Source organism: Streptomyces sp. CA-142005 (assembly GCF_050942335.1).
Classification (GTDB): Bacteria; Actinomycetota; Actinomycetes; order Streptomycetales; family Streptomycetaceae; genus Streptomyces.
Genome location: NZ_CP192078.1, coordinates 9,902,423 through 9,956,279 on the forward strand (window position 1 = coordinate 9,902,423; position 53,857 = coordinate 9,956,279).

The following is a 53,857-nucleotide window of genomic DNA, read 5'->3' on the forward strand; positions in this document are numbered from 1 at the left end:
GCCCGGCAACGGCGAGCTGCTGGTCAAGGTCACACACGTGTCGATCGACCCTGCCATGCGCGGCTGGATGAACGCAGGACACGTCACTCCGGTGGACATCGGAGCGGTCATGCGGGCGATCACGATCGGATAGGTCGTGCACTCCCGCCACCCGGGCTTCACGGAGGGCGACTTCGTCCACGGCACGCTCGGCGTCCAGGAGTTCGCTCTGTCGGACGGAAACGGGATCTACAAGGTCCACCCCGACGAGGGCCGGTCGCTCGCGGCGTATCTCGGCGTCTTGGGCATGACCGCCTACTTCGGGCTCCTGGACGTCGGCCGGCTCGCCGCGGACGACGTGGTGCTCGTATCGGGAGCGGCCGGGGCCGTGGGAAGCGTCGCCGGTCAGATCGCGAGGATCAAGGGCGCGCACGTGATCGGGATCGCGGGCGGTCCCCACAAGACGCGCATGCTCGTCGACCGGCTCGGGTTCAGCGCCGCCATCGACTACAAGCGGGACGACCTTCCCGACCAGCTGCGCGAGCGCACCCCCCCGATACGTCGACGTGTTCTTCGACAACGTCGGCGGAGACATCCTCAACCAGGCACTCACCCGTCTCGCCCGCGGTGCGCGAGTCGTGATCAGCGGGGCGATCTCCCAGTACGACAACGCCGGCACGGTCGCGGGACCGAGCAACTCAACGCCGATGTTCCCGAGCTACGGGCGATCTACCTCGACCGCGCGGACACCCACCTCACCCCCATCGGGGTCAAGGGGCTGAGGGAGGCAGTGATCGTCGGCGTGGCACCGGCCATCGCCAACGCGGTGTTCCATGCCACCGGGCTCCGTATCCGCGAACTGCCCATCACCCCCCAGGGTCCTTCCCTGAAACAGGGCCGCCGCCGCGACCTCTCCCATCGCGGCGGCGGTCCGTCCCGCCGTCCTGCTGGGGCGCCGTCTTCTGACTTCGCGGCTTGCGTCGTCTGCGCTTGCATCGCTGGCGATGTCGTCCTGGACCTGACGAGGCGCTGTCCTATGGGTTCACAGCTGAGGCGTGCCGACGTCGCTGAGTCGGTCGCAAGCCGCCGACCGCGAACAGGTAGTCGCGAGAGGCGAGGGCCCTTGCGCCGATGGCCTGCGTGTCGTGGCCGGTGAGCTTGCCGCGCCACTTACGGACGGCCCGTGGAAGTCAACTTGAGGACGTCTCGGAGGAACTGCGCCGTCGTACGCTCGCCGGGGCACTCCAGTTGGCCAGCACGCGCAGCGTCTCCGCAGAGGTCGAACCAGGTTCCGCAGTGTAGAGGCAGATACTCAGGTCAGGGTCGGCGGGCAGGGCCAGAATCTCGTAGGAGAGAGTGAGTTCACCGACCACGGGGTGAACGAGGCTCCGGATGCCGTGGGCGCACTGGTCCACGCGGTGGCCGGCCCACCAGGTGGAGAACTCGGGAACTTTGATGGACAGCTCCCCCACGAGTTCGTTCAGCACGCGGTCGTCGGGATGGCGTCCGGCGGCCAGGCGCAGACTGGCGACGAACGCCTCCGCAATCTGGTCCCAGTCCTGGAACAGGTCCCGGGCGGAGGGGTGGAGCAGGACGAACCGTGCGAAGTTGCGGTCGCGGTGCGGCAGTGCGTCGAAGTCCGTGATCAGCGCCTTGGCCAGGTGGTTGACTGCCAGGACGTCGCTGCGGTGGTTGAGCACCAGGGCCGGTGAGACGTCGTTGAGGACGTCCAGCATCTGGTGGATGGCCGGACGCACGCGCGGTACCCCGGCCGGACGGTGCCGGTCGGTGCCGGGGGGCTTGGTCCGGGCGAGTTCGAAGAGGTAGCCGCGTTCGGTGTCGTCCAGGCGCAGGGCGCGGGCCACTGCCTCCAGAACGGTTTCCGAGACGTGGGGGTGCCGGCCCTGTTCGAGACGGGCGTAGTAGTCCGTGCTCACCCCGGCCAGGTGGGCGACCTCCTCGCGGCGCAGTCCGGGGACCCGGCGTGCGCCGCCACCGAAAGCCGCCCCCGCGTCCTCGGGACGCAGACGGGCCCGCCGCGAGCGCAGGAAGTCACCGAGCTCGCCGGTTTGATCCATGCATCCAGTGATACCACGACAGTGGCATGGCGGGCCGGTGAAGGTGGACCAGTCAGACCTAGGTTCAGCAAGGCGCGCGCGAGGCGTCCGCACTCGTGTCCTGGGCGGGATGCTGGACACGAACCGGGAGACAACGTCGCCTCCGCAGGTGGTCCTCGCCGGCCGCGGCCCTTTCTGAGGAACGGTCGCGCCTAAACTCGTCAACCCTGGCGTTGTGTCACGACGCCGGTACAGTGAGTGCTCCCCGCGCGAGGAATACCTCCTCACTCCCGCGAGGCGGGACTCGCTTCCGTCTTGCCCCGTCGACTCCGCGGGCGCCCCGGCCGCCGCGTGCACGCTCTGGGTGTCGAGCACCACCAGGCTCCGGTCCGCCTTCCGCCGCGCCTTCTCCCGCACCTGCCAGCGCAGCAGGTCGTGGATGGTCTGGTCGGTGCCGTCGTCGCGTCACTTGGTGAAGTAGTACATGCACCGCCCCGTGCGGCGGCAGGTCCCCTGATGGCCGCGGCAACAACGGCTCCAGCGCAGACCACTGATCATTGCCCCCTGTCAGCGAACATCACGGTCGAGCAGCAGGTGCCACTTCCCACGCACGGCCTGATCCTCGAAGCTCTGGCGTACGACGTGGACCGTTACCGGGCAAGAGCTCCGGTAACGGTCCTGTCATAGGCCAGCGTGCGCCTGGGCCGTGGGGGCCTGCCGCAGGCCTCAGGCGGGAATCGTCGGAGCGGCAGCGAGCTCGTTCAACCCCGGGAAGGGATTGTCCGGCCGCTGCCTGCAGTAGACCTCGGCGACGAAGGACAGGGGCGCCCACTTGGACGGCTGCTCGTCGATCTGGTGGGCCATCGTCTTGAAAATCTCTTCGCGCAGATCCAGCCAGGGAAACGCCGAGTGCGCGGCCTCAAATGACCGCCTGGCCCACATCCTCGGTGCCGAAGCCGAAGATGTCGGCGCCGATGCCGAGGTGGGCGAGGGCGACGACGGGCTGCTTGTGGACCGCGATCCCGGGGGAGGTGTGCAGCGCTACCGCGTCCCAGATCAGTTCGGCGGCGGTATCGGACAGGCCGTGATCGCGAGCGAAGCGGGCGGCTCGGAACGCGCCGTCGCGTCACCGCGGCGCGGTGTGCAAACGAGCTCGGGTTCCCGGACTCGTCGAACTTCTCGCTCTTCTTTCAGAACGCGACGGGCGTCCGCCCCGGCGCCTGGCAGGCGGCGACGATCCTCGACTGACCCGGCGGCGCTCGCCTCCCACCTGGCTACGGTTCCACCGGGCTACCTGCTGGCCGGCGCGACGGTCTCGACGTTGTGTTCGACGACGGTCTCGACGAGCCCAGTCTCCAACCGGAGCACATGCCCCGACACCGACGCGAGAATCTCGCTCGTCATCAGTGGGTCGGCGAGGAGCTTCTCGACGTCGCGCCGCACGGTCGCGGCGGGGTCCGTGACCGCGCTCGGAGAGTACGGTGTCGTCGCCTCCGGTGCGATCCGCGAACGCGCGGCGGAACTCCGGGTCGGCGAGCAGACCGGTGCCGCACTGCGTGTGATGCACGATCGCGACGTCCATCCTGACTCCGAGCCGCACCGCCAGATATGCGATGTCCTCGATCACGCGGCCGTCCACCCGTCCGCCCGTGTTCCGCAGCACCCCCGTCTCTCCGCTGAGGACGGAGACGAGGAAGTCGGTCAGGGTTCCGTTGAAGGTGTACCACTGCGGGCCGCGCGCTTCGTTGACGGCGATGTGCCAGGCGTCCGGATCGTCCTCCGGGTCCAGGATCGGCCGCGAACTGGCGGGAGGCAGCACTGGAACTCGGCGAATTCGCCCCACCGCGCCCCGCCCTGCGACTCGTCCGCGATAACGCTGTTCCCCAAGACCCGGGACGCCCCACCACCTGGACATTACGCAGAGCTACCTTTCCCCTGGGGACAGAGGTTGGAGGCCGGGGCCATTCCCCACGAGCCAAGATCACGGCCGACCCTGGGGCTGCGGGGCCGGTGTGTTGCTCAGGAGGTGGTTGAACCCGAGCGGGGGGCGTCCGAGGAGTTCGGTGATGTCGTTCGTGGCGCGGTCGTAGCGGTTTTCGCGGTGGAGTCGGGCCATGGTGGCGATGTGCTCGAAGACGTGGGGTGGCAGGTCCGCTTTCTTCAGGTCGTCTTCCAGCCACTCCTCGTAGGGCACGTCGACGTAGGTCACGGTACGGCCCAGGGCGGTGGAGAGTTCGGCGGCGATGGCGTTCATGTCACGGGACTGTGCGCCGGTCAGTTCGTAGACTCGGCGGGATGGCGGGGTCGGGGCGAGCAGGAGGTGTGCGATGACCTCCGCTACGTCGGCCGCGGCGACCGGAGAGGTGCGGGCGGACCCGAACGGGAGACGGATCGTGTTGTCACGCTGGACCGAGGTGGCGGCGACCCGGGCGAAGAGCGGGTTCTCCATGAAGACCGTGGGCCGCACGTGGACGACCGGCGCCCCAGACCAGTCGAGGACATGCTCGGACAGCCAGTGCAGTCGCTGTTGCCGGGATTCGGTGGCGCTGGTGAGGCTCATCTGCGACACCGTCATCTGCGACATGCTCACCAGCAGGTCGAGGCCGTCACCCTCCTGGATGGCCGCCGCGACCGTCGTGGCGGCCTCCAGGTAGACGGGGGACACGCTCATCCCGAAGTAGGCGCGGCGGCAGCCCGAGAGTGCGTCGACCACGTCGGCGCCGCGCGTGAGGTCGCCGACCACCACCTCCACCCCGTCCAGGGCCCGCAGCGCCGCGGCCCGCTCGTCGTCGTGATGCACCAGGGCCCTCACCGGCACACCGTTCGCACGCACATGGTCGAGAACCATGTTTCCGACTCCGCCGACCGTGCCACCGACGCCGGTGACAAGGATGGGTCCTGCGCCCATGTCGATCGCCTCCTGTAGTTCGGACCGGGATGTCCGGCCGCTCGGGGATGTCCGGCCTCGGTTCCGTCGGTCGCCCAGGCGTCTGCCGGCCGACGCCTGGGTGATGTTTGTCCGCAAACCCTCCTGCCGTACCGCGGGAGACCGCTGAAGGGCTTGCGGACGTGGCCTCACCTGACGTACTGATGGCCGGTCATGAGCCGGGGGCAACCACCATCCGGAAGCGCGCCTTGCCGGCCAGCATCCTCTGGAAGGCGGTGTCCACGTCGTCCAGCGGCACGGTCTCGGTCATCGGCCGGATGCCGTGAAGGACGCTGAAGGCCATGGCCTCCTCGACGTCCTGCGCGGTGCCGGCCGGATGGCCACGCAGGACGTAGGCGCCCATGAGCATCTGGGACGGGGTGACGCCCAAGGGAGTGGTGTCGGCTCCGATGACCACGAGTTCCCCGCGGGGGGCCAGGCCGGGCACGGTGGCGGTGATGGCTTCGGAGTTTCCGGCGGTGGCGAGGACGACCCTGGCGCCGCCGAGGGACTGCAGGGCCTCGGCGACCGGGGTGCCGGAGGTGCTGTCGACGTAGTGGTGGGCGCCGAGCTGCTTGGCGAAGTCGGCCTTCTCGGCGCCCCGGGCGATCGCCACGGTCTCGAAGCCCATCGCCGCCGCGAACTGCACCCCGAGATGGCCGAGGCCGCCGAGGCCCAGCACCGCGACCAGGTCGCCGGGCCGGGCGGAGCTGCGCCGCAGTCCGTTGAAGACGGTGACGCCCGCGCAGGCCATCGGCCCGGCATCGGTGGCCGAGAGCGCGTCGGGGATGCGGGCCAGGGCGTCGACGGGGGCGATCACCTTGTCCGCGAAGCCGCCGTCGTACGCCCAGCCGGGGACCTTCAGGTCGGCGCACAGGATGAAGTCGCCCCTGCGGCAGGACGTGCAGTGGCCGCAGCTGCCGCCGAACCAGCCGACCGCGACCCGGTCGCCGACCCGCCAGCCATGGTCTTCGCTACCTTCGCCCAGCTCCTCGATGTGCCCGGCGATCTCGTGCCCGGGAACCTCGGGGAAGGAGACGCCCGGAAGGGCGCCGCTGACGAAGAGGGCGTCGGTGTGGCAGACGCCGCATGCCTCCACGGCGATCCTGACCTGGCCGGCGCCGGGCCGGGGCACCTCTCGCTCGGTCAGGTGCAGGGTGCCGTTGGGTGCGGTCGCCTGTGCGACTCGATAGGTGTTCATGTTCAGCGCTCCTCGGGGAAGTCGTCGCCGTACATCGGCAGGCCGCTCAGGGACTGTTCGCGGGTGGCTTCCTCTTCGATCACGTCCCAGTGCTCGACGAGGACGCCGTCTTCGAGGCGGAGGAAGTCGGCGACGATCCACGGGGCGGGCTGGCCGTGTCCGGAGAACCGGCCGCGCACCATGACCATGTCTCCGTCGGCCATGACCAGTTCGCACTCGTGCCGCAACTCCGCCGGGAGGCTCCTGACGAGGTCGAAGAGTCCTTCGCGGCCCGGTGCGATGTGGGCGCTGCGCTGAATGTATCCGGGGGACCAGAACCGCTCGGCGGCTGCGTAGTCCCGCTTGTTGAACAGGGTGTCGAACGCTTCGCGGACGATGGCCTTGTTCCGGTCTTCGATGGTGCTCATGAGGTGGTCACCTACTGTCTGATTCGTGTGGGGGTGGGCCTGGGAAAACAGCCGGTCGGCTGTCCGGGCTCGTCAAACGCTTCTGAGCGGTGATGCGTTGTGATGAAGGGGGTTCCTTGGCGCTCCTCTCTTGCTCCCCGCAGTCCGGCTCAGCGGTGTCTGCTGATGCGGTACTGCGCGAAGAGCCCGAGGGCTGCGGCGGCGAGGACGGCGGCGCCGTAGCCGAGGACCGTCCCGAGCAGACCGGCCGGAGCGACCAGCAAGCCTGCGATGATCGCCGGGACGCCGAAGCTCAGGTAGGCGACCAGGTAGACGGATGCGAAGAGCCCGGCCCTCTGGTGCGGTTGAACGAGGGGAGCGATGGTACGGATGGCGCCGGAGAACGAGGCTCCGAATCCCACGCCGCCGATGATGCCTCCCGCCCACAGCAGGGAGAGCATGCCGGTGGCCACACCGGCCTCGATCACCGCGGTGCCCAGCAGTACGCCCGCGCCGCCGACGAGGACGGTGCGCCGGGCCGGCAGACGGCCGAGGAAGACGCCGGCCGTGGCCGCCGCCGCAGGCTCGATGAAAGCGGTGGCACCGTTCAGCAGACCGCTGTGCAGGCCCAGCACGTCCCGGATGATGGTTGGTACGAGTCCCATGAACAGACCGCCCAGCATCCACGCGGCTATGTGAACGGGGATGCTCGCAACGAACTCACGGCGCGCCTGTCGGGGGACTGAGACACGGGGAATCAGGGACCGAGCCGCTCCGGGACGCGGCGAGACCGTTTCCGCGGAGAGCGCGACGACCGCCGTGCCGACGATCATGATCAGTGCGAGAGCCGTGAACACGATCGCACTGGCATGGCTGCTGAACTGGATCGCCACGCCGGTCAGCAGGGCTCCCAGGCCCAGCCCGCCGGCCGGGGCGATGCTGGTGATGATCGTGCCCAGCTGCTTGTGCTGCCGCGGTGCGTGCTCCACGACCGAGGCCGAGAACGCGCTCGTGGCTGCCCCTGTGGCGATTCCCTGGAGGGTGCGGGCCGCGATGACCCAGCTGATGTCAGGTGCGAAGACGAACATGAGCATCGCGGCGATTTCCACCAGCAGGGAGCCGACCAGCACGGGACGGCGCCCTGTGTAGTCGGACAGCGAGCCTGCGAACAGCAGAGCCGCAAGGAGGCCGAGCGCATAGGAGGAGAAGGCCACCGTCAGGACCCAGGCGGGGAAGTGCCACTGCTGTTCGAAGACGACCAGGAGCGGCGTGGGCGCGCCTGCTGCCACATACAGCGCCGCGAACACGGCGGCCGATCCGGCGAAGGTCGCGAAGGGAGGGAGTGCCTGGCGGACCCGAACGGGTTCATCAGCCACGCGAGCGGGGCCTGGGTCCTGCCGTGAAAGGGTGCGGAACACCTCGGGCCTCCTAAGGCCAAAGTCTGTGCGTTAGATTCACGGTAGACCCGGAAGCCAATTAATGCCAAGTGCTGTGCGTTACAGTGTGGTGCATGGTTGCTGAATCGTCCCCGCGCCGGCGCACCGGCGGCCGCAGCGCCGCGGTGCTGATGTCCATCAGGAAGGCCGTCGAGGAACTAATCGCCGAGCACGGCAGCGACGCCGTCACCATCCCGATGGTCGCGGAGCGGGCGGGAGTCAACCACTCCAGCATCTACCGGCGGTGGGGTGATGCCCGCACCATGATCAACGACCTGGCGACCTACCGGCTCGACCCGGACCGCGGCCTCCCCGACAGCGGAGACCTGCGCGCCGATCTGACCGCCTGGGCCCAGGAATTGATCACCCACTACAGCAAGCCGGTGAACGCGGCCCTGCTGCGCGGCGGAGCCGCCGCGGCGGGCGAGAGCGAGTCGGACTGCCTGCGTGACCGCCGGGCGGAAGCGGCCGCCTTCGCCGGCCGGCCCGGCAGCACCTTCACCGGCGACCAGATCGTCGACAAGGTCGTGGCCCCCATCATCTACCGGGTCATCTTCCTGCCCTGGACGCTGCCCGAACTTGATGTGCGCAGCTACGTCGACGACCTCTGCGAAAGGTCCGTCTGAGCCCCACTTCCCTGTGGGCGGCTGCCGCCTTTCAGTTGGGAGCGGCCGCGTCCGTACGTCGAGGGTGCGGCTACCGACCGCCCTCATTGAACCGCGGTTCTCTGCGTTAGTTCTCCGTTGGCGCTGACCTCGACCTAACGCACATGTCCGTGCATTAAGGGTCTCTCGTTCCTGTCGGGAGAATGAAAATGCGATGGTCATGGCGCCGATGGCGCGATCGCGGGCCGCAACCGTGAACTGCTGCCGACCGAGCTCCATGCCGAGTACTACGCGCAGCGGGCATCTGCCGGTCTGATCATCTGCGAGGGTGTGTGGATCAGCCCCGAGGCGGTCGGATGGCATGACGTGCCGGGTCTGTTCACCGACGAGCAGGTTGCTCATTGGCAACCGGTGACGGACGCGGTCCACGGTGCGGGCGGTGTCATCTTCGCCCAGCTGTGGCACACCGGGTCCGCCTCGCACCCCGACTTCTTCAACGGCCGGCCGCCGCTCGCGCCCTCGGCGGTGAACCCGGGACTGCTTGCCCCGACACCGGCCGGCCGCAAGATCACCATGGTGCACATGGCCATGTCGGACATCCAAAGGACGATCACCGACTTCGCGACAGCCGCCCGCAACGCCACGGCGGCAGGATTCGGCGTCCAGCTGCAGGCGGGGTTCAATCACCTGATCAGCCAGTTCATCCCTGCGGTGTGCCGACCCCCTGACCCGCCGAACCAAGGGGTCCTTGTGCCCCTGTTCGACCACCCGGCATACGACGACCAGAGCGCGTCCTTTCGCGGCCCGGTCGGACAGATCATCGACGGGGGTGGACTCCCGGAGATCCACGACGCGATCGACGAACTCGAAACCGTCGCAGCCGCGGACGGGCACCCGGTCTCCGCGCCGGCACACGCGCAGTCCCTGGCACCTCTGACCGAACCGGGATCGGCATCCGCCTCCTCGCTGTACCGGGACCTCGTCCGGGACTGCCCACCGAGGCGGAGCACATTCTGGGCGACCTGTCGCAGGCCCCAACTCCCGCTGAGGGCCCTCGCGTTACGCCCACAACCGGCCGGTCTGCCGCCGCCCCGATCGATCAGCGCGGAAGGTAGCGGCCCGCCCCGGTCCTCGCCAGCCAGCCCCGGTCGGACAACTTACGCAGCTGACCGCGGACCGGCTCGACCTTGCCCGGCGTCGTCTCGCGGCCCAGGGCGATCGCGACATCCTTGGCCATCACCGGCCCGTCCGCGCAGGCCACGATCTCCACGATCCGCCGGTACTCGGGCGTGAGGACCTCCACGGCCATGCCCTCGGCACGGTCCGGCACCAGCCGCATCCCGCCGGCTCCCGGCCCGACCACCACCCATTCCGGCTCCAAGATCCTCGACTGTCGACGCCCGCCGTCCGTGGCCTCGGCCCACTGCCCGAACACCACTTCAGCGGCCTCCAGCCGAGCCACCTCCGACTCAATCCCGGCCAGTTCCTTGCGGAGCAGCTCGGCCCGATCCGCCAGCTCGATCCGCCGCTCGATCGTCCAGGTCAGCACGTCCGTCATCCACATCCCTCCCGCCGCGGAACCTACGGAATGCCCAGCCCCGTCGCCCGAGAACCCCGGAAACCGCCCCCGACGGACGATCGCCTGCTAGTGATCACGCCCGTAACCAGTGCGAGCAACCATCCCCAGCTCAAGGGGCGAACAGCTTCCAGTGCCCCTCGGAGACGACTTCGACGCTGCCGTCGGTCACCTTGATGGCAGTCTCGTCATCGATCGCGTACCCCGGTCGCGGGATCCCGGCGGCCCACTTCTGCGCGTTGGCCATGGAGTTGTCCGGGAGATTCTCGTGGTCCAGGTGCGGGAAGATCGAAAAGTCGACCATGCCCAGCGCACCGTCGCCACCGGTAGGTGGCTTCCAGAGGTAGGACTCGCTGAAGTCCTTCCCGACGCTGGGGGCCATCACCATGCTCCCGGCGCTCGCTCCCACATAGACCGTCTCGCGCAGCGACGGCAGCAGGTCGGCCAGCCCGGACTGCCGCATCCAGTGACACAGATACAGGGCATCGCCGCCACCTGCCAGCAGGACGTCGGCCTCTCCGACCGAGGGGATCCACAGCTCCTCGCCAAGGCTGGGCAGCGCGGTGAGCTCCAGCACCCCCAGCGACTTCCAACCCACCTCGCACAGGGAGATGACGGATCGTCCACTGATGAACCGCCATGCCGAACCGACACCGCCGGGCATGGCATACGCCGCGGTGGGAATGCACAGGGCGTTGGCCTCGGCAACCGGTTTGCCCAGCAGGTCGACCAGCGCGTCGTGGATGCTCGCGTTCTTGATGCCGGCGGATGTGAGCAGAAGCCGCACGATACCTCCCGATTAGAATGCGATGAAGCGGTCTGACATACAGACCTGGTACCACCGCGGAACTCATCGCTGCCGAACAGGATCCAGCTCCCGCAACAGGCCGCTTGCCGCGTAGGACCGGCTCGGGCGCTTGCAGCACGCGCGAACAGCGGCGTTCCGGCGAACACCCCGTGGCAGGCGATCACCTGGTGCCGATCACGCCGCCGACCAGGGCGAGTACCGCGGCCGCCGGTCACACCAGACTCGTGACCAGCGACTTCAGGATGAGACGATCTCAGTGGGTGGTATTGGAGCCGTTGTTGCCGAAGGGTGCCAGGGCGGGGCGGCCGCCCGTCCATTGCTTCCCTGTACGTCCGGCTACTCGATGGTGAAGGAGCTGCCGGTGTGGGTGAGCCGCAGTAGCCGGGCGAGCGCGTGCGGGATCGAGAACAGCCGCAGCTCGCTGCCGTGGGCCTTCGCCGCGCGGGCGGCGGCCAGCAGCGCTGACAGGCCGGTGCAGTCGCAGAAGGTCAGGTGGCCGCAGTCGACATCAACGCGGTCGTGGGCGGACACAGCGGCCTTGAGGGCTTCCCGCACGTCCGGGGCGCTGACCACGTCGAGGTCCCCGGTCACGGTCACCCGGCAGCTGCCGGGCCCGGTCGGATGCACTGCGACGTGGAGCGTGTCGTGCATGGCGCCCCCGGTCAGCGAAGTGGACGGGGCGTGTGTCCAGGAGAACCCCCGACCGGGGCGGTGTCCACACCCGCCTGATTGGGAGGTCCGGCGGCGGGCAGCATCGGCCGGACGCTCAAGCCGGCCGCCGCCCGCGCAACGTCCTTGGCCTGCGCTGCCAACGCCATGGTCGCTTGCCGCTCCTCAACGCTTCCCATGGCTGCACCCTGCCCGGGCGGCCGTTCCTGCGAGTGGTCAACAGCGGGCCCGGGATCCCGCCGGACCGCATCGACACCCTGTTCCAGCCCTTCCGACGTCTGGAATCCCGCACCGGGAGACCGGACGCGGGCACGGCGTCGGGCTGTCCATCGTGTCAGCCGTCGCCGCCGTACACGACGCCACCCTGACGGCCGCGCCCGGCGCCCAGCAGCGGGCGCGACGCCGTGCCGTCGTCGTGGACCGTCAACCGCGCTGGCTCCGAGGCTGGACGTCCAGCCCGGGGAGGCGATGCGCAATGTTCGGTGACGGAGCCGGTTCAGCGGGGCGTGTGAGGTTGAGCCGGTGGTTGCGTTCGGTGGCTGTCGATCGCTGTGAGCAGCCACTCTAGGTTGCCGGCGTGCGTCGGGCGTGGCTGCTCACCGTTGATGACTGCGAGTAGACGGTGATAGCGCTCGGACTGGCTGTCGAGCCCCGCCCGCAGCCGCTCGCGGACGTAGGCGAGACGGGCTGCGTCCGCTCCTTCCAGCAGTCGGTCCACAACCTGTGCCGCCTCGGGCGAATCCGGTGCGATGCCACGCTCCCGCGCTTCTTCGACGAGCGAGACCATCTGCCGCGTGAATCGCTGGTAGCCCCCCGGCTGGGCGGCCGGACCACCTTGGGCACGGCTCTCGGCGTGGTATTCGACTATCTTCCGCATCCGCTGCCGGAAGTCCGCGTCGCCGACCAGTTCGGCCAGCTCCACCCAGGCGTCCACCTGCTCCGGGGTCGGCTCGTCCGGGAGCTCAGGGGTGAGCCGCAGTTTCTCCTTCAGCAGCGGGTCCGAGTCCAGGCCGTCGAAGATCTCGGTCACGAAGTCGTCGATCATCTGCCTGCGCTCCCGTGCGGACAACCGTGCCAGTTTGTTCATCAGGGCCATCTCCTCGGTCTGGGGGTGCCGCTTGGCCACGGTGCTGAGCACCGCCCGGGTCAGCCGCAGTGAGTGGATCTGTGCGTCCAGCGCCGCCACGTGCACGGCGGCGACGTCGGCGACGGTGATCTCCCGCCGCAGCACGCGGCGCACCTCGTCTAGGCTCAGACCGAGCTCTCTCAGGGTGCGGACCAGTTCCAGGCGGGCGACCGACTCGGTGTCGTAGAGCCGGTGTCCTCCGCCGGTCCGCCCGGCTGGCAGCACCGCGCCGATGTCGGACCAGTAGCGGATGGTGCGGACCGTCAGTCCGGTGCGGCGGGAGAGCTGGCCGATGGTCAGCAGCGGGCTGCCGTCGTCGTTCATGGCATCGAGTGTGGATCCTCCAGCCGCTGGAGATTCAACCCCGACGAGGTCGGCAGCCTGCCACCGTCGACCGATGTCCTCGTCCTCTGCCCACCGTCAGCCACGGGCTCACCCGAATCTGCGCACGGCACAGCATGTGGCAACGTGCGCGCTCAGTCACAGCGGCGATAGTCGACCAGTAGCAGTGGTACTCGGCCGTAACAGCTGCCTCGGCGGTTCGCCCCGGACTCGGAGCCTGAAGCCCTGCCCGGCGGGCGAGGCCCGGATCACAGGCGCTTGGTCCGGGGCGCGCCAGCCACACCGGCCGCCCCGGTCACGAGGCACGAACATCGCGATGCGTACAGAGAACGGCGGTGATCAGAAGTGGCCCAACGACATGCCCCACGCCCACACCTTCGTGACGTCGTCCGGCTCGCGGTGGCCGGTTCCCTGACAGTCGTCCTGACGCTGAGCGTCGGCCCCGCCCGGGCGGTCCCCGAGGGCCACGTTTCGACAATCGACGCGGCGACTCACCAGATGACCGTCACGGATCACGGTCGGACGGTGATGACCTTCACCGCCGGCTTCGGAAAACCCGGCTTCCGTACACCGTCGGGAACGTTCCACGTGCTGGGCAAGGACGCGGTCATCACGATGACCTCGTGCAGCGCGAACATCACGTGCAATCCGCACAGTCCCAACTACTACGTCCTCACGGTCCACTGGGCAGTACGCCTGACCAGCTCCGGCGTGTTCGTCCACGCGGCACCCTGGGACCACGCCATCGGACGGGCGGACAGCTCCCACGGCTGCATCCACCTGACCACCGCGGACGCCCACCGCTTCTACGATTTCAGCCGGGCCGGCGACACAGTGATCGTGAAGAACACCGGCGGCTTGGCGGGCGGCGTGAGCGGTCCGTGACGCTCCCAAGCCTGACCTGTACGCGGGCACCGGAGTCAGCCCGCTCAATCCCATGGGCCCCTGACCAGGCTGCTGCTCGCCGGCGGGGCCGTGCTGCGTCAGCCCGTCGGCCCGGGTGCCGGTAACCCGATCGCGGTCACGCTCGCCGCCGTACTCAGGCGGGCCGGCCGTGGGATCTCAAGGCAGTCGGGTCGGCTGCGCGCTGCCTGTCGACCGGTTCGGGCGGAAGGCGACACCGTACTGCCGGGCGAAGCGGTTGGCGTCCGCGACCGAGCCTCCCAGCGAGCGCAGGTAGAGGGCGTAGGCCACCGATTCGATCTGTTCCTCGTCCAGGTGCAGAACCCACCGATTGCCGAGCTGGCGCGCTGTACGCACCCGCTCCGCCAGGCCCTCGGCCGGCGGCAGGTGCAGCCGGGCTCCGAGGTGCACGTACACGCGCAGCGCGTCCATCTGCGGGCGGCGAAGCTCCACCAGCCGCTCGCCGGCGGCGGGGCCGTCGGGTCGGTGCTCGGGGGTGGGGCTGGCCTCGGCGTAGAGCAGTACATCTTGGCCGTGCCCCGTGAGCCGGGCTGCCCAGACGACGGGCCTTCCTTGGTGGGCGGACAACTCCGCACGCATCACCGGATCGGCCAGCTCGACCAGGCCGTGCCCGGCCGCGGCTTCCACTGCCTTGTGATGGTCGGGGCGCAGCGCGCCGAACAGTACCCAGCCACGCTGGGCTGCCTCCTCATGGTCGCGCAGGACCCGCAGCGCCTCGAGCAACGCCTTCCCACTAGGCATGCGCCTCCCCGTCCTCGTGCCGTTGAAAGCCGGTGGGACGACGGTAGGCACCGAGGTGCGAGGCATGGGGCCGGACCCGGGAAAGATCACCCGCGCGTGCAGGGCCGCCGCGAACGGGCCCATGTCCGCTGCGCTGCTCGAGGGCGCCGGCGCAGGCGACCCCGGGCGCACAAGCCGAGCCGGACTCATCGTTCGGGTATGTGTGGGCAGGTGTCGCGCTGCTGGTAGCTGCCCGGCACGCCCGTGCCCACCGCCGAGCAAGCCGCACCCGCCCAGCTCGCGAACCTGATCCGAGACCACTGGAAGATCGAAGCCCTGCACCATGTCCGAGACGTGACGTTCGCCGAGGACGCTTCCCAACTGCGGACGGGCACCACACCTCGGGCCATGGCCACCTGGCGCAACCTCTCCATCGGCGCCCTCCGCCTGGCCGGCAAGACGAACATTGCCTCCGCACTGCGACACAACGCCCGCGACAGCCTCCGACCGCTCACACTCCTCGGGCTCACATGATCTCGAACCAGGCATCACGACACTTCGCCGAGGCCCTGGGGCCCGCTCCGACCGGGGTCACGCTCACCGAGCTTCACAATCGGGGTGTCACGCACCCTGTCGCCCGCCGCCAGCCGCGCGACAGTGGCTGCCCAAATGCCCGATGTGGGTGAGTTTCACGGCGCGCTCAGGGCCTCAGACCCCTCCCGGGCCGGTTTCCGCTCGCGTGACAGCCTGACAGCCCGTGTGTCGGCCCCGGACGTCCATCACTTCCGTTGCTTGCCCCTCGCACCGCCGGGGCAACCGACGAAATGCGCTCACGGGGTGACGGAATGCGCGGAGCGTGCTCAGCGGGCCAGACCGTGACGGTCGGCCGGTTTGGACGGGGGCAATCCGTCAGCATGGGATACGAGGTGTGGTCGGTGCAGCTGGCGTGACGGGGTGCGTTCGATGATCAGGAAAGCGGCGTCGTCGGTGAGCTGCTCGCCGGTGTGCGCGAGCAGGCCGCGGTGGATGTCGTGCAGCAGGGCATCCGGGCTTGATGCGCGGAAGGAAGCGACCCGTTCGGCGAGCGGGTAGAAGGCTCCGGTCGGTGAGCGGGCTTCGATCGCCCCATCGGTGTAGAGGAGCAGCATGTCACCCGTTTCCAAGGTGAAACGGTCGGTGTGATCGCTGCGTACGCAGAGGGCACGTAGGCCTAGTGGGGGCGCGGGACGGCGGGTGTTCAAGACTGTGATCCGGCCGCCATGGATCAGCAGGGGCGGCGGATGTCCGCAGTTGAGCATCTCAGCCTGTGGGCCCTGATCGGGTATGTCGATCATGACGGCGGTGATGAAGTGCTCGCCGGCTTCGTGCGCGGTGTCGGCGACCTCCTCCAGGTTCCGGCAGATGCTCTCTTCGACGGCGGTGACGAGCTCGGGCAGAGAGGCGTACCGGTGAGCGCACTCACGGAACGCACCCATCGCCGCCGACGCCTCGCCGATGGAGGCCAGCCCATGGCCTCGGACATCGCCGATGAGTACCCGGGTGCAGGGATGGTCGGCGCGGGCGACTGCCAACAGGTCGCCCCCGATCTGGGCCTCGTCCTCGGCGGCCAGATACAGCCAGGCCACCCGCAACGGCCCGATCCGGCGCGGTGGCGGCCGCAGCAGAACCCGCTGCGCCGTCTCGGCCACCGACCGCACCCGGCTCAGCTCCCGGGCATGCCGCTCCCGCATATAACAGACGAAGACCACCAGAGTCGACAGCACAGCCAAGGCGATCAGCTGCGCCACATGGTTGGTCGTGGTCAGCCCGCCATGGAAAATCACGATGATCAGCAGGGCGACCTCCGCCAGAACCCCGACCAGAGCGGTCAGCCGCGGACCGGCGAAGGAAGCGGTCAACGTCGGCGCGATGACCAGCAACGGGCCCAGATGAACACTGGTCCCGATACCGATGTCCGCCGCAGCAATGGCCACGATCAGCGCCAGGGCGATCACCAACAGCCCGCGCCGATGCTCCGGGAGCCCAGATACCCCGTAGATGCATATGACCTTTTTTACGCTCTTTTTGGTCGTGCAGGTTTCCCGGGACCCCCACCTTCACGCGAAACGGCCTGACAGGGGCGGGAAGCGATCTCTTCCGGCCCCACGTAAGGCGTGACCCGCACATGTCTCCGGTTCCCCCGCCGGAACGACCCCCAGCCCGGCACGAACCTGGGTCCCAGGGGCCTGGGCCCGGCGTTTCCCCTGGCAGAGGCGTTCCATCCCCGCACCTGGGACTTGCTTCCAGCAGAGTCCCGCAGCCCGGTGCCAGGTTTCGTCCGTACCGTCCCGGAGCGCCCCACCCCGGCGCTACCGTTAGGACACACGCCAGCAACTCGCCCAAGAGCACCGGCGAGCCAGCAGCCGGCCCCCGCGACCAGGCTCGGTTCCTCGCCCCGTGAACGCAGTTTTGCCGGACCGGCAACAGGAGTGGCCTGACCGGAACGCGATGGGCAACGGTGAGCCCGTGACCGACAACATCGCAGCAGGATCGCCGACGTCCGATGCTCCCTCGCCCACCGACGGCTATGACGAGTACGTCGGAGACCCCGCAGTGCGGGCGGAGTGGGACAACCGGTACGCCGACCGGCAACAACTGTGGAGCGGCCAGCCCAATGGTGCACTCGTGGCCGAGGTCGCCGGGCTCACTCCCGGCCGGGCGCTCGACGTGGGCTGTGGCGAGGGCGCGGACGCCCTCTGGCTCGCGCGCGGCGGCTGGGACGTGACCGCGCTCGAGGTCTCGGGCGTGGCGCTGGAGCGGGCGGCCAAGCACGCGCGGGACGCTGGCCTTGCCATTCGCTGGATACACGCGGAACTGACGCAAGTTGGCGGAAGCCGCCTCCTGCCGAGCGCGCAACTGCTTCAGCCCCACGGGCGGTTCCTGATACAGGTGGGCCGAATAAGCTGTGCTGTCATGTCGAACCCTGATGAGCTGCTCGTCGCCATCTCCGCCGCGGTGGAGTCCGAGCGAAGCAATCAGATGTCGTTGACCGTGGTCGTCGGCGGCGCCGTCATCACCGGCCGGCTGGCTCCGGAGGCCGTGTGGAGGGAGCGGGTGGCGGAGGTCCTGAAGGACTCGGACCGTCTCGGCCCGTTCTCGGACGTCTTTGCGCGCGGTCCGCGAGGAAACCGGCCCGGTCGCGGCGAGGCGCCCACGCATCTGCACTTTCATCTCGCCCGGATCCTGCAGGGCAGCCTCGGCATCCCGGAGACGGGCGGCATGTACCGAGTCGCGATCAAGGACGTCAGCGCATGGACCGTAGGAGATCTCATCCACTTCGACCGGTGAGACACAGTCTCCGCCCCGTTGCCCGGCCGACGCTTTCCGGGCGGACGGCGACACAGCGGTGGGGGCCCTGCCGACGCGCGTCGGCAGGGCCCCACCGGGATTCTGGGGCGGTCTCCCGCCTGCCCTCACACGGCCACGGGCCCGGTGCCGCCGAGCAGTGCGGACGCGGTTTGGAGGAGAGTGAGTCCACCCTCGCCCACGGGCGCGCCCTCGGGTCGGTCGTGGCAGGTGAAGCCGAGGCGCGTCATGGCCCGCATGACTTCTCCGGCGGTGAAGTCACGGGGGTCCTGTCGCGTGATGACCTGGCCCACCTGCTTGACGGGGTAGCGGCGGCGGCCGATGGTCACGGACGCCCCCGTGACGAGCTCGGGCCTGACGCCCTTCATCGAGGCCAGAACCCCGGTCCTGGTCAGGTCGAACGGGTACCGGGTGATGACACAGCGCATGATGCCTCACAGGGGAGAAGTCGCGGGGAGAAGGAGAACGGGCCGCCCGGGGCGAGACGGATCAGCACGAGAGGGCTGGTACGCCCGGAACCCGGCCGCACTCACCGACGCCGCCCGAGCGGCCGCCGGGTGAGGGCGGTGGTCCGTCGAGGACGTCCCGCAGACGGATCCGGTCCGTGTACGCGGAACTGTCGCGGAGAACGGCGAGCCGGACCCGGGTGACCAGGCCTGTGCTTTCGTCGTCCCCGTCGCACACGGTCAGGTACTCGACCCGGGCACCCGCCATGACGGCCAGAGCCACCTCGAGGGTCATGTCGTCACATACCCGATGCCCGCGCCCTTCGCGGTCGTCGACCACGGACACGGGAGTGGGGTCCGGCCTGCGGTACTGCGTCCGCGCTGGCGTCAAGGCTGTCTCCTTCGGTAGGGGATGGTCGGCTTGGCGGCCCTTGGGCCCCGGGAGGCCACGTGCGGCTTCCGAGAGGCCATCGGGGCTCGGGGGACTGCGCCGGCCTAAGCGGCCGAGTCGTTGCCGGGCCGCCGCTGTGCTCTGCGGCGCACCCCCGCGCCGGCGGGTCGGCCCTGGCCGTCCCGCCGGCGGTCCCTGGACGGCGAAGGCGCGCGGCGGGTGCGTTCCACGACAAGCGCGGTGATGACCACAGGGACCCCGGAGGGCGCTTGGGCGCCTGTGATGCGGCTCAGCTCCGCCTCGCCCGAGCGGACCGGGGCGACGCGCGGGCTGATGCCGGCCGAGGCCATCAGCCGGGTTATTCCGCGGCGTTGGCCGGGGGTCACCAGGGTGACGACGCTGCCGGACTCCCCGGCGCGGGCCGTACGGCCGCCACGGTGCAGATAGTCCTTGTGGTCGCTGGGCGGATCTACGTTGACGACCAGGTCCAGGCTGTCGATGTGGATGCCGCGGGCCGCGACGTTGGTGGCGACCAGGACGGCGACGTGACCGTCCTTGAACTGTGCCAGGGTCTGGGTGCGCTGCGGCTGGGACCGGCCACCATGCAGGGCCGCGGCGCGGACACCGCTGTTCAGCAGATGCTTGGTCAGCCGGTCCACGGCGTGTTTGGTGTCCAGGAACATGATGACCCGGCCGTCCCGGGCCGCGATCTCGGTGGTCGTGCGGTGCTTGTCCGCGTCGTGCACGTGGAGTACGTAGTGTTCCATCGTGGTGACGGCCCCGGCCGACGGGTCGACGGAGTGCACCACCGGGTCGGCCAGGTAGCGGCGGACCAGCAGGTCGACGTTGCGGTCCAGGGTGGCTGAGAACAGCATCCGCTAGCCCTCGGGGCGCACTTGGTCGAGCAGGGCGGTGACCTGGGGCATGAAGCCCATGTCGGTCATCTGGTCGGCCTCGTCGAGCACCGTGATGCCGACGTCGGCGAGCCGGCAGTCGCCCCGGTCGATGAGGTCCTTGAGCCGACCGGGCGTCGCGACGACCACCTCCGCGCCGGCCCGCAGCGCACCGGCCTGCCTGCCGATGGACATTCCACCGACGACGGTGGCGATCCGCAGGCTCACGGAGCGGGCGTAAGGAGCGAGCGCGTCGGTGACCTGCTGGGCCAGCTCACGGGTGGGGACGAGAATCAGCGCCAGTGGCCGGCGCGGCTCGGCGCGTCGGCCCGCCGTACGGGCCAGTACCGCGAGGCCGAAGGCGTGGGTCTTGCCCGAGCCGGTGCGGCCGCGACCGAGTACGTCACGGCCGGCCAGGGAGTTCGGCAGGGTCGCCGCCTGGATCGGGAACGGTACGGTCACACCTTCGTGGCCGAGCGTGGTCAGCAACGGAGCCGGCATGGCGAGATCGGCGAACGACTCGACAGCGGGCAATGTGGGCGTGACCGTCTCCGGAAGCGCGAACTCGCCCCCCGAGGGCTGTCGGTTTCCGTAACCGGCGGAAAGGCGCGGAATGCCGGAGCGGCCTGCGACGGCGCTTCCTCCGAAGCGGTCGTATGTGCGATTGGTGCGTGCGCGAGTGGTACGTGTGCGGTTCATGCGGAACCTTCCTTGATGCGGGCACGCATCAAGGAAGGTTCCGCAGCAGAATGAGCGGCGCAGAGAATCGCGAGAACGGGCCGAAAAATTCCAGGGTCGAATCCCCTGGGAATGAAGCGAGCTGGGACCCGCACCCCAAGGTGCGGGTCCCAGCTGCGAAGTATGCGTCAGTGCCGGTGCGTCAGGCGGGAACGATGTTCTCGGCCGTCGGGCCCTTCTGGCCCTGCGCGATGTCGAACGACACCTTCTGGCCTTCCAGCAGCTCGCGGAAGCCCTGGGCGGCGATGTTCGAGTAGTGGGCGAAGACGTCGGCGCCGCCGCCGTCCTGCTCGATGAAGCCGAAGCCCTTTTCGGCGTTGAACCACTTCACGGTGCCAGTAGCCATGTTGTTTCTCCTTCGGAGGCGGTGTCAGGAATACGCCCTGTGCGCATTCCGTGTCGCCGTGATGATCAGCCGTCGGAAAAACCTTCTGGCAACCACACCTGCAACTGAGAACGACAGTAGCACGGTGCGATCGGCCTTGCGCGGTGGACAATTCCGCTCCGCCGGGCGGTCGAGGAATACTTGCCGTACCCCGCACCTATATCTCATTTCACGGGCACAGATATTGCTCTCCGCGGGCGCGGCTTTCCTACCGTGCACTTCCGCCCACAGCCCTGTGACCTCCCTCGACGGGACATGTGCCGCTGCCACCGTCGTCAGCGAAGGGCACAACGGCGAACGCGCCGAAACTCCCATACCGCGATGAAGGTCACATCCCCCGTGAGAGCCGGTGTCAGCCACCCTGAGCGGGTGGAGCCGACTCGTCTTCTTCCTCCTCCATCAAGCGGATGCCCTCATGGGTCAGCGACGCGGTGGCGGGCGTCTTGTGCGATGTCCACTCGACGGTGATCAGGCCCGCGTCGGCCAGGTAGGCGCAGGCTGCGGAGAGGCCCGCGTCGGGAAGACGGACCTCGTCACGGAGTGTCTCTCCGCTGACATCAGGACGATTGCGTTCGACGGCCCCATACAGGGATCGGAGAATCGCTTTGCGGTAGGTCTTGCGTTCACCGGGTTTCTCCGAGGATGCCCCGGCCTTCAGGCCGGGGAGGAATCGGGCTCCTGCGGAGCAGGGCAGGGAGCCTTTTCCAACCTCACTCTGAGCTGGCCAGATGCAGGGTGAGGACCGCCTGGACGAGGCTGGTGATGCGAGTGGTCGAGCAGCGGAGCTTGCGGAGGAGCCGCCAGGACTTCAGGGTGGCGACGGCCTTCTCAACGAGGGCCCGGATCTTCGCGTGGGAACGGTTGACTTCCTGCTGGCCTGTGGAAAGAGTCTCCCAGCGACCCCAGTACGGGACACGGACGGTGCCCCCGGCGCCCCGGTAGCCCTTGTCCGCCCAGCACGTGATGCCGGCTTCGGCGAGAGCGTCGATGACGCCGTGCTCGCGGGCGGCCCGGACGTCGTGGACGGCGCCTGGCAAAGCCGGTGAGGCCCACAGCAGTCGGCCGGATGGGTCAGCGAGGAGCTGCACATTTATCCCGTGCCTCTTGTGTTTGCCACAATAGAAGGGGCGGTCGGCAGCGATCCGGCCGATCGGCAGGAGAGTCCCGTCCAGCAGCACGAACGCCTTCGTCGATGCCGTCCGGACCGCCTCGGCGAGGGTAGGGGCGAGGGCGGCCAGGACCTCGACCGCTTCGGTGATGTAGCGGTATGCGGTGGTGGTTCCGATATCGAACGCGGCCGCGAGTTGAGCGTACGGGTGACCGTTGCGGAGATGAGCGAGAGCGAGCAGGGCCTGTCGGCCGGCGCTCAGGCGCCGCCACCGGGTGCCGAGTTCCCGGCGGTGTCGGCGTAGCTTGGCGGACAGGAAGCGAAGGGCAGAGCTGGACACGTCGACGGCGGACGGGTAGACGAGCACACGAAGCCTCTGGTGGAGACGGTTCTCTTGGTCGAAAACCCATCTACCAGGGGCTTCACAACGTTGTCAGCCCAACCACTGTGCTGCAGAAGCAAGTTGAAAAAGGCTCAGGGATAGCCGGATCGCCGTCAGGGCGGTCCGGTGTCCACCCCGGACGGCGGGCGGTGTTGTCGCCCACGATGATCGAGAACTCTCGACTGTCGGTCCTCTCGGGTAGGTTCGGATGCATGACGACAGAAGCGATGACGAAGGACACCGGGCATGCCCGGTACACCTTCCGTGTGCGCCTGTCGAACACGGCCAGGCGCCGGCTCGAAGCCGAGTGGGATCGCTGCCGCTGGATCTGGAACGAATGCGTGGCCAAGTCCCAGCAGGTCCACGCGCAGGGCATGGCGGGTGGCGAGAAGCTGACGTGTGGTCCGGCTCAGCTCGACAAGATGCTGACCGAGGCCCGCGGGGTGACGCCATGGCTGGCTGAGGGCGCGAGCGTGCCGCAGCAGCAGGTGATTCGGGACTTCGCCAGGTCGAGGGCGAAGGCGCTGAAGGACATCAAGGACCGGTTGCCGCAGCACCGCCGGGCCCAGATGCCCCGCTTCAAGAAGAAGCGTGAGACGCGGCCCAGCCTCAACCACACCAAGCGCGGTTTCCGCCTCAAGGACGGCCGCCTGCACCTTGCGGGCCAGATCGTGCTGAGGGTGGTGTGGTCGCGGGAGCTGCCGGCTGAGCCGTCGAGTGTGCGGGTGTACCAGGACAGCCTCGGACATTGGTATGCGTCCTTCGTTGTTCCGGCGCAGGTTGAGCCGCTCTGTGAGACCGGCCGCGTCCTGGGCGTGGACTGGGGTGTGAAGGAGACCGCCACCACCACCGACGACGCCTACGATCTGCCGCATGCCGAGCACGGCAGGCGGGCCGCGCAGCGGCTGGCGAGGTACCAGCGGATGATGGCCCGGCGGCGGCGTCCGAAGGGACGGCCCGCATCCGCGGGCTATCGGCAGGCGCAGGCGCAGGCGGCGAAGCTGCACAAGAAGATCGCGAGGCGGCGTGAGGACACCGGCCGCAAGTGGGCCAAGTCCGTGATGCGCGGCCATGACGGGGTTGCGGTGGAGACCTTTGGCCGAGGTTCCTGGCGAAGACGACCATGGCGCGTAAGGCGGCCGATGCCGCCATCGCCGCGACGAAGCGTGCCCTGGTCGAGATGGGCCGCAAGCACGGGCGGGACGTGCGTCTTGTGCACCCGGCGCACACCACGATGGACTGTGCCACGTGCGGAGCGAGAACCAAGCACGCGCTGCCTCTGTCGATGAGAACGTATGCCTGCACCGTGTGCGGAGCCGTGTCCCCCAGGGACAAGAACTCCGCCCGCGTGATGCTGGTCCGGGCAGGTTGGAACCCGGACGGTGTCGAGGGCGTAAGACCACCGGGGCCGCCGGCTCCGGTGGCGGCCTGAGCCGTAAATCCCCGCTCAGCCCTGGAGGGTGAGGAGTCCCCTCCCTTCAGGGAGGGGAGCCTTCAACGAGTGTCGTCATGGCTCGTGACTCGTGGCCGACGGTGCAGGCGCTGATGGTGGGCGGAGGCTTCGCAAGCCGTCGAAGTCCTGTCACACCTCGTCTGCGTTTTGCGGCCTGGCTGATTCGCTGGATGCCGGCCAGGACTGTGCGGGCTGTGAGGCGCGACGCCCCACCTCGGCGACGCCACGAGCGGCCTCCGGAGTCGCCGCGACGAGGCGGACCCAGGCGTTGCCCGCGGAGGGCAATGGTTCGTCATCCATGCGTACCTCCTGCGGGCGGTGGCGCTGAGGACATATGCGGCCACCGCTCGGAACATTCGGCATCCGGCTGCCCGCCGCCCTTCCGCATGCGCCCTTTTCTGAAGCGTATGCCGCGACTGTGCTCCCTGCCGTCGAAGGCAGGCACCGGGGTCGAGTTCGATCCAGGAGCTCCCGGGGGCCCGGGGAGTAGCGTGAGAGGACGAGGCGAGTCGCGTGTTCGCACCGGCTCCCGAAGACGGGTGGTCCTCATGACCGGCTCCGATTCACCCCCTGATTCCCGGCATCTGCCGAGCGGTGTTCACGAGGCCGTACGGCCTGGGTGCGCGCTCCTGCGGCTGGAGACGACGGAGTCGCGGGAAGGTGTCCTGGATGGTGCGTGGTGGCCGCGGTCGCGCGACATCGCCGCCGAGCTGCCCGCGCTGCTGAGCGCCCTCACCAGGCACCTCGGACCCGTGACCCGCGTCGGGCTGGACACCGTGGCCTGGGCAGGGCTCCCGACGCGGATCGTCGTCGAGGACCGGGTGGTGCACATCGACTCCTTCCCCGTGGGTGACGACACCGTCCTGATCACCCGGGGTGACCAGGACCTCTTCTCGCTGCTGGTGGTCCCGCCGAACTCGACACCCGAGGCCGCCCGCGCCGCAATGGCCCAGGCAGTGCGGGCAGACAACATCAGCCAGGCGGAACAGATCCTCATCGATACCGGAAGCGGGCAGGAGCCGTCGGACTGATGCTCGCCTGGACCGAGGCAGGTGAGGTCAGCCGCGCCACTCCACCACGAGCAGCGTCGCGTCATCCGTGGTGTGTCCGCCCCGCGCCCGTTTGAGCGTGTGGGACAGGGAGCGCGTCACCGCCCGGACCCCGCGACCGGTCCTCTCCAGATGGTTCACACAGTCGATCAGCTGGTCCTCCCCGAACTCCTCCCCACCGCTCTTGTGCTCCTCGACCACTCCATCGGTGAAGCAGAGGACGCGGTCCCCGCGCTCCAGCCCCAGCTCGCTGATCCGTGGCTCCGAACCGCCCAGGCCGACCGGGAGGGTCGTCGGGGCGACCAGGCGGCCCGCGACGCGGTGGTCGCGGACGAGGATCGGCGGCGGGTGTCCGGCGTTGACCCACTGCACACGACCCGTCGTCGTGTCCAGCTGCATCATCTGCGCGGTGACGAAGTGCTCGGGACCGAACTGCTCCGCCACCGCCCGGTCCATGAAGTCGTAGATCTCCGACAGTCCGATGCCGAGGCGGCGGGCGTGGCGGTAGGCGCCGATGGCCACGGTGGCCATCGTGGCCGCGTTCAGTCCGTGGCCCATCGCATCGATCACGACCACGTGGAGGACGTCGCCGTTGAGGGCGTAGTCGAAGCTGTCGCCGGCCACGTCATAGGCGGGTTCCAGGATCCCGGCCACGGCGACCCGAGGCATGATCATCGCCAGCGGCGGCAGCAGGGACCACTGGATCTCCGCGGCGGCGCTCATCGCCTCACCGCGTCGGACACGGAAGAACAGGTCGGAATAGCCGTGCTTGGTCACCAGTAGGTCGGCCACCAGGCCGGAGATCCGGAGCAGCAGGCGGCGGTCGTCGTCATCGACACTGTCCAGCGTCACCGCCATGACCCCCACCTGGTCACCGCCGTCCAGCAGCGGCAGATGGACCCGGACGCCGTCCTCCTCGGGCAGCTCGACGCGAACCGCGTCGAGAAAGCAGCGGCCCGCCTCGGAGCCGTCGATCACGTGCGGTTCCCCGTCCGTGAGGCCCTCACCGGGCAGGGGCACGAGCAGCAGCTGGCCGTAGTCCTGCAACAGCACCTGCGGACGGCGGCCCCCCAGCCGCTCCACCACGTCTGCGACAAGCGGCCCGATCAGATGGGGAGGCAGCTCGTGCGCGCCATCGAGAACCGCTCCCAGCAACGCTTCCCCGAAGCTCTCGGAGCGGTCCGCGCGCCGTCCGGGCGTCATCCGCTCACCCGCCGTGATCCGCACGAATCGGTTGCGGCGGGGTGGGTCGACGAAGAGATTGCTTGTGCCATCGCTCCACCGGGTGACGTCGACGACCGGAGCGGCCGGCCGGTCACATGGGCCCGACGGCGTCGGGCCCTCACCTGAGTCCGGGGCCTCCTTCCGACTCCCATGTGGCTTCTCCGTCGAGGCCGTTCTCGGCGAGTGCCAGGATGCGCGGAGCCGACAGCGGGTTCTCGGGGTCGGCGGCGGCGGCCAGCAGCCGGCTGGCCGCGCCGGTCGGCTCTTCGGGTGGGATCACCAGCAGCTCCCAGCGACCCACTGTGCCGCAGTCCAGGGTGATGGCATGCGCTTCGGCGGCGAGGTCGGTCAGGAACACCTCGATCACGTGGCCGGGCGCCAGCACCGTCTGCGGGGCGTCGGGCCAGGACGCGGTGTCCACGGTGACGCGGATGACGGTGCCGACAGCCGGGTCCAATGAGCCGACCAGCGCGGGCAACTCCAGTTCCAGCGCGTCACAGCGCGGCCACCAGGCTCCGTCCAGCGGGCCGTGGCTGACACCCGGCGTGAGGCTCAGCCGGGGCAGGGGCATCCGATAGCTATGTGCGTCACCTGGTGACTTACCCTCGGCGGGCCTGCTGACGGCGTCCATCGTGTGATCCCGTCCCGGGCGGCTTGCGGCTGCCCGCGTGTGTCACTCGCCGGGAACGGCTCCGCCGTGGTCGCGCGGCCGAATAGCTCTCGGTACATATCAGCCTACTCCGGCCGTGGCAGACGGCGCGGCGCCGCGGGTCCTGAAGCTGATTCGCCGATACCTGGAGGCCGGCATCATGGCCGACGGGACGGTCCTCGCGTCGGAAGAGGGTACGCCTCAGGGCTCTCCCCTCTCGCCGCTGCTGTCCAACATCATGTTGGACGACCTGGATCGCGAACTCTTCAAGCGCGGCCACCGTTTCGTGCGCTACGCGGACGATGTCATGATCTTCGTGCGCTCGGAGCGGGCGGCAAGTCGTGTCCTCGGGTCGATCACCACCTTCATCGAGGCGCGGCTGAAGCTGAAAGTGAACCGGGAGAAGTCCAAGATCTCTTCGGTGTTCAAGGTCTCCCTCCTCGGGTTCGGGTACTACCGGCCTGGCGGGAAAGGACCCGTGAGCATCCGGATCGACCGGAAGGCGGTAAAGCGCCTGAAGGGCGAGGTCCGCAGGCTCACTTCCAGGTCCTGGGGAGTCTCTATGGAGCACCGTCTGGAGAAGCTCGGAAGGTTCATGACCGGATGGGTTGCCTATTTCAAGCTCGCGGACTCCTCGTGGACGTTCAAGGATCTTGACTCATGGACCCGCCGGAGGCTTCGCCAGGTCAGATGGATCGAGTGGAGAAATGCCAACAACCGCAACCGCATGGTTCGGCGACTTGGCTACCTGATGCCCGACGGCGCCCGGATCATCGCCGGGCGCCACAAGTGGAAGGCATCCAGGTCCCGCGGCATGTCCATCGGCCTGGACAACGCCTACTGGGACGCCCAGGGCTACAAGTCCTTCCTGGGGCTGTGGCAGCGTCTCAAGACCGCCTGAGATCAGCTGAACGAACCGCCGGATGCGGGCCCGCATGTCCGGTGGTGTGGGGGGGCGGGTCGGGAGAACCGGCCCGCCTACTCGATCGGCCTGACCCCGACTACCAGTAGTGGCGTCGACCGGCTACAGCGTGTCCCATCGCGCCGAGGATCCACAGGATGGCTCCGACGATCGCCAGGATGATCCCGATGGTCCACAGGATGGATATCCCGGTGACGAAGCCGACGAGGAGCAGAATGATGCCCAATATGATCATGGTCGCTCCTTTGGAGGGTGCCGACGCCTGCGGAACTGCGAAAGACTGCAAGGGGGTTGAGGCGGGAACGGTCGGTCTCCTCCTTACTCCACGCGGTGTGGTTTGTGGTGGGCGACCTGTAGGCGGACGTCGGTGGGCATGTCAGGGAGGCCGGTAGACCGACGAGCAGTGCTGAGCGGGCCTGCGCAGAGGGCACCGAGAGTGGCGCCGGGCGCGCCCTCAGGGGTGAGGGTGAGCGTGACGTGGGTGCGGGGGTGGGCGGGTCGGCCGGTGATGCGTACGGCCGCATGCTCGACCCCCGGCAGGGCACCGGCTTCGGTCGCGATCGCGTCACTGAGCGCGCGGTCGCGCAGTTCGACGCCCTCCTGTGGCGGTGTGCCGCCGACGGGCAACCCTCCGGGGTGGCGTCGGCTCAGCTGGGCGAGCAGCCACCACAGGGCGAGCAGGGCGGCGAGGGCGAGGGCGGCGATGACCGCGGGCCACCACCACCAGCCCTGGCCGCTCCAGCGGGCCCGGTCGGCGGAGCCGAGCAGGACGTCGTCCGGGGTGATCAGGGGCCAGCCCGCGGGCGGGATCAGATCGTGTCGCCGGTAGAGGTCGAGCCCGGCGAAGAGGACCAGCAGTCCGCCACCGAGCAGGACCAGTCCGGCGAGGGCCAGCAGAGTGCGGTTGAGTGCGGGTCGCGACGTCATGGCGGACTCCCGGTGCTCGGTTGTCGGTCAGCCGGTGCGTTGCCGCACCCGTACGACGATGCGTGGAGGACGGGCGAGGGCCAGCCGGTCGCGTTCCTCGTCGAGGACGGCGGTGAGGTCCTCCTTCACCTGCCGGGGGTCACGGAAGCGGACGTCCGCGCGTGCTTTGATGCGGTGACGGCGCACCCGGATGCGTGCCGCGCCGACTCCGGGGACCCGCAGCGCGGCGTCACGCAGCAGGTCGGCGGCGCCGTCGCGGTCCAAGGAGGCCCGCAGCCGCGGGCAGTCGGTGGGGCAGCGCTGTGGCAGCCAGTGGCGTAGACCGGGGGTGAGGGCCAGGACGATCAGCCAGACGCCGGCGGCAGCGGCCACGGCGGCTCCCATGAGCAGCCACACGTCGTCCACGGAGCGGGCGGCCAGTTCGTCGGCCAGGTGCCGTCGCCAGGCCGCCGCCGGGCGTCCCGCTCGTACGGCGATGACGTCGACCAGCGCCGCGACCGCTGCCACGAGGATCACCGAGGCGACCAGCGCAGCCGGGATGCGGCGCGCGGACCACGGCCGGTGGGACCGGTGCCCTGCGTCGCGCTCACCGGACGTGAGGCCCGGGCCGAACACCTTGCGTTCGGGTGGTTCGGACTCCTTTGTCAGCGCCACCGTGGCACGCGATGCGGACGGCGTGGAGTCGCGGCCGGAAGGGCCGGAGTCGGGTGTCATCGCGGGTCCCCTTCCTTCACGGCATGCCCGGCGCGCCGGGCCGCGTGGCCGCTCATCGGACCCGCCCCCGGCTCGTGTCGGCAGCGGTCATCAGCCGCCGGACGGTGAGGACGACCTCTCCCACCCGCAGGCCGGTCAGCTGGGCCACTTTTTCGGCGACGTCCTGCTGGATCCGCTCGCACACCCGGGGGATGTCGGTGGGGTAGGGCAGATCCATGGTCAGATGCAGGCGCACCGAACCGATACGGACGGCGGCGGAGGCGCTGGGTGCCTCCGGGCTGCCCCGGTCGGGCGGTACGGCGGCGCGCCGGGACTGCGCCGTGCGTGCGGCCTGGGCGGCGATACGGGCGACCACCCGGTCCGGGATGACGGTGGCCCCCCGCTCGGCAGGGGCCGGCAAGTCGGTGGTCCGCGCCGACGGGTCGGACTCCTCGCCGGGGGAACCTGGCCGGGTCTTCACCGCTGCCTCCGTGTCCGGACGTCGAGGTCGCCCTGCACGACGAGGCCGACGATCAGCCCCGCCGCACCCAGGAAGAGGACCAGCAGAAATGCCCAGAAGCCACCGAAGTAACCGGCGAAGCCCAGGGCCATGCCGGCCACGAGGCCCGTCGTTCCTGCGTTCATCATGTACTCACCCGTCTCGCGGACGTACGTACGTCGCCGTCCGCGCGATCAACCGCGCCCGCACAGGACGCGGTGGTGGATCACCTCACGCGACCCTCGCCCGGTTCTTCCCCCTCGTCGGGGAGATGGACGTCGTCGACGGCGATGTTCACCTCGACGACCTCCAGTCCCGTCATCCGCTCCACGGCGCTGATGACATTGGTGCGTACGCCCCCGGCGACGTCCACGATGGAGACGCCGTACTCGACGACGACGTCCAGATCCACCGCCGCCTCGCGCTCGCCGACCTCGACCTTCACTCCGCGCGTGACGGCTCCGCCTCCACCTGCGCCGGGGACGCGTTCCCGCATGGCGCCGAAGGCGCGGGCCATCCCCGCTCCCAGGCTGAAGATGCCCGGTACCTCGCGGGCGGCCATGCCCGCGATCTTGGCCACCACGCCGTCCGCGATGGTGGTCTTCCCCCGTGTCTCGGCCGGAGTCCCGGCCCCGGTACGGCCCTTCAGCGCGCTCACGCCCGCCTCCTGCCGGTTGCCCCCGCCGACGCTGGTGATGTTCTCCGTCATGGCGGTCGCCTCGATCGATAGGGCGGACACCGGTGTGGCGCCCGTCGAAAAGTTGGACATACGGGGCGGCGGATGTCTCACGCGCATTCAGTGTGACGTGCGTCACAAATCACCTCTCGGGTACCCGGACGGTCCGAGTCTTGTGCGGGGGCGCCATGATCGAACGCGCTGTATCCCCATCGCCGGAGCGCGGCCTCTTGGGACGCGAGCTGCCGGACCGGCTGCTGGCCGTACGGGCGGCCGAGGGGGACGAGGACTCCTTCGCCGTTCTCGTCCAGAGGCACGGCCGAGCCCTCCTTTCCCTGGCCCGCTGCATGCTCGGCAACCCCCAGGACGCCGAGGAGGCGGTTCAGGACGCCTTCGTCAGTGCCTGGCGGCGACTGCCGGAATACCGTCACAGCGCGGAGTTCCGTACCTGGATGTACCGGATCACCGTCAACCGCTGCCTGACCATGCGCCGGCGCCGACCGCCGCCCCTCTCCCTTGACACCGTCGTCGAGCCCGCGGCGGGAGATGCCCGGAGCCAGCCCGCCCGGTCCGCCGAGCAGGACGCGGCCGCCGTCGCCCTGTCTCACGCGCTCGCCGAACTGGACGCCGGCCAGCGGCTCTGCTGGATCCTGAGAGAAGTGCAGGGCCTGCCCTACAAGGAGATCGCCCACGTGACGCGGACCAGCGAACAGACGGTACGAGGCAGACTGTTCAGGGCACGCCGATCCCTGCAGGAGGCGATGGGCCCATGGCGCTAGACGACCCGCACGCGCGGCCTTCCGAACCCCCCGGAGCCGACGGGCCCCGTACCGGCCCAGCCGCCGACATCCCCCCGTTCGCAGGTGATGAGGTACTGCCCTGCGGCCGACTGCTCAGCCGGGTCTGGGAACAGGCCCGGGACGCGACGCCGGCCGCGGACCCGCACACCGTCTCCTGTCCACACTGCCGCGAGGCCGTCGAGGGACTGGCCACGGTGAACGCGGCCACCCGGGCGCTGCGCACCGAGGCTCCCGGACTCCACGCACTCGCCGACCGTGTCATGGACATAGTCAGAGCAGAGGTACGGCTCGGGCGGCTGCTGCCTCTGGCCGACCCGGACCGGGACCTGCGGATCTCCGAGAGCGCCGCGGCGAAGGTATTGCGGCAGGCCGCGGACACGGTCCCCGGTGCCAGGGCCGCGACCTGCCGACTCGTACCCGAGGGCGAAGGCACTGACGTGCGGGTGACCATGACCCTGGCCGCCGCTCTCGACGGCCCGCTGCCCGACCGGGTCCACCAGGTGCGCCGATCCGTCCTCCACTCGGCCGAACAGGACCTGGGTCTTGCCGTGACGGCCGTGGACATCACCGTGGTCGACGTCCTGGAGCCGGAGCCGCTCCCGCCCGGCGGTGGTCCATCATGACCGTCATCCGCACGACCACCCTCCTCAGCGTCGCGGCCGAGGCGGCCCTTGCGGTTCCCGGCGTAACGGGCCTGCAACCCCGTCTCTCCCGTCGCCTCGCGGCAGCCGCCGCGCCCACCCTGACGGACGCCACGCCCTACCACACATCGCCCGAGGCGGGTATCCGCGCCGACCGAGCGCCGGGCGGATCGGGATGGCACATCGAAGTGCGCGGCGTCCTGGCCGAGGGCCGGCGGGCGCTGGACGTCGCCCAGAACGTCCACGACCGGGTGGGAGCCGCCGTCATCTCCCACCTCGCCGCCCTCGACGCCGTGGAGCGGGTCACCGTCGAGGTCACCGTGACCCGCATCGCCACCTGGCACGACGGGGCGTGAGACCGGCTGCGCGTTCCCCGTGGCAGCGGCCGCCGATAAGACCGTGTTCTATGACACGGGGGCGGAGCCGACGGACACAGGCTTCGACGCCGGCGTCCTGAGCAGGTTCCGTATCCGGCTGGCCAGGCACTCCATGGAGCGTGTGGTCTGCTACCGGCTGGAGGACTGAGACGAGACAAGGGCTGGGCCCGCGCCGCAGTGGTGCGATGCGAGCCCAGCCCTTGTCGGCCGGAGGCCGCCGCCGTCAGAAGGCGCCGGTGCCGTTGGGGGTGCCGAGGCCGGTAGGCCCGTCGTATCCCGGACCCGCGTTGCACAGGTAACTGCCGCCGCAGGAGCCGTTGCTGCCCGAGGTGACGTCGTTGGACGGGCAGCATTTCGCCGTCCGTGGAGAGGCGGAAGCGGGGCGGTTGCAGGCGGTGGGTGGCCAGGATGGTGGTGAGGTCGTCCCAGGGGATCAGGGCGCCGGGGTGGGAGAGAGCGGCCGGGACGTGGCGGTGGTGGCGGTGGAGCACCTGGGCCAGGAACTCGTGCCGGCCCAGGTGAGCCGCCACGTTCAGCGGCGACAACGCGTTTCCTCCTGGATCAGTCGTTGCTGTGCGGCCGGTGCTGCCGCCGTCGGACGGGGTGACGCCGCGCTCACAGGCGGCCTGGAACCTGCGACGAGCCTTGATCAGGCCAGGCCGGACCGGGTCGGTCGCCGGGGCGGTGGTGGCGCTGTTCGGCATTGGTTCCTCCTGGGCTGAGAGACGAGGCGCATTGCGGACCCGCCCCGGACGGTGGTCGACCTGTCCATGGGCTCGGGCGGCTGATCCACCCGGGACGGGGTTTGCAGCCCGCCCCTGCCAGGGCTTCTCGGCGTGGGGGAACGTCTCGATCGGCTACGTCCGGCAGGGACGGGAACTCAGGGGTGCGCTGGAGAGGTGGCGACCGCTACGCCGATCACGAAGCCGCATGAGGCGGAGATCAGCATGATCAGCAACGGGCCCGTGTAGCGGGCCAGTCGGCTCACGATTGGGCCCGTCACGGCTTCCCCCATGCTCACCACGGCCGGGTGATGATCTCCCGGTACGTGTGATGCGAGGGGTTGCGGCCTCCGTGTTCGAACACCCAGCTCTGCGGTTCGGCGAAGTCGACGCTGGGCGGGCAGGCCGCCGCGCCGGCCGTGCTCAGTGGCCGCGCCCGGGCCCGGGCCAAGTCCCGCGACGGTCCGGTGCACAGCGCCCGGATGTTCAAGCTCGCCAAGGACTCGGCGGTCAAGGCCCGTACCCAGGCGATCAACCAGCTCAAAGCCGTCCTGGTCATCGCCGATCCCGCACTGCGGGAACGACTGTCCAGCCTGGGCAACCGCGAGCTGTTCCGCATCTGCGCACGCCTCGGGCCAGGCGTTGGCGAGGACAGCGAGTGCACGGTGGCCCAGGCCACCCACATGACTCTGAGAATGCTCGCCGAGCGCATCGAACAGCTCACCGGGCAGATCGACGAGCTGAACCAACGCATAACCCGGCTCGTCGAACTTCACGCCCCACAGCTACTCGTACCGGTGGGCATCGGTCCGGACAGCGCCGTCACCCTGCTGATCACCATGGGAGACAACCCCGAGCGGCTGAACACCGAGGCTTCCTTTGCTGCCCTTTGCGGAGTCAGCCCCATCGAGTATTCCTCAGGCCGTAGGAGCACGCGTCGGCTCAACTACGGCGGCGACCGCCAGGCGAACGCGGCCCTGCACCGCATCGTCTTCACCCGCCTGCGCCACGACCCGCGCACCCAGGCGTACTACGAACGCCGCACCCAGGAGGGCAAGACCCGCCGTGAGATCATCCGATGCCTCAAGCGATATGCCGCCCGAGAGGTCTTCAACCTGGTCAGGACGGCGTCCAGCGCCCCACGTTATAGGGGCGTCTGCGCTGGCGCGGACGATGCAGTCGGCGCCTCACGCAGTCCGGGTTCCTGCGACGATCTGGGAGATCAGCCGCTGCCTGATGATCGTCACAACGGTGGGCGGGTCAGTTGTTGAACGCCGTGGCCACGGCATCTCCGAGCTGATTCAAGACGTCCCGTGCGAGCTGCACGGACGCGGTGAACGAGAAGAAGGCGTGGGTGGCACCCTTGATCGGGAGGTGAGTGACCGGCACGCCGGCTTCGGCGAGCTTCTGCGCGTACCGGTCACCTTGGTCCCGCAGCGGATCGTGTTCGGCGGTGACGATGACAGCGGGAGGAAGCCCGGCCAGCTCGTCGGAGCGCGCCGGCGAGACGCGCAGGTCGGTGCCTTCGTCGGGCGTGTTGAGGTAAAGGCCCCAGAACCACTCGAGCCAGCTGCGGCTCAACAGCGGTCCGGCCATGTTCTCGTACTTGGAGGGGCTGTCGTCGAACCGGTCGACCGCTGGGTACGCCAGTACCTGCAGTGTGATCCGAGGTCCACCGCGCCGCTGCGCTTCCTGCACGAGGGCCGCGGCGAGGTTGCCGCCGGCGCTCTCGCCGAACACCGCGATGTGCTGCCCGTCGCCGCCGAAACTTCCGGCGTGGGCCGCGACCCATGTCACTTATCGAGCAGCGCATCGATCTGGGGGTCGAGGGACATGATGAGGACCTTCCTGGAGCTGGCGAAATGACACGGATTGGAAGGACTGTTCCCATCTCTACAAGTCGCAGGAGTGGAGCAGCGGCAGCGTGATGCCGTGCGGCGCTGAATCGCCGGCTCTGGCTGCGCTGTCGTATCCGTTCTGGATGTGGGCCAGCCGGTGGCGGTGCGCTGCGTACGGTCAGCGGGCGATCGAGATTGCGAAGGGTGTGAATCCGGTGGACCGGATGACGTGCGGGACGAAGAGGATCGCGGCCTCGGTGGCGCGGGCGGTCTGGATTGCGCCGAGGTCGGTGATCCACTCCTTGTGCCAGCCAAGGTCGGTGAGCAGTTCACGGACGGTCTGCTTGGCCTGCGCGTCGTCGCCGGAGAGGAACGCGGTCGGTGTCTGGGTGAGCGTGGCCGGCGCGGTCATCACCGGGAAGAGCATCGTGTTGAGGGTCTTGACGACGCGGGTTTCGGGGAGGGCGTCCTGGAGTTGCTCGGCGAGGCTGGAGCCGGGGTAGATCAGGTCGGCGGGCAGTCCGTCCGGTCCGTCGAGGGTGGCGTTGGTGACGTCGACGAGGATCTTGGCGCGCAGTTCCTCCCGTAGGGCGGCGAGCCGGTCCAGCGAGCCGGCTCCCGGGGTGGCGTTGATGACGATTCGGGCTGTCCGGGCAGCGTCAGCGGCGGCGCCCGGCGTGCGGTCCGCCACGGTCACCTCATGCCCTGCCCGGGTGAGGGCTGTGGCCAGGTTGCCGCCGACGCGGCCGTTTCCGAGAACTGCGATCGTGGTCATGATGATGTGGTCCTTGTCATGGGTGTGGGTTGTGGTGCGCGGTCAGCGTGAGAGCGTGGCGACGGCCTGGGCGTGGATGCCGGGGGCGGCGGCCAGGAGGCTTTCGCTCTGCGTGGTCCAGGGGCGGCCCTGGGCGTCGGAGATCTGTCCGCCGGCCTCGGTGACGAGCAGTGCCCCGGGGAGCAGGTCCGCGCGGGCGCCGGCGAACTGCCAGAAGGCGTCGATCCGGCCGGCGGCCATGTTGGTCAGGTGCAGGGTTGCGGGCACGGCGGTGCGGACGACGAGTGCGTCGAAGAGCATCGCGGTGATCGAGGAGCCGACGCGGCGCACGACTTGCTCGTCCTCGTCGGGCCGGGCCTGGCTGGTGGCCACGATGCTCAGGCCGAGGTCCGCGGTCTGGGAGACGTGCAGCGGCCGGCCGTCGAGGTGGGCGCCCGCGCCGGTGAGCGCGGTGTAGGTCTCGCCGGTCAACGGCAGGTGGACCGCGGTGAGCACCGGCTGGTTGTCTCGCACGAGGGTGGCGGTCACCGCCCACTCCGGCAGGGCGTGCAGGTGGTTGACGTTGCCTTCGGCCGGATCCACGACCCACCATTCGCCGGGCGGCAGCGTCCCGCCGTCGAGCTCGTCCTCCACCCAGCCGGCATCCGGGCGCAGCATCCCAAGGCGGGGGCGCAGGATGTCGAGGGCCGTGTCGTCGTTGACGGCGAGGGCGCGCATCAGCTCTTCGCGGGTCTGGTAGCGGACCACCTCGCCGAAGCGCTCGCGCAGCGCCGAACCGGCCGGGTGACACCGGTGTAGCCGGGTATGGCGGGCGACAGAGCTGGGCGCACGCGTGACCAGGCGCCGTCGGCACCGACCACCAGGTCGAAGTCCTCGGCGGTGCCGTCACCGAACAGCAGCCGGCAGGTGCCGTCCGCCAGCGGGGCGACGCCGGTGACGGCACGGTCCCACCGCACCATGCCCTCGGTGAGCGAGTCCAGGAGCAGACCACGCAGCTGGCCTCGGTCGATCTCCGGCCGGCCGCCGCCCGCGGACGTCCCCTGCTGCGCCAGGAGGGCGGCGGTGGCGAAGTCGAGCACGCGCCACTCGTCTCCTTCGGGGCGGGCGAGGGTGTGGAATCGGTCGAGTAGCCCCGCCGCACCGAGCGCGGCCTGGCCGGTGTCGGGATGCATGTCGAGGGAGCCGCCCTGCGGGCGGGAATCGGCGGATGCCTCGCGTTCGAAGACGGTGACGGAGCGGCCGTGTTGCTGGAGGACTCGGGCGCAGGTGAGGCCGCCGAGGCCGGCGCCGACAATCGCGATGCGGGGACGGGCGCCGCGAGCGCAAGAAGGCCCAGACCCGCCAGTCCCTGGCCGACGCCGCGCTTGAGCTCTTCCTCGAGCGCGGCTACGACCAGGTCGGCGTCAAGGACGTCGCCGACCGTGCCGACGTCTCGGTGACCACCCTGTTCAAACACTTCTCCGGCAAGGAAGCCCTGGTCTTCGATCAGGACGACGAACTGGAAGCAGAACTCGTCGCCGCCGTGCGCGAACGCACCCCGGGCCAGTCGATCCCGCAGGCGCTGCGCGAGCACCTCCTGCTGAAACAGGCCCAACTCGCCGTCCACGCCACCGACTCGCGGTTCGCCGACTTCACGCGCCTGGTGCAGGAGACCCCCGCGCTGCGCGACTACGCCCACCGCATGTGGACGCGCCACGAAGCGGCCCTGGCCAGGGCCATCGCCGAGGCGGTGGGTGCGCCCGAGGATGACGTCAGCTGCGCCGCCCTGGCCCGTTTCGCCCTCGAGGCCCGCAGCCTCATCCTGCGGCACGCCGAACCGCGCCGAGCCGCCGACGAAACCTTCGCGCTGCTCGAACACGGCTGGGCAGCCTCCCATCCGAGCAACTGACCGGGCTGCCGGGCGCCCCGCTGTGCGCGGTGGCGGTGCGCGCGCTCGGGACCATCGGTGAGGCCCTCCGCGAGGCGTCGTCCCTCGATACCCCGTTGGCCGGCATCGGGTAAGAACGACGGCAAAAGGTGCGGGTGTGGGGGAGGATGCAGAGCAGGCGCGGGTCCACGTGATCATGGTCCGTGCTGGCGGGCCAGCGCCGCGAGACGAGCCGCATGCTGGCCGGGGCCGGCATCGAGCCGACCGTCACCAAGGTGCGCTCGGGCGAGGCGGAGTTGAGCCGGATCACCGGCGCCAAGACTCCCTCCGGGATCCGGCTCGACGGCGAGCCCGCCGTTCCCCGGTCCAAGAACACCAACGCTCCCTTCCGCGGCCTCGGCACCAGCAAGGGCACCTCCCGCGGCGCCGGCGGCAAGTCCCGAAAGGCGGGCGAGGCCCGCAAGCTCGCCGAGGCCCGCAGGGCCGCCCTCGTGCGTCGCAACGGCTGAGAGCCGTTGCCCTGGCAGCCTGGCCACGGGATCGACAACCCTCGGCCCGGCCCGAAGCCGTCATGTGCGCCTCACCTACGAAGTCAACGCCTTTGGCCGCGAGAGGGATGCCCGCCGAAACGGAGCAGGATGATGTTGCCGGTGCCTCGCACTGCGCCCGGCATGACAAGCTGTGCTTGCCCACCCCCGAACCCAGGAGGTCACCATGACCGCAGAGCCCGTATCTACGGAAGGTTCGGAGCCGGCTGCCCCCGAGACGTCCCCTTTGGCGCCGGACAGCGACGGCAACTACGACCTCAAGCGCAAGTTCCGCGAAGCCCTGGCGCGCAAGCGCGGTGCGCAGGCGGACGCCGCTGATATTGCCGCCAAGTCCGATGCATCGAAGGTGCGTTCGGCGCACGGCCCGGCTGCGAGCCAGCGGTCGTTCAGGCGCAAGAGCGGCGGCTGAGTCGATAAGTCCCGCGATCTAACCGCTTCACCGGCACTCGCGCTATCCACTCGCGCGTCCCGTGCAGTGGCCCGCGACGTGCGCATGCCCGTGCGCGCGTTGCGGGCGGGGCGTAGCCGGGGGACTCGCCTGAGGGAATGGCCCAGATGCGGTTGGCTCGGGTCGGTGGCGCCGCCGAACTGGAATTCCGGGATGAGGCACTGCCTTGTCCGAGGGTACGCGGCCGGCGTTGCGCGCCTTGCCTGCCCCTGTACCGCTGTGAAAAGCGACTGCGGCTGTCCGGGGTGAAGGTAGGCATCCGCGTGGCAAGGACATTCGTTCCCCGTCCTGCTGCGGCTGAACGTCGCTTCCGCTTCGGGCGCTGTGCCGCGACGGCCACGAAAGCGGTAGCGAGCATCCCGGCCAGGCCGCGATCACCTTCTGCGTCGTGAGGCGGAGCTGCCGATGCCCAGAGCGTCGCTCAGCGGTACACCCAGCAAGGCGTTCCCGGGAGGCCGCCGGGGCATGACGGGGTGCGGCTGCGTCGGGGTGGTCTGTCGTACCGCCGCCCAGGTGGTGCCGAGTGTGCGTAGCCGGCCGGTGTCCACCGTGTCGTGCAACCGGGAGAGAAGGAGGTCTTCCTCGACCCGGGCCGTCAGTTCCTCGCCGTCCGGGCCTGAGGCTCGTACGGCGGGCCACAGCACCGTCTCTTCCACGAAGGCATGGCCGAAGACCAGCTGCACCGCCTGCTTCAGAACGCCTTCCCGCTGGTGAAGGTCGTCGAGGGTCAGGTACTGATCCGTCAGCCGCCGTTTCCTCGTGCTCACGGCGTTGCCGCACCAGGATGCTGCTGTTTCCACCGAGCTGATCGACGGTCTGGTCCTTGATGGTCTTCGATATGGCCGCTCCCGTGCGTGCGCCGGAGACGGGCCGTGATGCTTGCCGGAGCCACCCTGATCTCCACGCCCGCCCGCACCATCTTTTGGGGGAGCAGCCCTTACGCTGGGCGCGCCCCAAAGCTTCCTGAAACGTTGCGCTCCGGCTGGGTCAAAATCTGTGCCCGCGAGCTGAGATTTCAACGGGACAGGCAGACAGATTCTCTACCGCATTAAGTGGGGTGGGATTCTTCGCCGTACACAGGCCGCTTCGGCGTGCTACTGTCGATCTCAGTTGCAGTTGTGGTTCCCAAAACTTCAAGTGCCCTCCGGGCGGCGCCTGTGCCACTGGAAGCACTTTTGTTATCCGGTCTTGTTCCCGGCGGGGTGATCATCGCGGCGACACGAGGTCCGTGCAGTGCGGATCCCGATGCACTGCCCCAAAGGAGAAATGATATGGCTGCTGGTACTGTGAAGTGGTTCAATGCGGAAAAGGGCTTCGGCTTCATCGAGCAGGACGGTGGCGGCGCTGATGTGTTCGCCCACTACTCGAACATTGCCGCCCAGGGCTTCCGCGAGCTGCTGGAGGGCCAGAAGGTGACCTTCGACATCGCGCAGGGCCAGAAGGGTCCGACGGCCGAGAACATCGTTCTCGCCTGACGCTGACTGTCGCGTAGTTGTAGCTGGGGCCCGCGTCCTTCGGGGTGCGGGCCCCAGCTACTCGCATTTTCCGCAGTGGTTTCGCCTGCGGACGACAACCAGGAAACCCGTAGGCTCACCGCATACGGGGCATCCTTCAGGGGTGCACGCATCCCTTCATAGCTTCATCGCGGCAGACGCTTGCACATCGCGTCCGCTTCGCGCCACTCATTCCAGCTCCTGTGCCGCACGGATTTTTCGTCGGTCAGATTCGCTTTCGCATTCCACCGGTCCATTCTTGCAATTCTCTGTGCTGCTCATTGCTGCGGGAATTCCTTGATATGTGCCGCATCGAGGAAGGTTCCGCATGAACCGCACACGCACGAACGACCGCTTCACCCGCACCCGTAACGGCAGTGCCGACTCCGGAAGGGGCGGCAGCCGATTCGGTTCGTCGGCCAGGAGCCGCTCCGGCGGGCCGAGCCGTTCCGGTGGTTACGGCCGTCGGCCCGCCGCGGTCCAGGGGGAGTTCGCGCTGCCCAGGACGATCACTCCTGCGCTTCCCGCCGTGGAGGGCTTCGCCGATCTCGACATGCCCGGGGCGCTGCTGGGCGCGCTCAGCTCGCAAGGCGTGACCGCGCCGTTCCCGATCCAGGCCGCGACCCTGCCGAATTCCCTCGCCGGCCGGGACGTACTGGGCCGTGGTCGCACCGGCTCCGGCAAGACCCTCGCCTTCGGGCTGGCGCTGCTGGCCCGTACGGCCGGGCAGCGCGCCGAGGCGAGGCAGCCGCTGGGGCTGATCCTCGTACCGACGCGTGAGCTGGCGCAGCAGGTCACCGACGCGCTCGCCCCCTACGCCCGCTCCCTGAGGCTGCGGCTGGCCACGGTGGTGGGCGGAATGCCGATCGGCCGACAGGCGAGCGCGCTGCGCGCTGGCGCCGAGATCATCGTCGCCACGCCGGGACGCCTCAAAGACCTCATCGACCGTGGCGACTGCCGACTGAACCAGGTTTCCATCACCGTCCTCGACGAGGCCGACCAGATGGCCGACATGGGCTTCATGCCGCAGGTCACCGCCCTCCTCGACCAGGTCCGCCCCGAAGGCCAGCGCATGCTGTTCTCCGCCACTCTCGACCGCAACGTCGACCTGCTCGTGCGCCGCTACCTCAGCGACCCCGTCGTGCACTCCGTCGACCCCTCGGCCGGCGCGGTCACGACGATGGAGCACCACGTGCTCCACATTCACGGCGCCGACAAGCACACGGCCACCACCCAGATCGCCGCACGTGACGGCCGCGTGATCATGTTCCTCGACACCAAGCACGCCGTCGACGGCCTCACCGAGCACCTCCTGAACAGCGGGGTACGGGCCGCCGCCCTGCACGGCGGGAAGTCACAGCCACAGCGCACCCGCACGCTGGCACAGTTCAAGACCGGACACGTCAACGTGCTGGTAGCGACCAACGTCGCGGCGCGCGGCATCCACGTCGACAACCTCGACCTCGTCGTCAACGTCGACCCGCCGACCGACCACAAGGACTACCTCCACCGCGGCGGCCGTACCGCCCGTGCAGGAGAGTCCGGCAGTGTCGTCACCCTGGTCACCCCCAACCAGCGCCGCGGCATGACCCGCCTCATGGCAGCGGCCGGCATCGTCCCGCAGACCACCCAGGTCCGTGTCGGCGAAGAGGCCCTGCACCGCATCACCGGCGCTCAGGCACCCTCCGGCATCCCGGTCGTCATCACCGCACCGGTGGTCGAACGCCCCAAGAAGCGCGGCGCCACCTCACGCGGTCGGCGCCGCCCCGTCTCGGCGGCTCGCCGTGCGCTCGTACAGCAGTCCACCGCCGGTGCGGCGGCATAGAACCTTCGTGTCAGGAAGCCCGCCCAACTTCGCAGGAGGCACCCTTTGACGCTGGACCAGACGCAGTTCCGCTCAACACGTACCAACGCCGTGCAGACGGCGGCCGATCCCGCGGACGCGGCCGGACCACAGGTCTGGGAGGACATGACCGTGGAGGTGGCACTGTCCGTGATGACCGCCGCCCGTACAGGTCATCTGGTCGTCTGCGACGAGGACGGTCTGCGCACCGGCCTGGTCACCCGGGACCGGCTCACGGCCGTTCGTGACGGCTCCGGATACACGGACCGGATCCGCCTGCGTGACATCGCCGACGTCATCGGGCCCTTCGCCTCGCCGCTGGCCACGAGGGCCGAAGCCGAGCGTGCGATGCGCTGCCGCCGGCTCGGGGCCCCGCCCGTGGCCGACGAACACGGCAACGCTCTGGGCGTCCTCGCCCTCTCTCGCTGAACCGCCGTCACCCCTGCCCGGCCCCGTCTTCTCTTCTCCCTGGAGGCATCATGCGCTGTGTCATCGCCCGCTTCCCGTTCGACCTGACCAAGAGCGGCGTGGTGGAATCGATGAAGGGCATCACACCTGAGCTGGTCACCGGTGAGTTCGTCATCATCGGACGACGCCACTACCCCGCCAAGCAGGTCGGCCAGGTCGTCACCCGCCAGGACCGCCGCGATTTCAGCACCAGCGAAGTCCTCAGGGCCATGACCCAACTCGGCTTCACCTGCCGGACCCGCCCTACCGCCGCATCTGCGCCCCTGGCCGGCCCGTACGAGCCGGCTTCCGCAACGCTCGGCGCTCCCCCTGTCCGCCTGACTTACGGACAGGTGTGAGCCGAACAGAGCAGTGAGGCCCCACCGGCGTGGGCGAATTCCAGGGGGCGTAGCAACACCGCGGTGAGTTGATCAAGCCGCGAGCAGTTTAAACAGACGCTCGGCTGGGGTCTCCCAGTCGAGCGTTTTGCGTGGGCGGCTGTTGAGTTCGGTGGCGCGTCCGGTCCGCAGGGCTCGGGTCAGCTCGCGCCTCAGTTCCCCGCGGCCTTGGACGTAAAGCGCCTGGTAGATCGTCTCGTGGACCACGTGCATCTCCGCTGGTCGGGGAAGCGTGCCTGTAGAGCGTGGCAGATCTGCTCCGGGTCCCACCGCCGGGTCACGTGGTCCTGGAGGAAGTCCCGCAGCCTGGGGTCCTGGCCGATCTTGCCGGGCTTGAGGCCGCGGTTCGCGGGCGTCCGCGCGGCGTTGGGCGGCGTACGGACGGTAGGACCAGCCGCCGTTGCGCATGAGCGTGCGGTTGCGGCGATCTCCCGGCTTACGCTGGAGGGACTGCGGCCAAGCTCGGCCGCGATGGCCCGGACGGACGCCGTCTCCCGGAGCCGGTCAGCGATGTGGATGCGGTCGGCCTCGGTGAGGTAGCGCGACGGGCCGACGGGTTGCTCAGGGTGAGCCGGGGGTTCGGGCGCTTGCCAGGGCTGCCCCGTGTCCACGATGGGCGGGGCTACCCTGTACCTCCCGGATGCCTGCCGGCCGTAGGGCCAACGCTTGCGGGTGCGGCGGTTGATGCCGATGATCCGACAGGCTTCCGTGTTCCCTATTCCAAGATCCACGAGCCGAAGGTGTCTCCCGCTCAGGGTCCGACCTCCTGAGGCCGCCGATCCTTCCGGATCTCGAAGTGCATCGCACCCCTTGGACTGGGGTGTTGCGACGACCACTAGAACGGAAGCGTGCCGGTGGGGCCTCACTGTGTGCCGTGGGTCGGTGAGTCAGTGGTCGGAGTAGCTGAAGTCGCCCACGGTCCAGGCACTGACGTCCTCGATCGCGACGCGGTACATCCCGCCTGTCTCCGGGATCCCCACCGTACCCTGCAGGATCCGGGCGACGTGGAAATGCAGATGCGTGGGCGGTCCGTCCTTCCTCGCGGGGGTGTCGAAGGCGGCGGAGAACTCGCCCAGGTCGGCGGAGTCCGTCAGCACCTCAGACACCCTCTGCCTCCACATGGCTTCCGGAGCCAGTCGACCGGTGATGACAGCACCACTGGTGACCACGGTCAGGGACATCTGATTGCTCTGCCCGGACTCCACAAGGGCAGCTATCGCAACGAGCAGCTCGTCAAGCTTCGGCATGGGGTCGGATTCTATGCACCGGCCCGCCCGGGCGGCTTGGACGATGGCGCAACCGGGCGAGACGGGCGCATACGGCTCCCCTGGTGCCGCACTACAGGCCGGGGGTGCGCATGTGCGGCGGCTGCGAGCCAGGGGTGTGCTTCGAGACATTGGTCTGCTGCCGTTCGGCTGCCGCAGGTCTTCGATGAACGCTTGTGCGGTATCGCGTGCGTCGGCAACGGCCGCGGGGAACGGGGCAGCTGTGGCGTTGACGGACACTATGTTCATCAGGGTCGCCCTCGTCTGCGGATCGTTCATGCCCGGCCCTTGCCTACCCGACCCTGCGCCCCGCCCGCCAACCCACCCGAGCCACCTTGCTCGCCGGAGGGGGCTGAGAATCGCGGTCGACGCGCCGCGCCGGTCGGCGCCGCCACGGGAAGCTCCGCGGGCGGCTCTGGGTCTCATCCGTGCGTCGGACCTGCGCTGCGGACGGCCCCCAGTATTCGCAGATCGGCTCAGCGGGAGACCTCATCGTCGAGCCGCAGTAAATCTATGCTCGCTGGAGTAGACATTCGATGTCTCAGTGATTATGGTTTCTTTCGTAGCCAAGATCGAGCAAGGCCCGGCAGACACGAACTGCCGGGCAGCCGTCCACGTATGACGGTGCGGTGGTGGAGTTCCGAAGCCAGGTTGTTGTACGACGGCGACGGGACTGACGACCGGACCGGGTGGCCCGAAGTGATGAGGGGCCGCCGCGAGCAGGACCGCAGTTGACGCGGTTGCAGTACCAGTAGTACGCAGTCCCTGTTTGCAAGTGATTGGTTCCGAGGGAAGAACGGAGGAGTCGAGCACCATCAGGATCGCCCGGGCGGAAGACGCGAGCCCGGGTACCGCAGGACATCGATAGGTAGGTGGTCTCCGGTCACGCATCCGCGATCCCCGCACCCCCGTCGGAGTATCAGGCGGCTGGGCGGAAACAGAAGGCCGGCGCAGCACTAGGGCCGGCAGATGGTGTTGCAGTTCCTTCGGGGCCTTGGTGCCAAACGGCACCAAGGCCCCTCTACCCGTTCCACAGAGAGGTGAGATGACAGCAGACGAGTCGCTAAGCCGTCTCGACGACGACGACTACCCCGCCTACACGATGGGCCGGGCCGCCGAGTTGCTCGGTACCACTCCCGGCTTTCTCCGCGCCATTGGCGAAGCGCGACTGATCACACCACTGCGCTCCGAGGGCGGACACCGCCGCTATTCCCGCTACCAACTGCGCATCGCGGCCCGCGCCCGTGAACTCGTCGACCAGGGCACCCCGATCGAGGCCGCATGCCGGATCATCATCCTCGAAGACCAACTCGAAGAAGCCCAGCGCATCAACGCCGAATACCGCCGCACCGGCGGATCGTCCAGTCCATCGGCCGCAGCCTGAGGTGAGCGGGCCCGCCGGTATCGGCGGGCTGTCACACCCGCGCGTGGCCGGGCTGCGGCGCGCAGAGTGATCCTCGTGTCCGCGAACGGCTCCCCCGTCAGTAGACGGCGAGGGAGACGGCGATGTAGTGCGCGGTGAAGGCCGCCACGGTCAAGGCGTGGAACACCTCGTGGAAGCCGAACCAGCGGGGCGAGGGGTCGGGGCGTTGGACGGCGTAGACCACCGCGCCCGCGCTGTAGAGGAGACCGCCGGTCACTGTCAGGGTGACCACGGCCGCACCGCAGGTGTGCAGGAAGTCAGGCAGGTAACGCACCGGTGCCCACCCCAGGGCCAGGTAGCAGGGGGTGTACAGCCAGCGGGAAGCGTTGACCCGCAGCACGCGGAAGGCGATACCGGTCAGCGCGCCCGTCCATACGATCCACAGCAGCAGGTTTCGCCGGTCAGGAGGGAGAAGGAGCACGGCCAGAGGGGTGCAGGTCCCGGCGGTGATCAGGAAGATGTTGGCGTGATCGAGGCGACGCAGGACGGCCTCGCCCATCGGCCCCCAGGTACCCAGGTGGTAGACGACGCTCGTCCCGAACAGCAGGCAGGCGGTGACGGAGTACACGGTGCAGGCCAGGGCCGCCTGCTGGGTCCGAGCCAGGCAAACGAGGACGATGCCGGCGCTCACCGAGGCAGGGACCATCGCGGCATGGAGCCAGCCACGCAGCTTCGGCTTGACCGGCTCGACCAGGTCGGCCGCCCCCTCGACCAGGTCGGCAACCGGGTGAAACTCCTTCCCGGCATCGCCATGATGTGATCCGCCGGGGAGACCGGCTACGGCGTCCCCAGACACAACTTCCCGTCCTGTCCCGTTCTTCTGGGCATCATCGGCAACCATCCGATCATGCTAAGAGCCTGCCCGGGACAGCGTCCGTCGAGGTCGGTCTCGCCACCAACTGGGCCTGCGGTAGCCGCCACAGGAAAGTCACGCCGGGCGGGGGGCCGGTCGTGCGGATGCGGGCCACGTCGTTTCGGGGGTATTCGTGTGTCTTAACCCGGGTTGCTCAGGATCGAGGACCAGCCGGCGGCCCGCCGCCCGATACTGTCGGCCCTCGCCTTCGAGGGCAGCGAACCGATCGCCGAGGCCCGCAGCGCGGCCCGCCGCTTCCTGACCGACGTACAGGCAGTACACGGCATCCTGGTCTCCGACCGCGCGATGGGCACCGTGCAGCTGGCCGTCAGCGAGCTGGCCACCAACGCCTTCAAGTACGCGTCACGTGGAGTGTGTGGCGATTCTGGAGCCTGCGGACAAGGGCGCCTGGCCTCGGGTTTGTGAGCCAGGCGCTTGTAACAATCAGGCGGCGACGAGCTCCTGCTCACGGTCCGGCGTCTTGACCTCGGGCTTCTTGTTCGGCAGCGAGAGCCGGAAGACCTTGCGCCACGCGGAGAGCACCTGTTTGGGCAGCGGTCCGGTGACGTACTCCAGCTCGTATTTCTCGAACAGCGCGCGCACCTTCACCGCGACCTCGGCGTACCGGTTGCTCGGCAGGTCCGGGAACAGGTGGTGCTCGATCTGGTGCGACAGGTTGCCGGTCATGAAGTGCATGGCCCTGCTGCCGCTGATGTTCGCCGAGCCCATCATCTGGCGCAGGTACCACTGGCCGCGCGTCTCGTCCTCGATCGACCGGCGCTCGAAGACCTGTACGCCCTCGGGGAAGTGTCCGCACATGATCACCGAGTGGGACCAGATGTTGCGGACCAGGTTCGCGGTGAACGTGGCGGCGAGCGTGGTGAGGAACGACGGGCCCGACAGCAGCGGGTGGATCACGTAGTCCTTCAGCACCTGCTTGCGGATCTTGCGGCCCACGGCCTTGGCCCGCGCGCGGAACTCCGGGTTCTTGCGGCGGCGCTTGTGCAGGTTCTTGCCGAGCTCCAGGTCGTACGCTGCGATGCCGTACTCGAAGAAGCAGGCGTTGATGAAGTTCCACAGCGGCTGGCCGAGGTGGAACGGGTGCCACTTCTGGTCCTCGTCGACGCGCATGATGCCGTAGCCGAGGTCGTTGTCCTTGCCGATCACGTTGGTGTACGTGTGGTGCAGCTCGTTGTGCGAGTGCTTCCACTGGTCGGACGGCGAGACGTGATCCCACTCCCAGGTCGTGGAGTGGATCTTCGGGTCCCGCATCCAGTCCCACTGGCCGTGCAGGACGTTGTGGCCGATCTCCATGTTGTCCATGATCTTCGCCACGGACAGACCGGCGGTGCCGAGCAGCCACGCGGGCGGGAAGACCGAGAACAGCAGCACGCCCCTGCTGACCAGTTCGAGCTTGCGCTGCGCCGAGATGACCCTACGGATGTAGGCGGCGTCCTTCTCGCCGCGGCCGGCGATCACCTCGTCACGGATCGCGTCCAGCTCGCGGCCAAGCTCCTCGATCTGCTCCGCGGTCAGGTGGGCGGTGGGGTCGATGGCGGTCAAGGTGCTCCTACCGGTCGATGTCGCAGGGGCCCGCCGCGGCGGACACGCAGGTCTGGATGAGGACGCCCGGCTCGGCCTCGGTGATCTCGCCGGTGCGCAGGTCGCGGACGGCGCCCGCCTTGAGCGGCGTGACGCAGCCGAAGCAGATGCCCATGCGGCACCCGGAGGGCATGAGCACGCCGGCCTCCTCGCCGATGTCCAGCAACGGCGTGGCGCCGTCCGCGTCGACGGTCTTGCCGGTGGCGCTGAACGTGACCTCGCCGCCGTCGCCGGCGACGACGATGCCGGGGCGGAAGCGTTCCGTGTGCAGGCGCTCTTGGACGCCGTGCCCGCTCCAGTGCTCTTCGGCGGCGTCGAGCAGGCCCGCAGGCCCGCAAGCCCAGGTCTCGCGCTCGGCCCAGTCAGGCACGACTTCGTCGAGACGGGCGATGTCGAGCATGCCGTCTGTGTCGGTGTGCACCTCGGTGAGCCGCAGCTTCCTGCCCGCGACCAGGTCGTGCAGTTCGTTGCGGAAGATCACGTCTTGCGGCCGTGGCGCGCAGTGGACCATGACGACGTCGTCGAACTCGATGTCGCGCAGCATGCCCATCACGGGCGTGATGCCGCTGCCGGCCGTCAGATAGAGCACCTTGGCTGGCTTGGCCTGCGGCAGCACGAAGTCACCGGTCGCCTGGTCGAGCTGGATCAGCGTGCCCGGTTTCGCCCTGCGGACCAGGTGGTTGCTGACCTTGCCGTCCGGGATCGCCTTCACAGTGATCGTGACGCGGCCGTCCTGACGGTTCGTCGGCGAGGTGATGGAGTAGGCACGCCACAGGCGTACGCCGTCGACGTCGACCCCGATCCGCACGTACTGACCGGCTGTGTGGCCGCGCCAGCCCCGTCCCGGCCTGATCACGATAGTCGCGGCGTCACCCGTCTCAGGGTGCACGGCCTCGATGCGCCCACGCAGGTCAGCACCCGCACGGAGCGGGCTGACCAGGTCGAGGTAGTCCGACGGCAGCAGCGGCGTCGTGACCATTTCCAGCAGTTTCCACGCCCTGCTGCGGAGGGCTGCACTCGTCATGACTCCAGCTTGCTGCGCCTCAAGGCGTAAAGTCCTGACCGCAGGATGTGAATCTCGTCGGCTGAATTGTTCGCGGGGAACAAAACGTGAGCCATGCAATCCAGAGGGCCAGCGAACTGGCCCTGGACGAGACGACGGTCACCGCACTTCGGGCCGCGCTGAAGACCACCGCCGACGAGGTCGTCCAGGCGATCATTGACGAGGTCCCTCCCTACGCCAACGCCCTTTCGGGCCACATGGGCGCCACCATCCGCCGAGCCGTCCGCACCGCCCTGGGGCACTACCTGGACCTCGCGAGCGGGAACGATACAGGCGGCGACGCTGGTGACGCAGCCTACGAGCTGGGCCGCGGCGAGGTCCGCGACGGCCGTTCGATGGACGCTCTGCTCAGCGCCTACCGCGTCGGCGCCCGCGTGGCCTGGCGTTGCCTGGCAGCGGGTGCCGTACACGCAGGTCTGCCCGCCGCCGAGGTCGCCAAGTTCGCCGAGCTGACCTTCGCCTACATCGACGAGCTCTCCGCCGCGAGCGCCGCGGGCCACGCCGACGAACTAGCCGCCCGGGGCCGGGCCCACGAGCGCCACCTGGAACACCTGGCCCGCGACCTCCTCGCCGGCGCGAGCCCGGACGTGCTGCTGGCCTCTGCTCAACGGGCCGGGTGGCAGCCTCCCGTTTCGCTGACCGCGGTCCTGCTGCCCGCCGCCCAGGCCCGGCCTGCCTACCGCACGCTCGACCCGAGCACCCTCGTCCTCGACGATCTGCCGGACGCCACCGGTGTGCTGCTCGTCCCCGATGCCGACCGATCACATCTCTTGCGGCAGCTGACCGACCGCACCGCCGTGGTCGGCCCGGCCCGGCCATGGACTCGTGCGTCCGCCTCGTACGCACGAGCCGTACGCGCGCGCTCCCTCTCCTCCGATATCCGCGACACCGAGGACCACCTGCCCGAGCTGGTGCTGAGCGCCGACGTGGACGCGTTCGCAGACCTGCGTGCCCGAGCCCTCGCACCGTTGCGGGCCCTGCCTGTGGCGACCGCCCGGCGGCTGGAGGAGACGTTGCGGGCGTGGCTGCTGCACCAGGGCAGGCGGGATGAGGTGGCGGCGGCGTTGTTCGTCCATCCCCAGACCGTCCGGTACCGGATGACGCAGCTGCGGAACCTGTTTCCGGATCTCGCATCGCCACACCGGGTCCTTGAACTGACGCTGGCGGTCGGTCTTCGGGCCAGTTGACGCGTACCTCGACCGTCCACGAACTCCCGGCGGATCCCGGCATCGTGCTCGGTTTACGCGGAGCGCGCTGCGCCCTGCGGCTCACGCAGACCGAGGTCGGCAAGGCCTGCGGCTACTCGGCGTCGGCCGTGTCCCGCATCGAGAGCGGGCAGATGGGCATCGACTATCCGACCTTGTTGAGGTTCTCCGCTTTCCTGCGGATCACACGCGAGCAACTGCGTGCGTCTGCCACACCCCGCGTGACCAATATCGCTACGGTGGCCGGAGGTTGTCCGTCGGTTGAGGAGGATGAGGTGCGCCGTAGGAACCTGCTGACGGGAGTGGTGGCAGCGGGGGCGACGGCCGCCTTCGGCGCCAAGCCGGCTGCCGCCGCTCCGGTCGATCTCGATGTGGCGCTCTTCCGGTTGCCGCAGGCGGAGCCAATGCCGCTGCCCCGGCTCGTGGGGCAGATCGCTGCCGCCCGGCAGGACTACTGCGCCACCCAGTACACGCGTCTCAGGCAGGTGCTGCCCGGCCTGATTGCATCGGCGACCGCGACGAGGGACGCCTCGTCGGGGCGGGCCCGTGAGAAGGCGGACATGGCACTGGCCCGCTCGTACGTGCTGGCAGCCGAACTCGCCACCAAGCAGCACTCCGACGCGGCGTGGGCGGCGGCCGACCGGGCGCTGGCGGCCGCGCGCTGCAGCGGCATCCCTGTGGCTGTCGGGGAGGCGTCCCGGCAGCTGGCGATCGCCATGCGCCGCTCGGGCCGGTCCACGGCCGCAGTGCACCTGCTGACCAAGGAGGCCGCGGACCTGGACGCTTCCCGTGACCACACCGGTGCCGTCCGTACGACGCTGCTGCTGACCGGTGCGTACTCGGCGGCGACCAGCCGGGACCGGACAACGGCCCTGTCACTGCTGGAGGAAGCCGAGCAGGAGACGAGCAGGCATCCGGCGGTGCCGGGCCTGTTCACAGTGGAGGCCACCCGTACGCAGGTCGACGCCTACCGGATCAGCGTGCTGAACGCACTCGGGACTCCGGACAAAGCGGTCGAGGTCGCCGCCCGGCTGAATGTGGACCGGATGCCGACAGCGGAGCGGCGGGCGCGGGCGTGGACCGACGTCGCCCGGATGTGGAACGCACTCGGCGACAGCAAACAGACGTTCGCTGCGCTGCGCAGGGTCGAGCAGGAGGCGCCGCAGGAGGTGAGGCGGCCCGCCCTGCGGGCCCTGACCGCTGGTCTGCTGTACGGGCCGACCCGCATCGAAGGTCTGCGCGAGTTCGCGGACCGCACCGGCGCCTTGGTCGCATGACGGACGTGCCCGTCTGGGCTGGTCAGGGTAAAGCGCTGGGACGAGTCAGAGCGCTTACTGGCGCCAGCAAATCTACGAAGCTCGTCACCTACGCGCCATCCGCCTGGAGCGGCACCGCCTCGGCAACCACGAGGGGGTACGCACAAGCTACGACTCCATGGCGGACATGCTTGCCACCGTGAGCTAAGAGGACATCTTTTTCAAAGGCGTTGGGGGAAGGCAAACGTGGCAGAGCGTGGTAGAGCCGATCTGGACAGGCTGGTCAGGTCGGCCATAGCGCCAGTCGAGCGTCCCGGGTCGGGCGACGAAGCGCCGGACGATCCAGCGCGATTCCTCGGGAGCGCGTTCTTCGTAGCGCCTGGCCTGGCGATCACGTGTAGTCATGTCGTTGCCTCTGAAGCAGACGGTCACGTCCAATTGGCGTTTGGCGACGTCCGTGCCGACTCGGTGGCGGAGTGGGCCAGTCCTGGAAATGCGACGGGCTCCGGGTGGCCGCTGCCCGACTTGGCAGTCGTCCGTCTAAGAGAGCCGGTTGATCATGCATGTGTGCGGCTCTCTGATCGTCCTCTCGAGCCGGGCGACACGGCGTGGGGATTCGGATTCACGGCCGCCACAGGGGCCCTGACCCTGTTGACAACAACCCTTACGTATCAGGGCGGATTCGGTGACGCGCTGCGCATCGGTGGCGACGTGATACCTCCCGGGCTCTCCGGAGGCCCTTTGGTGGATCCAGTTGCGGCCGGTGTCTGTGCTGTTCTGAAGTCCCGCAGCAACAATGGGCAAGGCGGGCTCGCCGTTCCACTGACCGCTTTGCGAGACAGTGAGGACGAGCAGGCCGCATCACTCTTCCGCGAGCTGTGGGAACGACACGACGCCTACCACTTGGACCGTGGTGCGGGATTCGTTGAAGGCACGGGGGCAACTGGACGGTGGAGTAACGACGTCAGTACCCACACGGCTCCGCGGCCTCGTGCGCTTGCCGGTCTGGGCAGCGACCGCCCAAGCAAGGTCGACCTGCTTGGGCGTGAGGGCGAGGTGGAGATGCTCGCCATGCTTGCGACCGCGCTGACGACCACGCCTCCCCTAGCGATCGCGCTTCTTGGGGAATGGGGTGCCGGGAAATCCAGCACCATGGAACAGATGCGCGCGCATGTGGCCGCCCTGACCGAACGCGTACGTCGACAGGAAGAGTTGCAGTCGGCTTTCGTGGCCAATGTGCGGCAGGTGCGGTTCAACGCCTGGCACTACGCCGAAGACCACCTGTGGACCGGGCTGGTCGACCACCTCTTCCGGGAACTCGCGACGGAGCCGGCAGAAGAACAGTCTCCAGCGGTTCCGGTGGAGGAGGTTCGTCGGCGCCGCGATCGACTGCTGCGCCAGATGGACCAGGCCAGGTCCGACGTCCAGCGCCTTCAGACAGTCGTGGAAGCCGACGAAGAAGCCGCTCCGGCCGGCCGTGCGACGGTCGTAGGTAATCCGCTGCGCGGTCCTCGGCTGCTGTGGACCGAAGTTGGTACGGTAACCCGTTCCGCTTGGTCGAACCGCCGTGTGCTGTTGATCTGGATCGCGGTGCTCGGCACCGCGCTCGTCGTGTGGGCATTGGCGGGTTCGTGGATCGCCGGCGCCGTTCCCTTGGCACTGGGGTGCGGCGTCGCGGTGCAGCCGGCTCTACAACGGGTGCGGTCCTTGCATGCGTCCTTGCGGAAGATCGCGACGGCGTCCGGTGAGCGACTCGGACAGGATCTGAAGGAAGCCAATGAGCGGGTGGCGGTGACGGCTGACCGGCTCGCCCGGATCGACGCCGCTGTACGGCTGTCGGAGTTTCTTCGCCGCCGCTCCGAGGAGCCATCTCCCTACGAGCCGTATCGCAGCCTGCTAAGCCAGGTGCGACGTGACCTGGAACAACTGGAGAGCGACCTGGCACTGGCGCATCAGGAATGGCTGGAGCGCACCGAACCGGGATCTCGTACGCCGCCACCGCTGCAGCGCGTCATCCTCTACATCGACGATCTGGACCGGTGCGCCCCGCAGCGTGTGGTGGAAGTACTCGCGGCCGTTCACCTGATGCTTGCGCTTGAGCTCTTCGTCGTGGTGGTGGCGGTGGATCCGGAGTGGCTCATCAGAGCACTGCAGGTGCACCATCAGGACTTCTTTGGCCCGGCGCCAACGTTGGGCGAGGTGACTACTGACGGCTCCAACGCAGGTCCGCTGGATTATCTCGACAAGATCTTCCAGGTACCGTTCACCATTGCCCGATCCGGTGAGGAGGCCACCGCGCGTTATCTTCGTGGGCTGCTCGCGCCGACCGGAAGAGGTGTTGATGCAGCACAGCCTGCTAGAGAGGTCGGTGACGCCGGTTCTTCCGACCTGGCGGAAGGCGGAGCGCCAGCGGAGCCTGGCGCTGATGCCGAGAATTCGCCCCCGTCCGATGCAGATA

58 protein-coding genes and 11 pseudogenes (2 of these 69 cut by a window edge) are annotated in these 53,857 nt (G+C 69.1%); 32 read left to right on the forward strand and 37 right to left on the reverse strand.

Annotated features, from left to right (window positions below; genetic code table 11):
• Together ACQPXS_RS45875 and ACQPXS_RS45880 are read left to right on the forward strand one after the other, a co-directional pair.
• Positions 1-133: the 3' portion of a hypothetical protein gene (locus tag ACQPXS_RS45875; protein WP_433455444.1), read on the forward strand. The gene continues 95 nt to the left of window position 1, outside the view; only the last 133 of its 228 coding nucleotides appear in the window; its start codon lies beyond the left edge, outside the window; the stop codon is at positions 131-133.
• A 3-nt stretch (positions 134-136) separates the two neighbouring features.
• Positions 137-1,135, forward strand: a complete 999-nt coding sequence (locus ACQPXS_RS45880; protein WP_433455446.1) for a zinc-binding dehydrogenase — start codon at positions 137-139, stop codon at positions 1,133-1,135.
• A gap of 34 nt (positions 1,136-1,169) precedes the next feature.
• Here ACQPXS_RS45880 and ACQPXS_RS45885 read toward each other — a convergent pair whose 3' ends face one another.
• Both ACQPXS_RS45885 and ACQPXS_RS45890 read right to left on the reverse strand, forming a co-directional pair.
• On the reverse strand, positions 1,170-2,057 hold the full coding sequence (locus ACQPXS_RS45885; RefSeq protein WP_433455448.1) for a helix-turn-helix transcriptional regulator: 888 nt from the start codon (positions 2,055-2,057) through the stop codon (positions 1,170-1,172).
• Between the two features lie 705 nt (positions 2,058-2,762).
• Entirely contained in the window at positions 2,763-2,900 is a 138-nt protein-coding gene (locus ACQPXS_RS45890) for a hypothetical protein (RefSeq protein WP_433455450.1), read from the reverse strand.
• Positions 2,901-3,158: 258 nt separating this feature from the next.
• On the opposite strand from ACQPXS_RS45890, the pseudogene ACQPXS_RS45895 reads away from it, so the two are divergent.
• A pseudogene (locus ACQPXS_RS45895) lies at positions 3,159-3,284 on the forward strand (helix-turn-helix domain-containing protein); the annotation flags it as partial.
• Positions 3,285-3,326: 42 nt separating this feature from the next.
• Here the strand turns inward: ACQPXS_RS45895 and ACQPXS_RS45900 are convergent.
• From ACQPXS_RS45900 to ACQPXS_RS45920, 5 genes are all read right to left on the reverse strand, one after another.
• A complete protein-coding gene (locus tag ACQPXS_RS45900) occupies positions 3,327-3,479 on the reverse strand; it encodes a hypothetical protein (RefSeq protein WP_433455452.1) in 153 nt (50 codons plus the stop codon).
• Positions 3,480-4,017: 538 nt separating this feature from the next.
• Positions 4,018-4,944 (reverse strand): NAD(P)H-binding protein, encoded by a 927-nt coding sequence (locus ACQPXS_RS45905; RefSeq protein ID WP_433455454.1) that lies wholly within the window; start codon positions 4,942-4,944, stop codon positions 4,018-4,020.
• A gap of 190 nt (positions 4,945-5,134) precedes the next feature.
• Positions 5,135-6,163: an alcohol dehydrogenase catalytic domain-containing protein gene (locus ACQPXS_RS45910; RefSeq protein ID WP_433455456.1), complete on the reverse strand. Its 1,029-nt coding sequence runs from the start codon at positions 6,161-6,163 to the stop codon at positions 5,135-5,137.
• Positions 6,164-6,165: 2 nt separating this feature from the next.
• Positions 6,166-6,570: a nuclear transport factor 2 family protein gene (locus ACQPXS_RS45915; RefSeq protein WP_433455458.1), complete on the reverse strand. Its 405-nt coding sequence runs from the start codon at positions 6,568-6,570 to the stop codon at positions 6,166-6,168.
• A gap of 149 nt (positions 6,571-6,719) precedes the next feature.
• Complete coding sequence (locus ACQPXS_RS45920; RefSeq protein ID WP_433455460.1) at positions 6,720-7,925, reverse strand: MFS transporter; 1,206 nt, start codon at positions 7,923-7,925, stop codon at positions 6,720-6,722.
• 134 nt (positions 7,926-8,059) lie between these two features.
• On the opposite strand from ACQPXS_RS45920, the gene ACQPXS_RS45925 reads away from it, so the two are divergent.
• On the forward strand, positions 8,060-8,611 hold the full coding sequence (locus tag ACQPXS_RS45925) for a TetR/AcrR family transcriptional regulator (RefSeq protein WP_433455462.1): 552 nt from the start codon (positions 8,060-8,062) through the stop codon (positions 8,609-8,611).
• 240 nt (positions 8,612-8,851) lie between these two features.
• A pseudogene (locus ACQPXS_RS45930) lies at positions 8,852-9,235 on the forward strand (alkene reductase); the annotation flags it as partial.
• A 454-nt stretch (positions 9,236-9,689) separates the two neighbouring features.
• On the opposite strand, the gene ACQPXS_RS45935 reads toward ACQPXS_RS45930, so the two are convergent.
• The 4 genes from ACQPXS_RS45935 to ACQPXS_RS45950 all read right to left on the reverse strand — a co-directional run bounded on the left by ACQPXS_RS45935 (position 9,690) and on the right by ACQPXS_RS45950 (position 13,093).
• A complete protein-coding gene (locus ACQPXS_RS45935; RefSeq protein WP_433455464.1) occupies positions 9,690-10,148 on the reverse strand; it encodes a hypothetical protein in 459 nt (152 codons plus the stop codon).
• A 130-nt stretch (positions 10,149-10,278) separates the two neighbouring features.
• On the reverse strand, positions 10,279-10,953 hold the full coding sequence (locus ACQPXS_RS45940) for a Type 1 glutamine amidotransferase-like domain-containing protein (protein WP_433455466.1): 675 nt from the start codon (positions 10,951-10,953) through the stop codon (positions 10,279-10,281).
• 357 nt (positions 10,954-11,310) lie between these two features.
• On the reverse strand, positions 11,311-11,625 hold the full coding sequence (locus ACQPXS_RS45945) for an STAS domain-containing protein (RefSeq protein WP_433455468.1): 315 nt from the start codon (positions 11,623-11,625) through the stop codon (positions 11,311-11,313).
• Between the two features lie 514 nt (positions 11,626-12,139).
• On the reverse strand, positions 12,140-13,093 hold the full coding sequence (locus ACQPXS_RS45950; protein ID WP_433455470.1) for a MerR family transcriptional regulator: 954 nt from the start codon (positions 13,091-13,093) through the stop codon (positions 12,140-12,142).
• 417 nt (positions 13,094-13,510) lie between these two features.
• On the opposite strand from ACQPXS_RS45950, the gene ACQPXS_RS45955 reads away from it, so the two are divergent.
• The gene (locus tag ACQPXS_RS45955; RefSeq protein ID WP_433455472.1) at positions 13,511-13,996 is read left to right on the forward strand and encodes a L,D-transpeptidase; all 486 of its coding nucleotides are present in this window, start codon (positions 13,511-13,513) and stop codon (positions 13,994-13,996) included.
• Between the two features lie 177 nt (positions 13,997-14,173).
• Here ACQPXS_RS45955 and ACQPXS_RS45960 read toward each other — a convergent pair whose 3' ends face one another.
• Positions 14,174-14,776, reverse strand: a complete 603-nt coding sequence (locus ACQPXS_RS45960; protein WP_433455474.1) for a DUF6417 family protein — start codon at positions 14,774-14,776, stop codon at positions 14,174-14,176.
• Between the two features lie 243 nt (positions 14,777-15,019).
• Between ACQPXS_RS45960 and ACQPXS_RS45965 the strand changes: the two genes are divergently transcribed.
• Entirely contained in the window at positions 15,020-15,289 is a 270-nt protein-coding gene (locus ACQPXS_RS45965) for a hypothetical protein (protein WP_433455476.1), read from the forward strand.
• Between the two features lie 326 nt (positions 15,290-15,615).
• Here the strand turns inward: ACQPXS_RS45965 and ACQPXS_RS45970 are convergent, their stop codons facing one another.
• Entirely contained in the window at positions 15,616-16,749 is a 1,134-nt protein-coding gene (locus ACQPXS_RS45970; protein WP_433456247.1) for a PP2C family protein-serine/threonine phosphatase, read from the reverse strand.
• Positions 16,750-17,260: 511 nt separating this feature from the next.
• On the opposite strand from ACQPXS_RS45970, the pseudogene ACQPXS_RS45975 reads away from it, so the two are divergent.
• Both ACQPXS_RS45975 and ACQPXS_RS45980 read left to right on the forward strand, forming a co-directional pair.
• Positions 17,261-17,617: pseudogene (locus ACQPXS_RS45975) on the forward strand (class I SAM-dependent methyltransferase); the annotation flags it as partial.
• A 90-nt stretch (positions 17,618-17,707) separates the two neighbouring features.
• On the forward strand, positions 17,708-18,082 hold the full coding sequence (locus tag ACQPXS_RS45980; RefSeq protein ID WP_031172494.1) for a hypothetical protein: 375 nt from the start codon (positions 17,708-17,710) through the stop codon (positions 18,080-18,082).
• 125 nt (positions 18,083-18,207) lie between these two features.
• Here the strand turns inward: ACQPXS_RS45980 and ACQPXS_RS45985 are convergent, their stop codons facing one another.
• The 5 genes and pseudogenes from ACQPXS_RS45985 to ACQPXS_RS46005 form a co-directional block, all read right to left on the reverse strand.
• A complete protein-coding gene (locus ACQPXS_RS45985; RefSeq protein WP_433455478.1) occupies positions 18,208-18,528 on the reverse strand; it encodes an SCO5918 family protein in 321 nt (106 codons plus the stop codon).
• 61 nt (positions 18,529-18,589) lie between these two features.
• Positions 18,590-18,937, reverse strand: coding sequence for a CBS domain-containing protein (locus tag ACQPXS_RS45990; RefSeq protein WP_433455480.1), 348 nt, complete (start codon positions 18,935-18,937; stop codon positions 18,590-18,592).
• A gap of 104 nt (positions 18,938-19,041) precedes the next feature.
• Positions 19,042-20,529: pseudogene (locus ACQPXS_RS45995) on the reverse strand (DEAD/DEAH box helicase).
• Positions 20,530-20,710: 181 nt separating this feature from the next.
• Entirely contained in the window at positions 20,711-20,914 is a 204-nt protein-coding gene (locus tag ACQPXS_RS46000) for a cold-shock protein (protein ID WP_004986771.1), read from the reverse strand.
• Positions 20,915-21,663: 749 nt separating this feature from the next.
• Positions 21,664-22,428 carry a transposase family protein gene (locus tag ACQPXS_RS46005; RefSeq protein ID WP_433455482.1) on the reverse strand — a complete coding sequence of 255 codons (765 nt, stop codon included), beginning with the start codon at positions 22,426-22,428 and terminating at the stop codon, positions 21,664-21,666.
• Positions 22,429-22,655: 227 nt separating this feature from the next.
• Between ACQPXS_RS46005 and ACQPXS_RS46010 the strand changes: the two are divergent.
• Together ACQPXS_RS46010 and ACQPXS_RS46015 are read left to right on the forward strand one after the other, a co-directional pair.
• A pseudogene (locus tag ACQPXS_RS46010) lies at positions 22,656-23,875 on the forward strand (RNA-guided endonuclease InsQ/TnpB family protein).
• Between the two features lie 569 nt (positions 23,876-24,444).
• Positions 24,445-24,927 (forward strand): DUF5994 family protein, encoded by a 483-nt coding sequence (locus ACQPXS_RS46015; RefSeq protein ID WP_433455484.1) that lies wholly within the window; start codon positions 24,445-24,447, stop codon positions 24,925-24,927.
• A gap of 27 nt (positions 24,928-24,954) precedes the next feature.
• Here ACQPXS_RS46015 and ACQPXS_RS46020 read toward each other — a convergent pair whose 3' ends face one another.
• A complete protein-coding gene (locus tag ACQPXS_RS46020; protein ID WP_433455486.1) occupies positions 24,955-26,148 on the reverse strand; it encodes a PP2C family protein-serine/threonine phosphatase in 1,194 nt (397 codons plus the stop codon).
• A gap of 139 nt (positions 26,149-26,287) precedes the next feature.
• On the reverse strand, positions 26,288-26,740 hold the full coding sequence (locus tag ACQPXS_RS46025; protein ID WP_433455488.1) for a DUF5994 family protein: 453 nt from the start codon (positions 26,738-26,740) through the stop codon (positions 26,288-26,290).
• A 175-nt stretch (positions 26,741-26,915) separates the two neighbouring features.
• Between ACQPXS_RS46025 and ACQPXS_RS46030 the strand changes: the two genes are divergently transcribed.
• Positions 26,916-27,719: a reverse transcriptase domain-containing protein gene (locus ACQPXS_RS46030; RefSeq protein ID WP_433455490.1), complete on the forward strand. Its 804-nt coding sequence runs from the start codon at positions 26,916-26,918 to the stop codon at positions 27,717-27,719.
• A gap of 100 nt (positions 27,720-27,819) precedes the next feature.
• On the opposite strand, the gene ACQPXS_RS46035 is transcribed toward ACQPXS_RS46030, so the two are convergent.
• The 6 genes from ACQPXS_RS46035 to ACQPXS_RS46060 form a co-directional block, all read right to left on the reverse strand.
• On the reverse strand, positions 27,820-27,975 hold the full coding sequence (locus ACQPXS_RS46035) for a DUF6131 family protein (RefSeq protein WP_433455492.1): 156 nt from the start codon (positions 27,973-27,975) through the stop codon (positions 27,820-27,822).
• An 83-nt stretch (positions 27,976-28,058) separates the two neighbouring features.
• Entirely contained in the window at positions 28,059-28,667 is a 609-nt protein-coding gene (locus tag ACQPXS_RS46040) for an alkaline shock response membrane anchor protein AmaP (RefSeq protein ID WP_433455494.1), read from the reverse strand.
• A gap of 27 nt (positions 28,668-28,694) precedes the next feature.
• Entirely contained in the window at positions 28,695-29,381 is a 687-nt protein-coding gene (locus ACQPXS_RS46045; protein ID WP_433455496.1) for a DUF6286 domain-containing protein, read from the reverse strand.
• A gap of 52 nt (positions 29,382-29,433) precedes the next feature.
• The gene (locus ACQPXS_RS46050) at positions 29,434-29,841 is read right to left on the reverse strand and encodes an Asp23/Gls24 family envelope stress response protein (RefSeq protein WP_433455498.1); all 408 of its coding nucleotides are present in this window, start codon (positions 29,839-29,841) and stop codon (positions 29,434-29,436) included.
• A complete protein-coding gene (locus ACQPXS_RS46055; protein WP_351797275.1) occupies positions 29,838-30,008 on the reverse strand; it encodes a hypothetical protein in 171 nt (56 codons plus the stop codon). Before ACQPXS_RS46055 ends, ACQPXS_RS46050 begins: the two co-directional genes overlap by 4 nt.
• A 77-nt stretch (positions 30,009-30,085) precedes the next feature.
• Positions 30,086-30,568: an Asp23/Gls24 family envelope stress response protein gene (locus ACQPXS_RS46060; protein WP_433455500.1), complete on the reverse strand. Its 483-nt coding sequence runs from the start codon at positions 30,566-30,568 to the stop codon at positions 30,086-30,088.
• 155 nt (positions 30,569-30,723) lie between these two features.
• Here ACQPXS_RS46060 and ACQPXS_RS46065 point away from each other — a divergent pair, with 155 nt between their 5' ends.
• From ACQPXS_RS46065 to ACQPXS_RS46080, 4 genes are read left to right on the forward strand one after another with little or no spacing between them, the layout of a single operon-like run.
• Positions 30,724-31,314, forward strand: coding sequence for an RNA polymerase sigma factor (locus ACQPXS_RS46065; protein WP_433455502.1), 591 nt, complete (start codon positions 30,724-30,726; stop codon positions 31,312-31,314).
• Entirely contained in the window at positions 31,305-31,958 is a 654-nt protein-coding gene (locus ACQPXS_RS46070; RefSeq protein ID WP_433455504.1) for a hypothetical protein, read from the forward strand. Before ACQPXS_RS46065 ends, ACQPXS_RS46070 begins: the two co-directional genes overlap by 10 nt.
• Complete coding sequence (locus ACQPXS_RS46075; RefSeq protein ID WP_433455506.1) at positions 31,955-32,332, forward strand: hypothetical protein; 378 nt, start codon at positions 31,955-31,957, stop codon at positions 32,330-32,332. The genes ACQPXS_RS46070 and ACQPXS_RS46075 overlap by 4 nt, the downstream gene beginning before the upstream one ends.
• Before the next feature lie 43 nt (positions 32,333-32,375).
• Positions 32,376-32,501, forward strand: a complete 126-nt coding sequence (locus ACQPXS_RS46080) for a hypothetical protein (RefSeq protein WP_433455508.1) — start codon at positions 32,376-32,378, stop codon at positions 32,499-32,501.
• Positions 32,502-32,576: 75 nt separating this feature from the next.
• Here the strand turns inward: ACQPXS_RS46080 and ACQPXS_RS46085 are convergent.
• Positions 32,577-32,693, reverse strand: a pseudogene (locus tag ACQPXS_RS46085) (peptidase S8); the annotation flags it as partial.
• On the opposite strand from ACQPXS_RS46085, the gene ACQPXS_RS46090 reads away from it, so the two are divergent.
• Together ACQPXS_RS46090 and ACQPXS_RS46095 are read left to right on the forward strand one after the other, a co-directional pair.
• The gene (locus ACQPXS_RS46090) at positions 32,671-33,075 is read left to right on the forward strand and encodes a hypothetical protein (protein ID WP_433455510.1); all 405 of its coding nucleotides are present in this window, start codon (positions 32,671-32,673) and stop codon (positions 33,073-33,075) included. The pseudogene ACQPXS_RS46085 and the gene ACQPXS_RS46090 sit on opposite strands and share 23 nt — an antisense overlap.
• A 482-nt stretch (positions 33,076-33,557) precedes the next feature.
• Positions 33,558-34,346, forward strand: coding sequence for a transposase (locus ACQPXS_RS46095; RefSeq protein ID WP_433455512.1), 789 nt, complete (start codon positions 33,558-33,560; stop codon positions 34,344-34,346).
• Here ACQPXS_RS46095 and ACQPXS_RS46100 read toward each other — a convergent pair.
• From ACQPXS_RS46100 to ACQPXS_RS46115, 4 genes and pseudogenes are all read right to left on the reverse strand, one after another.
• Positions 34,336-34,872 carry an alpha/beta hydrolase gene (locus ACQPXS_RS46100; protein WP_433455514.1) on the reverse strand — a complete coding sequence of 179 codons (537 nt, stop codon included), beginning with the start codon at positions 34,870-34,872 and terminating at the stop codon, positions 34,336-34,338. The genes ACQPXS_RS46095 and ACQPXS_RS46100 overlap by 11 nt on opposite strands.
• Before the next feature lie 219 nt (positions 34,873-35,091).
• Complete coding sequence (locus ACQPXS_RS46105; protein WP_433455516.1) at positions 35,092-35,688, reverse strand: NADPH-dependent F420 reductase; 597 nt, start codon at positions 35,686-35,688, stop codon at positions 35,092-35,094.
• 42 nt (positions 35,689-35,730) lie between these two features.
• Positions 35,731-36,468, reverse strand: a pseudogene (locus ACQPXS_RS46110) (3'(2'),5'-bisphosphate nucleotidase CysQ); the annotation flags it as partial.
• A complete protein-coding gene (locus tag ACQPXS_RS46115; RefSeq protein WP_433456249.1) occupies positions 36,405-36,989 on the reverse strand; it encodes an FAD-dependent oxidoreductase in 585 nt (194 codons plus the stop codon). The gene ACQPXS_RS46115 and the pseudogene ACQPXS_RS46110, both read right to left, overlap by 64 nt.
• 47 nt (positions 36,990-37,036) lie before the next feature.
• On the opposite strand from ACQPXS_RS46115, the pseudogene ACQPXS_RS46120 reads away from it, so the two are divergent.
• The 4 genes and pseudogenes from ACQPXS_RS46120 to ACQPXS_RS46135 all read left to right on the forward strand — a co-directional run.
• Positions 37,037-37,108, forward strand: a pseudogene (locus ACQPXS_RS46120) (TetR family transcriptional regulator); the annotation flags it as partial.
• A 15-nt stretch (positions 37,109-37,123) separates the two neighbouring features.
• Positions 37,124-37,576, forward strand: a complete 453-nt coding sequence (locus ACQPXS_RS46125) for a TetR/AcrR family transcriptional regulator (protein ID WP_433455518.1) — start codon at positions 37,124-37,126, stop codon at positions 37,574-37,576.
• Positions 37,577-37,758: 182 nt separating this feature from the next.
• Positions 37,759-38,064, forward strand: a pseudogene (locus ACQPXS_RS46130) (DEAD/DEAH box helicase); the annotation flags it as partial.
• A 205-nt stretch (positions 38,065-38,269) separates the two neighbouring features.
• The gene (locus ACQPXS_RS46135) at positions 38,270-38,512 is read left to right on the forward strand and encodes a DUF5302 domain-containing protein (protein ID WP_409468474.1); all 243 of its coding nucleotides are present in this window, start codon (positions 38,270-38,272) and stop codon (positions 38,510-38,512) included.
• 413 nt (positions 38,513-38,925) lie between these two features.
• On the opposite strand, the gene ACQPXS_RS46140 is transcribed toward ACQPXS_RS46135, so the two are convergent.
• Complete coding sequence (locus tag ACQPXS_RS46140; protein ID WP_433455520.1) at positions 38,926-39,318, reverse strand: hypothetical protein; 393 nt, start codon at positions 39,316-39,318, stop codon at positions 38,926-38,928.
• A 504-nt stretch (positions 39,319-39,822) separates the two neighbouring features.
• Between ACQPXS_RS46140 and ACQPXS_RS46145 the strand changes: the two genes are divergently transcribed.
• The 4 genes from ACQPXS_RS46145 (at position 39,823) to ACQPXS_RS46160 (ending at position 42,693) form a co-directional block, all read left to right on the forward strand.
• Positions 39,823-40,026 carry a cold-shock protein gene (locus ACQPXS_RS46145; protein ID WP_014145516.1) on the forward strand — a complete coding sequence of 68 codons (204 nt, stop codon included), beginning with the start codon at positions 39,823-39,825 and terminating at the stop codon, positions 40,024-40,026.
• Between the two features lie 346 nt (positions 40,027-40,372).
• On the forward strand, positions 40,373-41,869 hold the full coding sequence (locus ACQPXS_RS46150) for a DEAD/DEAH box helicase (protein ID WP_433455523.1): 1,497 nt from the start codon (positions 40,373-40,375) through the stop codon (positions 41,867-41,869).
• Positions 41,870-41,914: 45 nt separating this feature from the next.
• Entirely contained in the window at positions 41,915-42,316 is a 402-nt protein-coding gene (locus ACQPXS_RS46155) for a CBS domain-containing protein (RefSeq protein WP_433455525.1), read from the forward strand.
• A gap of 50 nt (positions 42,317-42,366) precedes the next feature.
• Positions 42,367-42,693, forward strand: coding sequence for an SCO5918 family protein (locus ACQPXS_RS46160; protein ID WP_433455527.1), 327 nt, complete (start codon positions 42,367-42,369; stop codon positions 42,691-42,693).
• Between the two features lie 153 nt (positions 42,694-42,846).
• Here ACQPXS_RS46160 and ACQPXS_RS46165 read toward each other — a convergent pair.
• Both ACQPXS_RS46165 and ACQPXS_RS46170 read right to left on the reverse strand, forming a co-directional pair.
• Positions 42,847-43,534 (reverse strand): annotated as a pseudogene (locus ACQPXS_RS46165) (transposase); the annotation flags it as partial.
• 85 nt (positions 43,535-43,619) lie between these two features.
• Positions 43,620-43,979 (reverse strand): hypothetical protein, encoded by a 360-nt coding sequence (locus ACQPXS_RS46170; protein WP_030176884.1) that lies wholly within the window; start codon positions 43,977-43,979, stop codon positions 43,620-43,622.
• A gap of 1,063 nt (positions 43,980-45,042) precedes the next feature.
• Here ACQPXS_RS46170 and ACQPXS_RS46175 point away from each other — a divergent pair.
• The gene (locus ACQPXS_RS46175) at positions 45,043-45,381 is read left to right on the forward strand and encodes a MerR family transcriptional regulator (protein ID WP_158925729.1); all 339 of its coding nucleotides are present in this window, start codon (positions 45,043-45,045) and stop codon (positions 45,379-45,381) included.
• Between the two features lie 97 nt (positions 45,382-45,478).
• Here ACQPXS_RS46175 and trhA read toward each other — a convergent pair whose 3' ends face one another.
• Positions 45,479-46,261 carry a PAQR family membrane homeostasis protein TrhA gene (trhA, locus tag ACQPXS_RS46180; protein WP_433455530.1) on the reverse strand — a complete coding sequence of 261 codons (783 nt, stop codon included), beginning with the start codon at positions 46,259-46,261 and terminating at the stop codon, positions 45,479-45,481.
• Between the two features lie 162 nt (positions 46,262-46,423).
• On the opposite strand from trhA, the gene ACQPXS_RS46185 reads away from it, so the two are divergent.
• A complete protein-coding gene (locus ACQPXS_RS46185; protein ID WP_433455532.1) occupies positions 46,424-46,699 on the forward strand; it encodes a hypothetical protein in 276 nt (91 codons plus the stop codon).
• Between the two features lie 18 nt (positions 46,700-46,717).
• Here the strand turns inward: ACQPXS_RS46185 and ACQPXS_RS46190 are convergent, their stop codons facing one another.
• Both ACQPXS_RS46190 and ACQPXS_RS46195 read right to left on the reverse strand, forming a co-directional pair.
• A complete protein-coding gene (locus tag ACQPXS_RS46190) occupies positions 46,718-47,836 on the reverse strand; it encodes a fatty acid desaturase family protein (RefSeq protein WP_433455534.1) in 1,119 nt (372 codons plus the stop codon).
• A 7-nt stretch (positions 47,837-47,843) separates the two neighbouring features.
• The gene (locus ACQPXS_RS46195) at positions 47,844-48,899 is read right to left on the reverse strand and encodes a ferredoxin reductase (RefSeq protein ID WP_433455536.1); all 1,056 of its coding nucleotides are present in this window, start codon (positions 48,897-48,899) and stop codon (positions 47,844-47,846) included.
• A gap of 86 nt (positions 48,900-48,985) precedes the next feature.
• Between ACQPXS_RS46195 and ACQPXS_RS46200 the strand changes: the two genes are divergently transcribed.
• From ACQPXS_RS46200 to ACQPXS_RS46215, 4 genes and pseudogenes are all read left to right on the forward strand, one after another.
• Entirely contained in the window at positions 48,986-50,125 is a 1,140-nt protein-coding gene (locus ACQPXS_RS46200; RefSeq protein WP_433455538.1) for a PucR family transcriptional regulator, read from the forward strand.
• Positions 50,126-50,169: 44 nt separating this feature from the next.
• Positions 50,170-50,334: pseudogene (locus ACQPXS_RS46205) on the forward strand (helix-turn-helix domain-containing protein); the annotation flags it as partial.
• A gap of 84 nt (positions 50,335-50,418) precedes the next feature.
• Positions 50,419-51,420 (forward strand): XRE family transcriptional regulator, encoded by a 1,002-nt coding sequence (locus ACQPXS_RS46210; protein ID WP_433456251.1) that lies wholly within the window; start codon positions 50,419-50,421, stop codon positions 51,418-51,420.
• Positions 51,421-51,645: 225 nt separating this feature from the next.
• Positions 51,646-53,857: the 5' portion of a P-loop NTPase fold protein gene (locus ACQPXS_RS46215; protein WP_433455540.1), read on the forward strand. Its footprint extends 518 nt past the window's final position; 2,212 of the gene's 2,730 nt are visible here — the first part of the coding sequence; it begins with the start codon at positions 51,646-51,648; the stop codon falls past the right edge of the window.

Bases quoted from the DNA above. Each gene is read 5' to 3' on its own strand.
- ACQPXS_RS45890 (WP_433455450.1), bottom strand. From the start codon at position 2,900: ATGGCCCACCAGATCGACGAGCAGCCGTCCAAGTGGGCGCCCCTGTCC.
- ACQPXS_RS45915 (WP_433455458.1), bottom strand. From the start codon at position 6,570: ATGAGCACCATCGAAGACCGGAACAAGGCCATCGTCCGCGAAGCGTTC.
- ACQPXS_RS46145 (WP_014145516.1), top strand. From the start codon at position 39,823: ATGGCTGCTGGTACTGTGAAGTGGTTCAATGCGGAAAAGGGCTTCGGC.
- ACQPXS_RS45960 (WP_433455474.1), bottom strand. From the start codon at position 14,776: ATGCCTAGTGGGAAGGCGTTGCTCGAGGCGCTGCGGGTCCTGCGCGAC.
- ACQPXS_RS45935 (WP_433455464.1), bottom strand. From the start codon at position 10,148: ATGACGGACGTGCTGACCTGGACGATCGAGCGGCGGATCGAGCTGGCG.
- ACQPXS_RS46195 (WP_433455536.1), bottom strand. From the start codon at position 48,899: ATGACGAGTGCAGCCCTCCGCAGCAGGGCGTGGAAACTGCTGGAAATG.
- ACQPXS_RS45980 (WP_031172494.1), top strand. From the start codon at position 17,708: ATGTCGAACCCTGATGAGCTGCTCGTCGCCATCTCCGCCGCGGTGGAG.
- ACQPXS_RS45905 (WP_433455454.1), bottom strand. From the start codon at position 4,944: ATGGGCGCAGGACCCATCCTTGTCACCGGCGTCGGTGGCACGGTCGGC.
- ACQPXS_RS46035 (WP_433455492.1), bottom strand. From the start codon at position 27,975: ATGATCATATTGGGCATCATTCTGCTCCTCGTCGGCTTCGTCACCGGG.
- ACQPXS_RS46000 (WP_004986771.1), bottom strand. From the start codon at position 20,914: ATGGCTACTGGCACCGTGAAGTGGTTCAACGCCGAAAAGGGCTTCGGC.
- ACQPXS_RS45945 (WP_433455468.1), bottom strand. From the start codon at position 11,625: ATGCACGACACGCTCCACGTCGCAGTGCATCCGACCGGGCCCGGCAGC.
- ACQPXS_RS46075 (WP_433455506.1), top strand. From the start codon at position 31,955: ATGACCGTCATCCGCACGACCACCCTCCTCAGCGTCGCGGCCGAGGCG.
- ACQPXS_RS46095 (WP_433455512.1), top strand. From the start codon at position 33,558: ATGTTCAAGCTCGCCAAGGACTCGGCGGTCAAGGCCCGTACCCAGGCG.
- ACQPXS_RS45985 (WP_433455478.1), bottom strand. From the start codon at position 18,528: ATGCGCTGTGTCATCACCCGGTACCCGTTCGACCTGACCAGGACCGGG.
- ACQPXS_RS46055 (WP_351797275.1), bottom strand. From the start codon at position 30,008: ATGATGAACGCAGGAACGACGGGCCTCGTGGCCGGCATGGCCCTGGGC.
- ACQPXS_RS46105 (WP_433455516.1), bottom strand. From the start codon at position 35,688: ATGACCACGATCGCAGTTCTCGGAAACGGCCGCGTCGGCGGCAACCTG.
- ACQPXS_RS45950 (WP_433455470.1), bottom strand. From the start codon at position 13,093: ATGAACGACGACGGCAGCCCGCTGCTGACCATCGGCCAGCTCTCCCGC.
- ACQPXS_RS46025 (WP_433455488.1), bottom strand. From the start codon at position 26,740: ATGCCCCTGCCCCGGCTGAGCCTCACGCCGGGTGTCAGCCACGGCCCG.
- ACQPXS_RS46160 (WP_433455527.1), top strand. From the start codon at position 42,367: ATGCGCTGTGTCATCGCCCGCTTCCCGTTCGACCTGACCAAGAGCGGC.
- ACQPXS_RS46070 (WP_433455504.1), top strand. From the start codon at position 31,305: ATGGCGCTAGACGACCCGCACGCGCGGCCTTCCGAACCCCCCGGAGCC.
- ACQPXS_RS46045 (WP_433455496.1), bottom strand. From the start codon at position 29,381: ATGACACCCGACTCCGGCCCTTCCGGCCGCGACTCCACGCCGTCCGCA.
- ACQPXS_RS46150 (WP_433455523.1), top strand. From the start codon at position 40,373: ATGAACCGCACACGCACGAACGACCGCTTCACCCGCACCCGTAACGGC.
- ACQPXS_RS46060 (WP_433455500.1), bottom strand. From the start codon at position 30,568: ATGACGGAGAACATCACCAGCGTCGGCGGGGGCAACCGGCAGGAGGCG.
- ACQPXS_RS46065 (WP_433455502.1), top strand. From the start codon at position 30,724: ATGATCGAACGCGCTGTATCCCCATCGCCGGAGCGCGGCCTCTTGGGA.
- ACQPXS_RS46015 (WP_433455484.1), top strand. From the start codon at position 24,445: ATGACCGGCTCCGATTCACCCCCTGATTCCCGGCATCTGCCGAGCGGT.
- trhA (WP_433455530.1), bottom strand. From the start codon at position 46,261: ATGGTTGCCGATGATGCCCAGAAGAACGGGACAGGACGGGAAGTTGTG.
- ACQPXS_RS46175 (WP_158925729.1), top strand. From the start codon at position 45,043: ATGACAGCAGACGAGTCGCTAAGCCGTCTCGACGACGACGACTACCCC.
- ACQPXS_RS46170 (WP_030176884.1), bottom strand. From the start codon at position 43,979: ATGCCGAAGCTTGACGAGCTGCTCGTTGCGATAGCTGCCCTTGTGGAG.
- ACQPXS_RS46020 (WP_433455486.1), bottom strand. From the start codon at position 26,148: ATGACGCCCGGACGGCGCGCGGACCGCTCCGAGAGCTTCGGGGAAGCG.
- ACQPXS_RS45885 (WP_433455448.1), bottom strand. From the start codon at position 2,057: ATGGATCAAACCGGCGAGCTCGGTGACTTCCTGCGCTCGCGGCGGGCC.
- ACQPXS_RS45925 (WP_433455462.1), top strand. From the start codon at position 8,060: ATGGTTGCTGAATCGTCCCCGCGCCGGCGCACCGGCGGCCGCAGCGCC.
- ACQPXS_RS46135 (WP_409468474.1), top strand. From the start codon at position 38,270: ATGACCGCAGAGCCCGTATCTACGGAAGGTTCGGAGCCGGCTGCCCCC.
- ACQPXS_RS46040 (WP_433455494.1), bottom strand. From the start codon at position 28,667: ATGACGTCGCGACCCGCACTCAACCGCACTCTGCTGGCCCTCGCCGGA.
- ACQPXS_RS45910 (WP_433455456.1), bottom strand. From the start codon at position 6,163: ATGAACACCTATCGAGTCGCACAGGCGACCGCACCCAACGGCACCCTG.